The 57,671-nt window shown below is 49.0% G+C and carries 29 protein-coding genes (1 of these 29 cut by a window edge); 13 read left to right on the forward strand and 16 right to left on the reverse strand.

Translation table 11 applies throughout. The features are described from left to right. Positions 1-166: 166 nt before the first annotated feature. Positions 167-1,234 carry a tRNA 2-thiouridine(34) synthase MnmA gene (mnmA, locus tag GGR07_RS01685; RefSeq protein WP_034542239.1) on the reverse strand — a complete coding sequence of 356 codons (1,068 nt, stop codon included), beginning with the start codon at positions 1,232-1,234 and terminating at the stop codon, positions 167-169. Between the two features lie 118 nt (positions 1,235-1,352). Between mnmA and GGR07_RS01690 the strand changes: the two genes are divergently transcribed. From GGR07_RS01690 to GGR07_RS01710, 5 genes are all read left to right on the forward strand, one after another. Continuing rightward, positions 1,353-4,385: a DEAD/DEAH box helicase gene (locus tag GGR07_RS01690; RefSeq protein ID WP_122056403.1), complete on the forward strand. Its 3,033-nt coding sequence runs from the start codon at positions 1,353-1,355 to the stop codon at positions 4,383-4,385. Positions 4,386-4,617: 232 nt separating this feature from the next. Continuing rightward, a complete protein-coding gene (locus tag GGR07_RS01695) occupies positions 4,618-7,227 on the forward strand; it encodes a DUF4955 domain-containing protein (RefSeq protein ID WP_034542315.1) in 2,610 nt (869 codons plus the stop codon). 23 nt (positions 7,228-7,250) lie between these two features. Next, the gene (locus GGR07_RS01700; RefSeq protein ID WP_051990526.1) at positions 7,251-9,179 is read left to right on the forward strand and encodes a PL29 family lyase N-terminal domain-containing protein; all 1,929 of its coding nucleotides are present in this window, start codon (positions 7,251-7,253) and stop codon (positions 9,177-9,179) included. A 39-nt stretch (positions 9,180-9,218) separates the two neighbouring features. After that, positions 9,219-10,829, forward strand: a complete 1,611-nt coding sequence (locus GGR07_RS01705; RefSeq protein WP_034542238.1) for a fimbrillin family protein — start codon at positions 9,219-9,221, stop codon at positions 10,827-10,829. Between the two features lie 122 nt (positions 10,830-10,951). Beyond that, positions 10,952-11,761, forward strand: a complete 810-nt coding sequence (locus GGR07_RS01710; RefSeq protein WP_034542237.1) for a Cof-type HAD-IIB family hydrolase — start codon at positions 10,952-10,954, stop codon at positions 11,759-11,761. A gap of 34 nt (positions 11,762-11,795) precedes the next feature. Here GGR07_RS01710 and GGR07_RS01715 read toward each other — a convergent pair whose 3' ends face one another. The 3 genes from GGR07_RS01715 to GGR07_RS01725 form a co-directional block, all read right to left on the reverse strand. After that, entirely contained in the window at positions 11,796-11,903 is a 108-nt protein-coding gene (locus tag GGR07_RS01715) for a hypothetical protein (protein ID WP_256680536.1), read from the reverse strand. A 438-nt stretch (positions 11,904-12,341) separates the two neighbouring features. Further along, a complete protein-coding gene (locus tag GGR07_RS01720; RefSeq protein ID WP_021646760.1) occupies positions 12,342-13,886 on the reverse strand; it encodes a RagB/SusD family nutrient uptake outer membrane protein in 1,545 nt (514 codons plus the stop codon). 27 nt (positions 13,887-13,913) lie between these two features. Continuing rightward, positions 13,914-16,994, reverse strand: a complete 3,081-nt coding sequence (locus GGR07_RS01725) for a SusC/RagA family TonB-linked outer membrane protein (protein WP_122056404.1) — start codon at positions 16,992-16,994, stop codon at positions 13,914-13,916. Positions 16,995-17,239: 245 nt separating this feature from the next. Between GGR07_RS01725 and cysS the strand changes: the two genes are divergently transcribed. Further along, on the forward strand, positions 17,240-18,721 hold the full coding sequence (gene cysS, locus GGR07_RS01730; RefSeq protein ID WP_034542235.1) for a cysteine--tRNA ligase: 1,482 nt from the start codon (positions 17,240-17,242) through the stop codon (positions 18,719-18,721). 839 nt (positions 18,722-19,560) lie between these two features. Here the strand turns inward: cysS and GGR07_RS01735 are convergent. From GGR07_RS01735 to GGR07_RS01780, 10 genes are all read right to left on the reverse strand, one after another. Beyond that, positions 19,561-19,758, reverse strand: coding sequence for a hypothetical protein (locus GGR07_RS01735; protein WP_155897802.1), 198 nt, complete (start codon positions 19,756-19,758; stop codon positions 19,561-19,563). A gap of 1,174 nt (positions 19,759-20,932) precedes the next feature. Next, a complete protein-coding gene (locus tag GGR07_RS01740) occupies positions 20,933-22,579 on the reverse strand; it encodes a RagB/SusD family nutrient uptake outer membrane protein (RefSeq protein ID WP_021646753.1) in 1,647 nt (548 codons plus the stop codon). A gap of 11 nt (positions 22,580-22,590) precedes the next feature. Continuing rightward, positions 22,591-25,356 carry a SusC/RagA family TonB-linked outer membrane protein gene (locus tag GGR07_RS01745; protein ID WP_039972930.1) on the reverse strand — a complete coding sequence of 922 codons (2,766 nt, stop codon included), beginning with the start codon at positions 25,354-25,356 and terminating at the stop codon, positions 22,591-22,593. A 32-nt stretch (positions 25,357-25,388) separates the two neighbouring features. Continuing rightward, on the reverse strand, positions 25,389-27,188 hold the full coding sequence (locus tag GGR07_RS01750; protein WP_039972928.1) for a RagB/SusD family nutrient uptake outer membrane protein: 1,800 nt from the start codon (positions 27,186-27,188) through the stop codon (positions 25,389-25,391). A gap of 13 nt (positions 27,189-27,201) precedes the next feature. Next, on the reverse strand, positions 27,202-30,321 hold the full coding sequence (locus GGR07_RS01755) for a SusC/RagA family TonB-linked outer membrane protein (RefSeq protein ID WP_034542309.1): 3,120 nt from the start codon (positions 30,319-30,321) through the stop codon (positions 27,202-27,204). A gap of 465 nt (positions 30,322-30,786) precedes the next feature. After that, positions 30,787-33,714 carry a chondroitinase family polysaccharide lyase gene (locus tag GGR07_RS01760; RefSeq protein WP_021646748.1) on the reverse strand — a complete coding sequence of 976 codons (2,928 nt, stop codon included), beginning with the start codon at positions 33,712-33,714 and terminating at the stop codon, positions 30,787-30,789. A gap of 121 nt (positions 33,715-33,835) precedes the next feature. Continuing rightward, positions 33,836-35,389, reverse strand: coding sequence for a sulfatase family protein (locus tag GGR07_RS01765; protein WP_034542233.1), 1,554 nt, complete (start codon positions 35,387-35,389; stop codon positions 33,836-33,838). Between the two features lie 197 nt (positions 35,390-35,586). After that, positions 35,587-36,795: a glycoside hydrolase family 88 protein gene (locus GGR07_RS01770; protein WP_034542232.1), complete on the reverse strand. Its 1,209-nt coding sequence runs from the start codon at positions 36,793-36,795 to the stop codon at positions 35,587-35,589. A gap of 205 nt (positions 36,796-37,000) precedes the next feature. After that, positions 37,001-37,873, reverse strand: coding sequence for a DUF3108 domain-containing protein (locus tag GGR07_RS01775; RefSeq protein WP_034542231.1), 873 nt, complete (start codon positions 37,871-37,873; stop codon positions 37,001-37,003). Then, positions 37,821-39,725: an Ig-like domain-containing protein gene (locus GGR07_RS01780; protein WP_034542230.1), complete on the reverse strand. Its 1,905-nt coding sequence runs from the start codon at positions 39,723-39,725 to the stop codon at positions 37,821-37,823. Before GGR07_RS01780 ends, GGR07_RS01775 begins: the two co-directional genes overlap by 53 nt. Positions 39,726-39,928: 203 nt before the next feature. Between GGR07_RS01780 and GGR07_RS01785 the strand changes: the two genes are divergently transcribed. From GGR07_RS01785 to lacZ, 4 genes are all read left to right on the forward strand, one after another. Further along, the gene (locus GGR07_RS01785) at positions 39,929-40,249 is read left to right on the forward strand and encodes a hypothetical protein (RefSeq protein ID WP_021646741.1); all 321 of its coding nucleotides are present in this window, start codon (positions 39,929-39,931) and stop codon (positions 40,247-40,249) included. A gap of 140 nt (positions 40,250-40,389) precedes the next feature. Then, the gene (locus GGR07_RS01790) at positions 40,390-42,744 is read left to right on the forward strand and encodes a TonB-dependent receptor (RefSeq protein ID WP_021646740.1); all 2,355 of its coding nucleotides are present in this window, start codon (positions 40,390-40,392) and stop codon (positions 42,742-42,744) included. A 47-nt stretch (positions 42,745-42,791) separates the two neighbouring features. Then, positions 42,792-43,814: a hypothetical protein gene (locus GGR07_RS01795; RefSeq protein WP_051322524.1), complete on the forward strand. Its 1,023-nt coding sequence runs from the start codon at positions 42,792-42,794 to the stop codon at positions 43,812-43,814. Between the two features lie 527 nt (positions 43,815-44,341). Beyond that, on the forward strand, positions 44,342-47,446 hold the full coding sequence (gene lacZ / locus GGR07_RS01800) for a beta-galactosidase, LacZ type (protein WP_021646737.1): 3,105 nt from the start codon (positions 44,342-44,344) through the stop codon (positions 47,444-47,446). 467 nt (positions 47,447-47,913) lie between these two features. Here lacZ and GGR07_RS01805 read toward each other — a convergent pair whose 3' ends face one another. Together GGR07_RS01805 and GGR07_RS01810 are read right to left on the reverse strand one after the other, a co-directional pair. Continuing rightward, a complete protein-coding gene (locus tag GGR07_RS01805; RefSeq protein ID WP_021646736.1) occupies positions 47,914-48,366 on the reverse strand; it encodes a DIP1984 family protein in 453 nt (150 codons plus the stop codon). Between the two features lie 17 nt (positions 48,367-48,383). Next, entirely contained in the window at positions 48,384-49,040 is a 657-nt protein-coding gene (locus GGR07_RS01810; protein ID WP_021646735.1) for a carbohydrate-binding family 9-like protein, read from the reverse strand. 110 nt (positions 49,041-49,150) lie between these two features. Between GGR07_RS01810 and GGR07_RS01815 the strand changes: the two genes are divergently transcribed. The 3 genes from GGR07_RS01815 to GGR07_RS01825 all read left to right on the forward strand — a co-directional run. Further along, positions 49,151-53,191 carry a hybrid sensor histidine kinase/response regulator transcription factor gene (locus GGR07_RS01815; RefSeq protein WP_021646734.1) on the forward strand — a complete coding sequence of 1,347 codons (4,041 nt, stop codon included), beginning with the start codon at positions 49,151-49,153 and terminating at the stop codon, positions 53,189-53,191. Between the two features lie 484 nt (positions 53,192-53,675). Beyond that, entirely contained in the window at positions 53,676-55,211 is a 1,536-nt protein-coding gene (locus GGR07_RS01820; RefSeq protein WP_021646732.1) for a sulfatase-like hydrolase/transferase, read from the forward strand. A gap of 428 nt (positions 55,212-55,639) precedes the next feature. Further along, positions 55,640-57,671 carry the 5' portion of a SusC/RagA family TonB-linked outer membrane protein gene (locus GGR07_RS01825; protein ID WP_034542306.1) on the forward strand. The gene runs 1,136 nt beyond the window's last position, so only the first 2,032 of its 3,168 coding nucleotides appear in the window; it begins with the start codon at positions 55,640-55,642; the stop codon falls past the right edge of the window.

Here is a 57,671-nt window from a genome sequence, read left to right on the forward strand (position 1 = left end):
CATGGTAGACATATATAGTCATGTATAATGAATATATATGGTCATATATAGTGGATATATATGGCTACCACGCTGGGCATATATACTCACCATGGTGAATATATATAGAAATGGAAGGGTGTAAAAAACGAACGTGGAAAAGCCGGAAACGAACCTCCTAGGAAACCTATACGATAATGCCTCCTCCCAACAGCAAACCGTCTTTGTAGAATGCTGCCGCCTGCCCCGGAGCAATGGCAGCCAGCGGTTCGTGCAACTGCACATGCAGCAGATTGTCGGGAGTCACCGTCACCGTGCAATGGTTTTCCTGCTTCCGGTAGCGGATTTTTACTGTCACATCGTCGTGTCCCAACAGGCGGTCTGCACAGACCATGTTCCAGTCTTTGAGCAACATTTCCGTTTTTTCCAGCGACTGCAACGGGGCAAGCGTCACTTCATTCTTTAGCGGATCGATCTCTTTCACGAACACGGCACGATTGAGATGAATGCCCAATCCCCGCCGCTGCCCGAAGGTATAGAAAGGATACCCCTCGTGCCAACCGATAAAACCGCCGTTTTCATCGATGAATTTCCCTCTCCCCACAACTTCGGCAAACGACTGCCCCTTATCGGCAAACCACCTTTTCAGAAAGCTCCGGTAATCCATCGGGCAAAAGCAAACGCCCAGGCTATCCTTTTTCACCGAGACTTCATGGAATCCTTTATCCGCCGCCTGAGCGCGCGCCTCTGTCTTGCTAATGTCGCCCATCGGCAGAAGCATTCTCCGGAGAATTTCCTGCGGAAGCCCCCACAAAAAGAAAGTTTGGTCTTTATCACCATCGGCGGCGTATGTAATATAATAGGTGTCATCCATTTTCACCTTACGCGCATAATGTCCCGTAGCAATATGATACACCCCCATTTCATCGGCTATGCGGGCAAGCAACGGCCATTTCAGGAAGTTGTTGCACAGCGTACAGGGGACAGGTGTACGCCCCGCCATATACTCCCGCACGAAGTACTCCATAATCTGTTCGCGAAACAGCGTGCGGGCATCATACGTGATATGAGCGATTCCCAGCTTCTCCGACAATTCGCGCGCATCGTCCGAAGAGGCGGTGGAGCCGTCGATCTCGTAGAAACGAAAGGTGACTCCGGTTACCTCGTAACCGGCTTCAAGCAGGCGCATGGCGGCAACAGAACTGTCCGTCCCCCCGCTCATTCCCAATAATACCCGTTTGTTCTCTTCCATCATGCCGCAAAATTACGTATTTTTCCGATGTGAACTTTCTGCAGAAGCTGTGATTTTCACGCTAAAGAAAGGATATGAATCAATTTTTTTATTTAAGTTTGCAGATTAAAGAAAAATGAGAATGAAAGAATACGCACCTACCGAACAACTCGTAATCGTTCTTACAGAGCACCCTGTGTTCGGTCTGCTGCTGATTCCGTATACTTCCGAAAAAAGAGCCGACGGAACGGTTCTCCTTCTCGAACAGGCCTTTCATGCCTCTGCCGAAGCCATGTCCCGCATGAGCGGGACCGAGCGGCAAGCCATCACCATCGCTTCGCACTATACAGAGAAGTACCTGATGGAGGTCTACTCGCGGGAGAAAACAGTTTCCCGCTTCCTTCGCAAACTCTCCGGCGAACCGGAAAAGGTCAGGCGCTCCATCCGTCCGTTTATCGAGAAAAAGTTGCAGGAAATGCTGGTGCTCATACGCCGGTCGGACATACCGCTCTATCAAAAGCTTTCGGGCAGCAAGCAGTTGTACGCGCATCATCTCTACCGCATACACCCGAAAGATGTTGAAATCCGATTCTGCTTCCATCTGGACGAAGCCGTATTCTGCTACCGGCTTCAGTGCATCTACGAGGGAAAGGTTGTCTCCATACGCGAACAGAAACCGGCTGTGGTACTCACATCCTCTCCCGCTTCACTGCTGCTGGGCATGGAGCTGTATTTTTTTCCTCATATCGAGAGCGCGCGGTTGCTGCCTTTCACCAAGAAAGAGACAATCTGCGCCGAGGCGACCCAAGCGGATAAATATATCGAAAACATCCTTATCCCGACGGCACGCTACCACGAGATAGAAGTCGAAGGGCTGAAGTTCACGGAAGAGCCGTGCGACTGCGAAGCGCGGCTGACTGTGGAAGAAACCGTATACGAGGAGCCTCTTTTGCATTTGAGCTTTCATTACGGCGAGGAAACTTTCCTTCCCGGAAGCGACGCCGGACTGAAAAAGATCGTACGAAGAAAGAGTAGCGATGAAATCGTGTTTTTTCGCCGAGACGAAGTGAAAGAGGCGTGGCTTCAGGAGCAACTCTCCGATGCCGGGCTGCAACGTATCAGCGAAGCCCATTTCAGGCTGTCGCCCGATGCTCCCGAAAAGTCTGCGGAAGAATGGATCCGCAACCACCGGGAATTGCTGCAAAATCATTTCCGCTTGGCGGGCAATATGGGTAAAAGTCCTTATTGCCTCGATGAGATACGCATCGAGCAGGGAGTCGACGACACTCCCGACTGGTTCGAGCTGCGCATTACCGTAGTAATAGGAGATATTCGCCTCCCCTTTTCACGCTTCCGGAAGCATATCCTCGAAGAAAAGAGAGAGTTTCTTCTACCCGACGGGCGCATCATCCTTCTACCGGAAGAGTGGTTCAGCAAATACGCGAATGCGCTGGAGATGGGGATACAGACCGAAACGGGAATCCGCCTGAAGCGTTCGTTCGCAGGTGTTGTGCAATCGGCATTGGAAAGCGAAGGAACGAGACAAACGCCCGTGCTCAGACAGCTTGAAGAAATACCTGCCCCCGCATCACTCGACGCACGGCTCCGCCCGTATCAGCAGAAAGGCTTTTCGTGGCTGGTACATCTGTACGAACAGGGATTCGGCGGTTGTCTGGCAGATGATATGGGGCTGGGGAAAACTTTACAGACATTGGCTCTGCTCCAATACATCTATCAGCCCTCCACCCAAGCGGAAAGCGATACGGCAGAGATATGCGCGCCACCCGTCGAGCCGGTCAAAATGCCGGAAGCGGATGAAGACGGGCAGTTTCTACTGTTTTCTTTCGACACCGAGGAAGATTGGCTTCCCGCCGCTCAAGAAATCAGAGGAAAGGAATCACCAAAGGCTGACTATTCCCCTCGGCAAAGGAAGACTGCCCGAAAACCTGCCACGCTGGTCATCGTACCTACCTCCTTACTACACAATTGGCGGAGGGAAGCCAAACGCTTCACAAGACTTTCCGTAGGCGAATACAACGGATCGACCGTCATCTCCCGCAAACATCCCGAACGATTCTTCGGACGCTACCAGCTCGTTCTCACAACCTATGGAATGATGCGGAACAACATCGACCTGCTCTGTTCGTATTGCTTCGAGTACGTAGTGCTCGACGAAAGCCAGCACATCAAGAACAGCGATTCGCTCACTTTCCAGGCGGCCATCCGGCTGGAATGCAAGCACCGTCTGGCGCTGACGGGTACGCCGATTGAAAACTCTCTCAAGGACCTATGGGCTCAATTCCGCTTTCTACAGCCCGACCTACTCGGAGAAGAAAGCGTTTTCCAGAAGCGATTCATCGCTCCCGTCAAGCAAGGGAACCGTCTCATGGAAGCCAGACTGCAACAACTCATTGCTCCCTTTATTCTCCGCCGCAGCAAACGCGAAGTAGCGCCTGAGCTGCCTGCGCTCACCGAAGAAACTATCTATTGCGACATGAGCGAGAAGCAGAAGGAGTATTACGAACAGGAAAAGAACAGTCTGCGAAACATACTGCTTCAACAACCGCATACGACGGGGCGGACACACGCGTTCAGCATACTGAACGGCATCCTGCGCCTGCGACAGCTGGCTTGCCATCCGCAGCTCATCATCCCCGGATTCAACGGATATTCGGGAAAGGCGGAACAAATCATCGACACTTTCGACACGTTACGAAGCGAAGGACATAAGGTGTTGATCTTCTCCTCGTTTGTCAGCCACCTGGAGATACTTGCCGATGTGTTTCGCGAGCGAGGATGGAAGTATGCCTTACTGACAGGAGCGACAAACGACCGGCCGAAAGAAATAGCCCATTTCACCGAACAAGAAGATGTGCAGGCTTTTCTTATCTCGTTGAAAGCCGGAGGAGTAGGTCTCAACCTCACACAAGCCGATTATGTTTTTATCATCGACCCGTGGTGGAATCCCGCCGCCGAGTCGCAAGCCATTGCCCGCGCCCACCGCATCGGGCAGGAGAAACAGGTCATCGCTTATCGGTTCATCACACAGGACAGCATTGAAGAGAAAATTCTTCACCTGCAAGAAAGCAAACGGAAACTGGCGGAGACTTTCATTACCGATAGCGGCACCCTGCCCGAACTGTCCAACGAAGAGTGGGCGGAGCTGCTCAAGTAATTGCCTGAAAATGCGGTCGAACGATCTGGCATGTCGCGCAAGCTTACCGCTTAGCCATAAGGACGGGACATCATTCCTCTTATCGGAGCAGCCGGAAGCTATTCCCCTATAAAACAAAAAACTTCAGAAATGTATAATTTCACTGTATTCCCGGATTTTTTTATCCACAGACTCTGAGTCATTGCCCCTACCTTTGCCGATGCAAATTCAAATTAACCGAAATTACAAACGTATGAAAAGCAAAAGTATTACCTATCTGCTGCTATGGAGTGTTTGCAGCCTGTTCGTTTTCATGCAGTCGTGCCGGGAAACAGACGATTTAAAAACCGATATCAACCGACTTAAAGACCGCGTAGCTGACTTAGAAAAAGCCACAGAGGGAATGAACACCTCCTTTGCAAGCCTGCAAGCTTTGATACAAGCCAACAAAACCATTATCGGAGTTACCCCTACCAAAGACGGCAAGGGCTATTCGGTAGAACTGAGCGACGGCACCACCGTCCGGGTGATGAACAGTGAAAGCGTTGCAGCGTCTGTCCCCGTATTTTCGGTAGACGGCGAAGGATACTGGATGTATAAGACCGCTTCCGAATCAGATTTCCGCTACTTGCCCGGTCCTGACGGAGAAGAGAAGATATCCGCCATCCCCCGTACGGAAGCCGGCAATCCCATCCTCACCCCTCAACTGAATGTCAGCAGCGCCGGCTATTGGCAAGTGAGCTACGATGGCGGAACAACGTTTACCACCCTGAAAGATGCCGACGGGCAAGACATCAAAGCCGAAGGAGGCAAACAAAGCGGAACTACGGTCTTCAGCAAAGTGGCATACGACGAAGAAAAGAAAACACTCTCTTTTACCTTGGCGGGAACAGGGCCGGAGCAGACTTATACGTTTCCGGTAGACGACAGCTTCGGGCTCATCATCGAGAACTGGAATCCCGAAAAGGTGCAGGAGTTTGCCGACGGAGAACAGTTTAAAGAATATGCCGTACGGCAAAAGGATATCAAAGAAGCGATGATACAGCCGCTTCTGGGATGGAATGTGAGACTGGAGGAGGAGAAGCTTATCGTCACCCCGCTTTCCGGAGTAACGAAAGATAAGGAAGAAACTATCAAAATCGTACTGACCTCCCCGAAGAATTACATACGCATCGTTTCCATGAAGGTGAAAGCATTGCTTCCCGGCATCGGTACGCCGGCTTGGAACGAGTTCGTGCAAAAAAGCGAGAAGAATGTGTTGCTCGATTTCTCTTACGCAGGATACATGCACGGCGAATCGGCCCCCGCCGAGATGGACGAATGGGTAGCGAAAGGATATAAAGTATACGATGTGACGAAATACGGCGCCATACCTGACGACGGACAACCGGACCGGGAAGCCTTCATGAAGATACTTGCCGAGATTGCAGGAAGACCCGAAAATATCAAAAAAGAAGATAAGGGAATGACAGACCGCTACATCAGACCTTCGGCAAAAGCCGTTATCTACTTCCCCGAAGGAAACTATATCCTGCAAACCGCAGAATCCAAAGACCGCAGAATACGCATATCAATGGGCGACATTGTGCTCAAAGGAGCCGGAAGAAATAAAACCACGCTGGAAATGACGGTTGCCAACAACTCTCCACACCCCACTACCCAAATGTGGAACGCTCCGGTAATGATGGAGTTCAAACATAATACGGGGTTAGGTGAGCCTATCGCCGGCATTGCCGGAGACGCACCTGTAGGCAGCAAAACCGTAGCAGCCACTGCCCCCGGAATAAAGCCGGGAGACTGGGTGTGCCTGGTACTTGCAAACAACAACGAAGCTGTGATAAACCAAGCATTGAGCCCTTATAAATGGCAAGACATCAGGGTATTGCCGGGCGCAGGAGAGTTGAATATCAAATCAAAGGGCGTACAGGTATACGAATATCATCAGGTGGAAAAAGCCGATGCCGGCAAAATCACGTTCAAAGAGCCCATCATGCACGCCATCAACAAAGACTGGGGCTGGAAGCTGCATAAATTCGCCAACTACTCCAACGTCGGCGTAGAAGACCTTACATTCAAGGGACATGCCAAGGAGAAATTCATTCATCACGGTTCCGACGTAGACGACGGCGGCTTCAAGCTGATAGACTTCGTCCGCCTTACTCACTCATGGATACGCCGTGTAAATTTCGAAAGCGTCAGCGAGGCTATGTCTATCACCAGTTCTGCCAACTGCTCGGCATACGACATACAGATCGGAGGAAACCGCGGGCATTCGTCCATCCGATCGCAAGCCTCATCGCGCATCTTCATCGGAAAGGTAACGGAGAATAGCGACGGATATACGCTCGGAAAAGGGGAAGGTGAAGGCACGCTGATCGAATACAGGAAAAACGTCGGACAGTATCATGCCTGCGGCGTGTCCAAGCAGAGCATAGGGGCGGTGATATGGAATGTCAAGTGGGGAGACGACTCCTGCTTCGAGTCGCACGCCACACAACCGCGAGCCACATTGATAGACTGTTGTTCAGGCGGATTCATGCATTGGCGACAAGGAGGAGACTCCGCACAGATGCCCAACCACATGGAGAACCTCACCATCTGGAATTTCCATGCCACCAACGTACAGACCGATCCGGGCATCGACAAAAACGGCAAATTCGTCTGGTGGGACAGCCACGGATACTGGTGGAAGTTCCTGCCGCCCGTTATCGTAGGTTTCCACGGAAGTCCGCTTGCCTTCGACGACACTCAGATGAAACGCAACGAATCGCCCGGAACTCCCGTAGAACCTTATTCGCTCTACGAAGCGCAACTCCGCCTGCGCTTAGGATATGTGCCCGCATGGCTGAATGCGCTGAAATAAAAACTTAAAAAAATAATAGAATCATGAAAAAACTCGGAAGTATACTTATGCTGTTGGCCTTGTGCCTGATAAGTTGCAACAACACGGACGACCTGCAAGATGACGTAGACACCCTGAAAAAGCGTGTGACGGCTCTCGAGTCGCAAATACGCGACATCAATAAGAACATAGAAAGCGTAAGCGAACTTGTACAAAACGGAATATTCATCACCCGGATAGAGGAACAAGCGGATGCTTACGTGCTGACGCTGAACAACGGTAAAACGCTCCGCCTCTATATGAAAAACGACAAGAACCAGCTTTGTCCGCTCATCGGCATCGACAAAGAGGGATATTGGACTGTTTGCTACGACAGCGAAGCCGGATTCAAACAACTTTTATCCGACGGTAAACCCGTAAAAGCCAAAGGAGAAGACGGGAAGACACCGGAATTTACTGTGGATGCGGATGGATTCTGGAAAATCAGATACGGGAAAGAAGAAGAATTCCGGTTCGTATATAAAGAAGGTACGACGGAGAAAGTGAGTGCCACAGGCGGAGGCTCTGCTGCCGACGACAGTTTCTTCGAGAAAGTGGAAGTGGCAGACAATGAGCTGGTGCTTACTCTCAAAGGGAACGGAAGCCATACAGTTATCCGCATTCCCATTGTCAGCGAATTCGAGCTCAGCTTTGCCGGCGAAGTCGGGAATAGCATTCAGGAGTTTGCCGCCGGCGAAACCCGCATGTTCGAAATGACCGTGCGCGGCGTGGAAAGCACGATGATCACCGCCCCCGAAGGATGGACGGCTGTTCTGAATGACACAAAACTTACCGTGACAGCCCCCTCGACAAGCAAAGCTGCAACACGCGCCACTGCCGACAACAGCAATGAAATAGCCATTCTTGCCACTCACGGAAAGTATGCGATGATTGCCAAAATGCAAGTGAAGATAAATGCCGGGGCCGAAGATTACAAAAGCATGTTCGAGACAGGAAAACTCAAGATAGGCGAAGAGACGGTCAACCCTGCGGACTACGCAGTGCAAAGCCTTGACGGGCAGTCGCAGACCGACTTATCGGCACTTCTGGGAAGTTCGGAAGCCACCATTGTTTTCCTAACCGGCTCTGAGGAGTTTACCATAAAAAGCACAACAGTCGTTACGAAGCCTGTCATTATAGTCGGACAAGACCCGGAACAGAAGCCGAATATCGTATTCAACGAAGCGGCATTCCTTACGCTGAAAAGCGGCAAGCTGATGTTTAAAAACGTCAACATCAAAGCAAGGGCTGCCAACTATCTATTCAACAACCCCGCTACCGGAGATGCTTCGTTTACTGATTTGACGATTGAAGACTGTAAAATGACCAACCTTACCAAGGCGATGTATTATGTCAGCAAAACCACAGTCGGAATAAAGAAAATTACACTGAAAAATTCGCTCTTCGAATTCGTGAATACGGGCAACATACCATTCTTCAACATCAGCGGAACACTGACTCCCAGCCTGTTCAAAAAACTGAATATGGAGAACAACATTGTTTACCACAAAACCGGCGTCGCGGCTATACAATTGTTCAACTGGAATACAAAAACCGCGACCGTCGATACGGGCAACATGACCGTAACTATCAAGAACAACAGTTTTATCAATGTTAAAGGGGCGAATGTGTTCGTGAAGACCAACAAAGCGACAGTGAATTACGAAAAGAATATTTTCTGCATCGCTGCGGAAAGCGCTTTGACCTCCTATCTCTACGAACTGAAGGACAACGCTTCTACGGCAACAGCTACAGACAATATCGTATATGACACCAAAACGACCTGGAACTATGCCAATACGGATGTAGCCAAACCGGATAACAACATCATGGATAAAGTGGAAAACATTCCTTTCACTCACATCAATACTGCGGACGGTATTTTCACCAAAGATCCCATGTACGCAGACAAAGGCTCGAATCTTAATCAATAACACATATTTTTGTCAATAACCATTTAAAAACACAGTATTATGAGAAAAAACTTATTCTTTTTGGCTACGGCGCTGGTTTCTTCGCTCTTCATGGCGGGATGCTCCGATGAAGAAGCGCAAGGAGAAAACCTACAAAACGAGAAGGTCTACTTTCTGATGTCGCCCCGCTCGCTCACCCGCACTTCGACGGGAGAAGACTATGAAACGACATTTGTCACGGGAGACGCCGTCGGAATTTTCGCTTACGAGCGAATGAACGATGGAAGTGAGGGTAAGATGGTGGTGAGCAATACCAAATATACGCTCGGCACTGACGGTACTTGGCAGGCTGCCGAAGGGCAGACACCGGTCTATGCAGATGCGAAAAGAAGCATCAATTATTATGCATACTACCCTTACAGCGAGCAAGCGACCGATCCGGAAGCTATTAACCTGACAGTCATGTCAGACCAGTCTGCCGGCGATGCAGCCAACTATAACATCAGCGATGCGTTGGCCGCCCAAAACAAAACCACCGGAAAAGGCGCTAAAGTGGTGAAACTTTCTTTTAAGCACATCTTCTCGCTGGTACAGGTAAACATCGACGGAATGGCCGCTACCAAAGACGCTACGGTAACATTGCAGAATATTCACTCTTCAGCAACTCTCAACGTTAAAAGCGGTGAAGCCAAAACTAAGGCCACAGAACCAAAGAGTGAGGTGAAGATGTATGCCCTACCGGGCAACCAGCACGAAGATGCCGTTCGCTACGCTTACCGTGCCGTTGTGCCCGCTCAATCCGTAAAGAGCGGCGATGTACTGCTGACAGTGGTGTCCAATGCAAAAACCTTTCAGGTAAAATACTCGTCAGATGTACCTTATGAAACTGCCAAGTTACGCGTTATCAATGCCCAGTTGGGCGAATCCGGAAAATTCAATCTGAGCATTCCCCAATCGGACGTTACCATAGAAAAATGGGGAGTGAGTGACGCCATAGAAGGTAGCGGAACAGTAGAAGAGACTTCCCCGGTAAGCCCGGAAGAGCCTCCTACACCCCCTACGCCTCCTACTCCTCCTTCAACCGTAACAAGTTTCAGCCCCGAATTTACGTCGGAAACCGCTTTTCAGTCAGCCGGTATTTTTACAAAGCAAAAAATAACAGGCGATACCGAATTCTGGTTCCACAGAGAAAACGTGACGCCCGCTACAACGGTCAGCATTGTTTCCGAAGCGGAAGGTGCGGCCATTCAATTACAGACAGAGGGTGTTAGAGGTTCTTGGAACAACTCCAATATCGGCTATCACTGTACAAAACTGTTCGAAAAAGCTTCATACACATTGAGCTTCAAAGTGAAATCGTCCATAGCCGATGGGATTGTCGGTGTGGGAGTATCTGCCGCAGGAGACGACAAATTCTTCCAAATGCGTAAGCCCGATTGGAGCGACTGGAACAGAACTGTAACCACTTATAACAAGATCGGAGAAGCTTGGACCGAAAAGAAAGTCAACCTGGATTTCACGCAAGCCTTGAATGAAGGAAAATCTTCGGGAGTGACAGCATACAACGCCACAACCGATGAAGACATAAAAGGCATAAACATCTATTTTTACAATTATGCTGCTAACAACAAACTGTTTATTAAAGACGTAAAAATAGAAAAGAAACAATAGCAAGTAAATCGTTTTAAAAGAAAGAGCCATATTCAATCTCAAATTGAGAGCCGATATGGCTCTTTTTATGATTGCCGTCACCCCTTTTTTCCTTATCTTTGCCCGTTCAAGAAAAGAATCGTATGAAGTACAGAATGATCGTGCTCGACCTCGACGGCACACTGACCAACTCTCGAAAAGAAATCACACCGCGAAACCGCGAAACACTGATGCGCATACAGGAGCAAGGCGTACGGCTGGCATTGGCATCGGGACGCCCGACGTACGGCATCGTGCCTTTGGCCGATGAGTTGCGCATGAAAGAGCATGGCGGCTTCATCCTTTCTTACAACGGAGGAGAGATTATCGATTGGGCAACCGGTAAACTCATCCATGCCAAATTGCTACCCAACGATGTAATTCCCATTCTCTACCAGTCTGCACGAGCGCACGGGCTCAGCATACTGGGTTATGATGGCGATCAGGTACTCACCGAGCATCCCGACGACGAATATGTGAAGAAAGAGGCTTGGCTCAACAAGATGCCGATACGCGCAACCGCCAATTTTCTTGCCGACCTCCCCTTGCCCACTCCCAAATGCCTGATTGTAGGCGATCCGAAGAAACTCATCAGCGTCGAGTCCGAACTTCGTGCGCAGTTGCAAGGAGAAATCAACGTATTCCGTTCCGAACCTTATTTTCTCGAGCTGGTTCCGGAAGGCATCGACAAAGCCCGATCTCTCGCAGTATTGTTGGAAAAGATCGGAATGGCGCGCGAAGAAATGATTGCGATAGGCGACGGATACAACGATTTGTCGATGATTCGGTTTGCCGGAATGGGCATTGCCATGGGGAACGCCCAAGAACCGGTGAAGAAAGCGGCAGACTACATCACGCTGACCAACGATGAGGACGGAGTATCCGCAGCCATCAAGAAGTTCTGCCTCTTGTAAACTCCTCGCAATGATTTGCACACGTGCATTCCATTCATACAAATCTTTTTGCACATCCGTTTCGCACAAAATTTATCCAAGTGCCCAGTCTGAACTCCCTGCGTGTGGCCAATAGCTTGTCTTGCAGCCTTATCAGGTTCAAGAATCGTCCGCAAACGGCTTCAAACAGTTTTTTTGCCGGCAGCCTTGTAAGCGCTTACCACAACAGGGTAAATCAACCTTCCCTTTCGGAAACAGCCACGAATGATTTCGCCTTAACGAAGAGTAAGAATAAAAAGTCTGACATATAACGCTTTTCATTGCAACAGCTTACTGTTTTTATAGTAAAAGTTATTCGTCTGCCGTTCGACAGACGAATAAAACACAGACGAAAGACGAATAATTTTTTAAACAGAAGGCGTTATTTTTACTAAATATCCGGGTAACTGTCTGAAGGAATATGACGTCCATAAAAAACACAGCCGGGGACGGATTCTCGAAGAATCCGCTCCGGCTGTGTGCCTTCCATTTATTTCATTATCGACTTTCCCGTACACGTCCGGACCAACTGTAACCGCCCCGCAGACGCAAAAGGAAATAATCAATAACCCTTATTGTTTTCCCATCCGGCCATTTGTACTTCGTCCTGAGGAATGGGCAGATAATAATGTCCTTCTTTCTTATAAACAGACTGTGCGAACGGATCGGTGATGCCCGACACTTCATCCACATAGCGAAGTTCCTTTATTTCGGCGGCCTTTTCACGGCGGATGTAGTCGAACCAACGCTTGCCTTCGGCATAAAGTTCGATACCTCTTTCCTTGAACACAGCTTTGTCGAACGCTGCCGGATCGGTCGTTTGGGTGCGATCCGCTTCGGGAACATTGGCTCTTTCCTGCAACTGGCGAAGACAGCGGGCAGCCAAGTCATCCACTTTTTTAGTGGCCAGCGTAGAGGCCTCCGCATAAATCAGATACGTATCCGCCAGGCGATAAACTGTGGTAAGGCCGTTGGATAGTTGGCTCAGCACTCCTTTCTTGTTCACTTCGTTATAGTCACGGTATTTCGAGATAAGCGGCAGCTTATTGGCGCTTTCCTGATAAGTGACATGTTTTACCTTTCCGCCCACTTTTTCATCCCATGCAAGCTCAAAATTCCATGCTTTGCGATCATCATCGGGGCAAGATTCCACAAAGTTAGGATTTGCGAAATAGTCGCCCCATCCCGGATACTTGGCATGGGTGTTGGGGTAGAACGATTTACCGTACTGGCTCGGAGTTTTATACGCCACACTGTTCATGATGGCAAACAAATGCTCGTTGGCATCGTGTTTCTTGGCTTCCTTCCACAAATCCCCGTACTTTTGGGTAAGAGTCAGCCCCGATTTTTCGATAACGTCTTTGGCCAGACGGGCAGCTTCGGCATAAGTATCTCTCTTCAAAGGCCATCCCGCCATCGTAAGGTTTACGTCCGCCAGACAAGTTTTGGCAGCCCACTGCGAAGGAGATCCGGCATCGCCCGTACGGCTTTTCGCAGGAAGATCGGCGCAAGCGATGGTGAGATCGGGAACGATGATTTCATCGTAGATGCGCGCAACCGGAACACGAGGCAGCTTATCCTCGAAGGTTTCTCCCGAACTGGCAATAAAAGGAACATCGCCGAACATACGCACCAGATGGAAATAAGCCAGTGCACGCATGAACCGCGCTTCTGCCACAACAGCTTTATATTTGGCCGCCTCTGCCTGATCCTCAGGTATGGGAGTGCCGCTGATGATCTTGTTCGAACTGCTGATTACATCCCAGAAGTTTTTCCAGAGAGCGGTGACGTCTTTCACGCTTCCACTGGTGGTCGGAGTCATGTTGTAGAGATACAGCATATCGTTGTTGGGCTTGGTGACCAGCGGAACGATATCGCCGGCAGCCGTGCTGTAGCGCAGGATGCGGCAACTGAAGCCGTAGTTCCCGTTCCACATATCCTTATAAACGCCTGACACGGCTTTTGCCACCACATCCAGAGTTTGAGGAGTCTCGATGTATTCTTCTTCCGTAAGAAATGACTGCGGTAGCTGATCCAGTTCGACACAAGAGGTTGCCAACAGCAAACTTCCCACCGCGCATGTCATCATTATATTTTTCTTCATCATGTTTTTCTGTTTATTATACGGTTAAAATTAGAATGAGAAATTAAGGCCGAACAAATAGTTACGTCCGTTCGGGTAGGCTCCCCAATCGGCTCCCTGGCTCAACGGAGTGCCCAGCGCCGCTTCGGGGTCGAGTCCGCTGTAACTTGTGAAGTGGAACGGATTCTGCACGGAAGCATACAGACGCAGGTTGTTGATTCCGGCTTTTTGGCAGAAGCTCTTCGGCAGGCTGTAGCCCAGCGTCATACTCTTCACCTTCACGAAGCTTCCGTTTTCCACGAAACGCGAACTGATGGCATCGCGAATGTCTTTGGTGGCGTTTACAAATCCCGGAATATCGCTGTTCTCGTTCGCAGGAGTCCAACGGTTCTTCCATTCGGGATTCGGAGTCAGCTTGTCAAGGTTGATACCCGGCAAAATACTGAAACGTGCCTGACGGGTGGCATTGTAAATATCGAATCCATGATAGCCGACAACGAAGACTGTAAAGTCGAAATTGCGATAGTTCACCGTATTGTTCCATCCCCAGTTAAACATTGGCTGCCCGCAACCGATGATTCTCATATCTTCTTCGGTATACTTGCCATCGCCGTTCAGGTCGCGGTATTTCGCCTGTCCCGGGATGACTCCATACACCTCTGCATTTGTTTTATTGGCGGTATTTCCCTGAATATCGGCCACTTGGTTCACTTCGTTCGTCTTCCACACGCCATCGTACGTATAGCCGTAGAACGTTCCCAGCTTCTCGCCTTCAATCATGCGGAAGATAAGGCTTTCGAACTTGCCGTTTCCCTGTGTCTGCATCTTTGTGATGGTGGGAATCTGCTCGAACGTACCTTTGTTGTGCGAGAGCGTCAGGTCGGTGCGCCAGTCCCAGTCTTTCGTACGTATCGGAGTAGCTCCCAGCGTAACTTCAATACCTCTGTTTCTGATTTCGCCCGCATTGCGCAACAAAGTGTTCCATCCGGTGTAAATGGGCTGTTTTACTTCCATCAGCACACGCTTCGATAGTTTGTCGTACAGGTCGATGCTGGCGGTAATACGTCCACCCAGGAAGGAGAAGTCGAGTCCCGCATTCCATTGGTCGTTACGTTCCCACTGTAGGAATTTCGCCGCCGGACGGTCCAGACGATAGGAAGTGCTGCCGTCGGAGTTCTTGCTCGCCACCATTTTAGAGAAGATGCGGTACATCTCCACTGCCTGATTCCCTACCGAACCATAGCCCACACGCAGTTTAAACTGATCCATCCAATCGTATTTCTCCATGAATTTCTCCTGCTTGATGTCCCAGGCCAAAGCCACTGAAGGGAAGTAATCCCACTTCTCTGCCAAAGCTGCCGAGCCGTCGGCACGCACAGAAGCCGTCAGCATGTAACGGTTCATCAGCACGTAGTTGACACGCGCCAGATAAGAGATCAGCGAATGTTTCACAAGGTCGGACGAAACATCGCCTATTTCGGAGGCATCCAGCGCATTGTAGGTCAGCAGATCGGGGAATGTCAGATTGCGTCCCGCGCCTTTATGCTGGTAGCGGTTGCTGTGTGCCTGCTCGAACACCGCCGTAGCATTGATGCGGTGATTCTTGTTGAACTCTTTCGTATAGTTCAGCGTATTGGTGTTCAGAAACTTGAAAGTCCATGCCGAATTGGCTATCGCACTGGTCTGGCTGTTGGCAAAGTACTCGTAGCTTCTTTCGTTGTGAGCTGCGTTCGAAAGATTGTTCGTAAAGGTGATGCCCAGTTGGCTGCGGAACGTCAGTCCGTCCATAATCTTAAAGTCGGCATACCCCTGAAGATAATTGTCCAGGCGCTTCACCTTCTCGTCCAGTTCCCAGATATGTCCCATCGGGTTATAGGCCGGACCGCCGTCGATGGCGAATCTGTTGTTATAAACGCCTTTTTCATTCTTGGGCTGTACGGTCGGCGCAAAGTTCATGGCAGTCATCAGCAGACCGTTATACTGGGTCATGCGCGGACCCTTGTTCTCGCTATAATCGCCCCAGAGATTCAAGCCGACACTCAGCCATTTCTTCAGTTCCGTATCGAGCTTCAAACGCCAGTTGTATTGTTGGTAGTTCGATTCCTTGATCACACCGTCTGTATTTTCGTAGCGGAAAGAAGCCAGATAAGAAGTCTTGCCGCTTTTGCCCGCAATAGACAAATCATAATTTTGCGCAACGGCAGGTTCGTTGAAAATATGATCGACGTAGTTGTATCCTCCCCTGCCTTGCTTGAAGTCGGCAATCTGTTCTTCCGTATAATAAGGAGCGCGGGGCTTGTTTGCAAAAAACTCTTTCGCATAGTCGTTGGCCAACTCCGCAAACTCGCCGGCGCTGAGCACATCGGGCTTATCGAGCACCGTTTTGAGATTGGCAAAAGCGTTGAAGTTGATCACCACCTTATCTTCTTTCGCGTTCTTGGTAGTCACCAGAATCACCCCGTTCGCAGCGCGCGAACCATATACCGCAGTGGCGGAAGCATCTTTCAGCACCTCGATAGACTGGATGTCGTTCGGGTTGATATTCTTCAAGTTGCCGCCGATGAATCCGTCTACCACAAGCAGCGGTTCCACGTCGGCAGTCACCGAGTTCACCCCACGGATGCGGATAGCCGCCGACTTCGAAGGATCGCCTCCTCCGGCAATGGATACACCAGCCAGACGCCCCTGCAAGGCATCCGACACGTTGGCCACCGGAGTGCTTTTGATGGCATCCGACGCTTTCACCGAAGCCACCGAACCCGTCAGGTCCGACTTACGCATCACGCCGTAGCCTACCACAACCACCTCATCGAGTGTTTGCGTATCTTCCAGAAGTTTGATGTCAAACTTCGTTTGCCCGTTTACTTTTATTGTCTGAGGTTTGTACCCGATAAAAGATACCTGAAGATTTCCTTTCGCAGGAACATCAGACAGTTTGAAATTGCCGTCCATGTCGGTAATCGTACCGTTGGTCGTTCCTTCCACAAGCACCGAAGCGCCAATCACCGGATAACCGTTATTATCGGTCACATTACCCGTGACCGCCAATTTTTGCCCGAAGGCACTTTGCGCGCATAACATGCAAAAAAGCAACATGCTCATTATGCCGCAAAACAATCTTTGTTTTGTCATAATAATAAACTTAAAAATACGAAGGTTTATATTAGAAATTACATTCGGCCGAAGCGTTGTTCGACCTTGCAAATATATCCTGAGATGCAGACAGGGAATGGCAAAAAATGTACATAATAGTTCAAAAATCATACATATACCACATACACAAGCGGATAAAAAAACCAACATCGAAACCCATTTATCGTATATATCAGAGAATTATGCTAACTTTGCACCTTTGAATAGAGTAAACAACCGACGTTATGGAACATCAACTGACCATTTACAACACTTTAGATAGAAAGAAGGAGCTTTTCGTTCCTCTCCATGCTCCGCATGTGGGCATGTATGTATGCGGACCGACAGTGTACGGAGACGCCCATCTGGGACATGCCCGCCCTGCGATCACGTTCGACGTGCTTTTCCGCTACCTCACACATTTGGGATATAAAGTTCGCTACGTGCGAAACATCACCGATGTGGGGCACTTGGAGCACGACGCCGATGAAGGGGAAGACAAGATAGCCAAGAAAGCGCGGCTCGAAGAGCTGGAACCGATGGAGGTGGTACAGCATTACCTCAACCGTTACCACAAAGCCATGGAGGCGCTCAACGTGTTGCCCCCGAGCATCGAGCCTCACGCTTCGGGACACATCATCGAGCAAATAGAGCTCGTGCGAAAGATTCTGGATGCGGGCTATGCCTACGAAAGCGAAGGTTCTGTATACTTCGACGTGGCGAAATATAACAAAGACCACCACTACGGCAAGCTGTCGGGAAGAAATCTGGACGATGTACTGAATACCACCCGCGAGCTGGACGGACAGAGCGAGAAACGCAATCCGGCGGATTTCGCCCTTTGGAAGAAAGCACAACCGGAACACATCATGCGCTGGCCCTCGCCGTGGAGCGACGGCTTCCCGGGATGGCACGCCGAATGTACCGCCATGGGACGAAAATATTTGGGCGAGCATTTCGACATTCACGGTGGCGGCATGGATTTGGTATTCCCGCATCACGAATGCGAGATTGCACAGTCGGTGGCCTCCCAAGGCGACGATATGGTGCGCTACTGGATGCACAATAATATGATTACCATCAACGGGACGAAGATGGGTAAATCGCTCGGCAACTTCATCACGCTCGACGAGTTCTTCAACGGCAGCCATAAGCTGCTCTCACAAGCATACACTCCGATGACAATCCGTTTCTTCATCCTTCAGGCACACTACCGCAGCACAGTAGATTTCAGCAACGAAGCGTTGCAGGCTGCCGAAAAAGGATTGCAGAGATTGATGGAAGCCGTTTCGGCACTGGAAAAGATCGCTCCCGCAAGCGCCAGCTCAGCCGGAATCGACGTGAAAGAACTGCGTGCCAAATGCGACGAAGCGATGAACGACGACCTGAACACGCCGATGGTGATCGCGCAGCTTTTCGAAGGCGCACGCATCATCAACAACGTGATTGCCGGAAACGCTACGCTCTCCGCCGACGATCTGAAAGCGTTGAAAGAGACTTTCCACCTTTTCTGCTTCGACATAATGGGACTGAAAGAAGAGAAAGGTTCGTCCGACGGTCGCGAAGCAGCCTACGGGAAAGTGGTGGACATGTTGTTGCAACAACGCATGAAAGCCAAAGCCAACAAAGACTGGGCTACTTCGGACGAAATCCGCAACACGCTTACCGCCCTCGGCTTTGAAATCAAAGACACGAAAGACGGATTCGAGTGGAAGCTGAATAAATAACAACATTACAGAAGCCGCAGCAGGCAATTATCATATTGCTTAGCTTCCTTGAGCCTTACCGACAGCGAGGACTGACAGGAGCCCGTCCGATAAGCAGTTTGAGAAACAGCAGGGGCAGGCTGTTTTTCTTTGAAGCAAGCGCTTAACCGAAAACCGGATATTAGAAACGGAAATCGAGTGAGGTTATACCGTTTGGAGTTGAATGAGGATGCGTAAAAACTCAAATACAGCGAAAATAAACTTCCAATCTGAGACTTGACCATCTTCAGTTGCCGTAAAAATAGCCCTATCATTACCTCAAAATGAAGTTTGACGGGGCCATTTGACGTGTGTCTCTTACAATCCGCAACTTTTCCGAGCGCTCAGTTTTGTTTTGGCATCCTCATTCTTTCTTTTTTCTGGTACGCCTTGCGAATCCTTCATCATCGGTTCTCTTTACGCCCTTCAACTACGTAATACTTTTTCTCAAAAACAATCGTCTCCCAAAAGGTCATATTCGACTGATCAATCCGACATTCGGAGCCTTTTGGAGGAAGTATTCCCCAAAAACCATATAACGCGAACTTTTTACCCGATTCAGAAGATTTTTCTTCCTCGACAAAGAGCGAATTAAACAACTACTACTTGATGATCAAAGAATTAACAAATCAGAAAGCAAACAATATTGCCGCCAGAGAAGCTTTTTCGAAAACGCCAAAATGCCAAAACGCCTATATGACTGTTTTGCAAACGATAACATAGAATCCGGAGGCTGCCGGAATTGAGAGCACTTACCGGGTCCGTTCTTCTTCTCCTCTAATTTTTGTTTAAAATATTCTTAATAAAAAGAAGAATCCGGCCTAAGCCGCCGGGCTCTTTCTTTCTCCATAATCTCGTATGGTATTAATAAAATTCGCTCCTCTCTTGATATCCCAACAGTAGAGCTGTCCCAATAAGTTCATTGTTCCGGCGATGAAGTCAGGTACACCATACCATTCATCTGATGGGATGCAGAGGTGGAAGCCGAAGTGCCTGGAGGATGAAGTCGGGCATGCCATACCATTCATGCTTCGGTACTACAATGTCGTCCGATTACACGCTCACTCATGGCACAGCCGCACAACACATCAAATATTCATTACATAGAAATCAGAAACCTCTACCATTAATCCTCAATTTTCGTTATAAAAAAGGGACTTCAAGTCATGAAAACGGACAGTGGAAAAACGCTACTCCGAAGGAGCCGATAAAAACAACTATAACACTAATAATCAATAACGTAACCAACCATACCAATAAAGAGTTGAATAAAAAAACAGTCATATAGGCGTTTTGGCATTTTGGCGTTTTCAAAAGTCTCCAAGAAACTCCGGAATTCTTTAAAAATCAGCTCCCACAGAAAACACAAAACCAGTAATATATTAAGACAATAAAACAACAAAAAGACACCGCGGAAAAATCCGTGATCGACAACCATTTCGTCGGTTCGTTCGAAAATCCCCATGTCTCGTTTCAAACACATCACAATATAAGAGTCATCATCCGAGAGAGAGTTTAAACATCCCCGTGTCCCGTTTCAAAGCCCACTGCCTTTTTTTCAAAGCCCACCGTGTTTGATTGCAAAGCCCGCGGGCTTTTTTTCAAAGGCGGCGGGCTTTTTTGCGGCAATCGCTGTTGTTTTTCACTTGTGAACGGAAGCCCATAATAATTGTTGCATCCTTGTATGACCACAGAGAATCGGATTTAGGAAGCCGTACTCCGCACAAGACATTCACGGCTATTTCCGATACGACCGATATAGACAACACAAGTATAAGTTGCTACAAATTCGGGAAAACTCATACACTCAAGATACCGATCTATCAACTTTTTGCAAAAATTCATTTATGGATATTTCATAGAGTGCGTGATCTTCCTATAACTATAACAACCATGAAAACGTTGTAAACCCTTATCCGTCATGGCTATGTGAAATAAAAATGATATGCTGTTTATATTGCCTTACGAAAGATATATAGAGTATAATAATCTGCAGCAAAACGGCACAATCCGCTTGATCCTAAATCTTCATTAGAGAATAAGGCCTGATGACGGTTTGAGATTAATGCAAGAAAAGGAGAAGAAGCTGCCGCTCTCCTCTATAAACAGATTACACCAAAGTTAGCGTGCATCTTTATTGAAATGCTTTTCCCGACACATTCGGCATCTTGTGCCAATGTGTCGGGAAAGAAGTTACCAACCTGCATTTTGCCCCAGATTACGGTTTTTGTTATATTCCGACTGAGGGATGGGGTACAGATTCATCTTTTCTTCCCAATGACGGGTTTCGAGCAGTTCTTTCCGGTAAACAGGAACTCCGTTTTCCAACGTTATATTTACCCGGTATATCTCTTTGGTTTTCTCCCCTATCTTCCACCGACGGATGTCCCAGAAACGATGGTCTTCGAAAGCCAGTTCCACGCGACGCTCACGACGAATGCTTTCAGTAAAGGCATCGCCGGTAGCATCTATTGCCGGCATCTTGGCGGCAGCACGCACCTCGTTCAGTGCGGCACGGGCAGACAACAGATGCTCCGCATCAGTATAATCGGCTCCTTTCCACGCATTCATCGCTTCGGCATAGTTCAACAGCACTTCCGCATAACGGAATATAACGAAATGATGAGGTTTCTTCTTCTCTTTCGAAGGGGTCAGCGAAACAGTTTCGTTCATGTACTTCTTCAGGTAATAGCCTGTTTTCGTAGTTCCGGCAGTACCTCCACCGTCTTTGCCTCCTTCGTATGCCTCAATGGTCGATCCCATCCATTCGTCACCATTGCAAAGAACCGTTTTGTAGAAACGCGGATCGCGGTTTTCGTAAGGATTCTGACCGGAAGCCAGCGTATTCCAATCGAATTCCGTACCATCCGCCATCTGAAATGCATCCACCAGATTTTGAGTAGGCACATTGCCTGTGTTTCCTTTCTCATAGCTGATGGGAAGGTTTCTTGCCTCAAAGTCAAAACTGTCTCCATTGCGGCGTTCGAAAATCAACTGCGAAGACTTCAGAACATCATTGCCGCCATTTTTATCGTACAACGGGTCTTTATCAATCGCAGGCAATTTATAACGCCCTTCCTTAATCAGTACATAAGCTGCATCCGCAGCCTCTTTCCAACGCTGCGCGTCCTGTCCGGGATTGTGCAAGGGACTTGCCGCATAGAGCAGGACACGGGCTTTCAAAGCCTGCGCCGTTCCTTTGGTCACACGTCCGGTTTCCGCCCAGAAATCTTTATGGCTGGCCGGCAGCTTGGCGGCAGCCTCATCGCATTCTCCGCAGATGAAACGGATAACTTTATCGAAAGGAGTCTTCTCGACCGAATTGATTTCATCAATCGTATACGTGCGCGTAAGCAAAGGAATATCCCCATAGCGTTTCGCCAGTTCGAACAAATAGAAAGCTCTCAACACCCGTATTTCATGACCGTACATTTCGGCTTTGGCTATATCTTCCTCATACGTATCGTTCCAGCGGAAACGCTCCAGCCGTTCAGCGGAATAATTCTCCAGAAAGGAGTTGCAGGCACGTATGGCGCCATAGTTCTTCTCCCAGGCGTTGTCCACCGCATTGTTGGGGTTCCACGCATTGTTGTAAAACACATGGATGTTGTTGTCGCTCCATACATACACCGAGTTATCGGTAGCCGACTCGCGCAACGCTCCGCCAATACCTCCCAGTTCATCGGGGAGCTGGCTGTAGACATACGTCGCCAGTCCCTTTACATTATTGAAATAAGAATATGCTTCTTCTTTAGTGAGTCCCGTCGATTCGTCCAGTTCGAGCAAACTGCAAGCGGACACGGAAAGCAGCAATCCTGCCATCATGATATATTTTCTCATCGTTCTTTTCTTTAGAAGTTAATATTCAAGCCGAAGTACACAGCGGTCATATCTGGATAGTTTACTTTCAGACTTTCACTGTTCAGGTATTTCACATGGTCCAACGAAAAGAGGTTATTGGCACGGGCGTATACCTGCACTTTTTCCATCTTCACTTTCTTTATCCATTCCGCCGGCAGATTATAGTAAACATTCAGGTTACGGAGCTTCAGATAGCTTCCGTTTTCCAACCACTGTGTACTATTGCGGAAATTGTTGGCATTGTCTTCCGTAGTCAACCGGGGAACATTGGCAATGTCTTTGGTTTCTTCTGTCCACCGGATTTTATCTTTCAGATACCATTCGGATATATTGGTATTGTTGCGCAACGGCCAGTACACGCTCGGCGTATTGAGCATCACGCTGTAACGACCGATACCCTGAAACAAAGCGTCTATGCCGAAACCTTTGTATTCGAACCCTAAACTGATGCCATAATATATTTCGGGCAGCATCGAGGAATGACCGATGGCTTTCATATCATTCTTATCGATCACTTTGTCGCCATTGAGGTCTTTGTATTTCACATCGCCCGGACGGACTTCCGAGAATCTCTGCACGGGACTGTTTTTGATATCCTCTTCATCCCGGAAATATCCGATAGCTTCCCAACCGAACACCTGTCCCAACGGATAGCCTTTTGCCGACAGATAAGAATAGGGCTGATAACCTTCGCCGTTTTCTTTCACATTGCTTCGTACATAAGAGAAGTTCACTCCTGTATAATACTGAAAGTCCTTATGCTGTTTTTTCCACATCACACTTCCATCTACCCCTTTGGTATCGACCCTGCCGGCATTCATGTTGGGCACTTGGACGCCGATAGCAGATGAAATCAAGCCGCTGCCATCGATCAGTATGTTCGAACGGCGGTCGTAGAATCCGTCGACCGAAAGAGACAAACCTTTGAACAAAGACATGTCTACACCAATATTGTACTTGTCGGCTACTTCCAAATCCAGTTTATTCATGGCAAGCACACCCTCTTTCAGGCTCAATCCGGCTGTGGTATTTCCATCCTGAAAATGATAGGAACCGCTTCCCACCCAATACTGTCTGTCTTGTGCGTAATCGTAAAAGTCGAAACCCGAACGGCCGTATGAAACGCGCAGCTTCAAATAGTCGACTGCGGCAACATCTCTCATAAAGCCCTCGTTAGAAAGCATCCATGCAGCAGAAACAGCGGGATAGAAACGGTATTTATCATTTTTTCCGAGCACACTGCTTCCGAAGCAGTTGGCTACCACGTCGACCATATAACGATTGTCATAGCTATATCCTACCGTACCGATAATGTATTGGCGGTAGCGGCTGTTGTTCGCTCCGCTCAGCGTCATCGACTCATGGCGAAACAATGCCGAAGCACTCAGGTCATGTTTCTCCCATGCGCGCCGGTAGTTCACCTTACCTTCAAAGTTGGCATGTATATACTGGTTTGCCAAACCTCCGTTATCTATTTTAAGTTCGTCGTTCGCATTACCATAATAAGTATAAACAGGAGCTCCATCCATCCCTTTATCTACTGTCTGATAACGGAATCCTTTCTTAGCCTGTTCTCTATAAGTAGCATTGTTGTCGTAGGCAACAGCCAATTCGGCACTCAATCCGCGAGTCAATACCGATAAGTCTTGAGTCAACCGCAAATCCGCCTGCAACATCCGTTGATTCAGTTTATAATATCCCACATCTGCCAAAGCTGCTATCGGATTTGTTTTCAACACATGGCTGCCTCCCCATTCTCCTTGTCCGGTATGTATCGGGAAAGCGGCAGCCGGAGTATTATAAAGCAATCCGAACAATGTACCTTCGGACGTAGAAGGACGCTTTGTTTCACGCAGCATACCCAACATATTCAGCTTTAGCCGGGTTATGTCTGTAATATCCACATCCAGATTCATGCGAAGATTCAGGAAATACTTCTTCATTTGCGAATTATAGCGATCGGTATAATCGGTATATTTCGGATTCAGCAATCCCATATCATTTTTATAGTTTAGGGCAGTGAAATAGCGCAGACGTTTTCCGCCTCCACGAAACAGGATATCCAATTGGTGATTCGTGGTGTGATTGCGCAACGCTTCTTTTTGCCAATCCACATTCGGATAGAGATCGGGATGACCTCCATCCAGAAAACCCTCTTCATCCATATCGGGTGCCAGTCCGTCGTTTCTCAGAGCTTCGTTGCGGGCTTTCGCATACGTGTACGCATCGGCAAACTCAGGTTGGTTGACGGGCAATCCCAGACCGAATTTATAATCTACCTTGATTTCCTTCTGCGAGTATTTTCCCCGCTTCGTAGTAATCAGTACGACACCGTTCGCACCTCTTCCTCCCCAGAGAGCGGTAGCCGCTCCGTCTTTCAGTACCGTTACCGATTCTATCTCCGAGAGGTTGATATATTCCAGCGGGCGGGCAAAGCCATCCACCACGAACAATGGCGTAGCCCCGTTCAGCGAGCCGCGTCCACGCACATTCAAGCGGGATTTCTCCGCATCCCAGCCGGTGTTCTGCATTACACTCAATCCCGGCAGCAAACCGTAAAGTGCATTGTATGGGCTGACCGTCGCATTCTTTTCGAGCTCCTCCGAATAGATGGCAGAAACCGACTGCGTTTTCCGCCATTCGGTCGTAACACGCGTGCCCATATCGATGTTCTTGTCTTTATCTTTCGTATTCTGAGCCATTCCCGAAGCAGCAAACGTCAGCGAGAAGGCTATGATATAAATTGATTTATTCATACTCTGTTCTTTTTTATCCGTATTTCTGCTTATTACCAACCGGGATTCTGTATCAATCCGTACTTTTTATTAATCTCATTCACCGGTAGAGGAAGCAGGAAATATTTATTATTCCATTTGTCCGGTTTTGCGTATTGGCGTGTCTCCGCCATCTCGGTAGAAATTTCATAAGAGAATTTATCGGGATTCTTCGGAGCTTTCTTTATAATAAGCCGCGAGAGCTGTTTGGTGAAAACATCCGAACGCTTCCAACGAATGAGGTCGAAATAACGAACTTCCTCGTATCCGAACTCAACGGCGCGCTCACGCAAGATCGCTTCACGGAGTGTCTCTCCGGGAGGCACTGAAGCTGAAGTAATCGAAGGCATACCTGCACGTTTTCTGATCAGATTCACATAATCGTATGCCGTTCTGCCCGAAGCGTCGGCACCCGAAGCTTTGCCCAACTCGTTCATCGCCTCAGCTATATTCAGATAGACTTCGGGTAACCGGAGCAGCGGACAGGTATAAAACTTGCCGTTTACCTCATCGTTGAAGTTGCGAATGAACTTTCTCATCGCAAAGCCGTTGTAACTCATCTTTCCACTGTTGTATGGAGCTTGTTTGGCTCCTACATAGATTTCCACTTTCTGGCTTCCTTTGAACTTATCCTGATTCACCGCCACAGTTTCGTACAGTCGTATATCACGGCGAGGCTTTCCATTGTTATCGAAAAAGGGGAAATCTTTGTGATTTTTGTTGTTCCAGTCGAACTCCGTTCCGTCATTCATTTGGAACATATCGACATAAGTCAGCGTAGGCGAGGCAACCCCGTACCTGATCTGTGCGAAAGGAGTCTTTCCGGTCATATAGGTTGTAAACCGACGCGAAGAGATAAGCGTTTCTTTGTTGTTACGTTCAAAGTATCCGGCTACGAAGTCTTCGCGAGGATTGCCCGTATTCACCAGCCGATAAGCATCCGCATACTCTTTGTTTTTCTTCAGAAACTCCTGCCCGGCGTCTAACGCCTTTTGCCATCTATCTGCCGAATAGCCTCCGTACCACACAAAATGCCGGGCCGCAGCCTCCCCTTCCATATAAGGTTTATCCGCATTGAACAAAGGGCTGGCAGCAAATTGCAGCACTCTCGACTTCAAAGCCAGCGCAGCGGCGGCAGTCACACGTCCGTCTTCAGCTGCATCTACCTCCCACGGCAAGACCGATGCAGCTTCGTCCAACAGCGACACAATCTTATCCACGGTCTCCTGCACAGTCATGCGAGGCATTTTCATATCATCGCTCGCCTTATACGCATGGTCTATCCAAGGCATGCCGCCATAGTAACGCAGCATCTGCGTATAATGATAAGCGATAAGCACTTTCGCTTCCGCCTTTCCTACCGCTTTTTCTTCGGCAGTCATGTCGGGCACGCGGTCTACATTTTCCAGATACACATACGCACGTCGTATGCCGTAGACAGGACCGACTCCGACAGTGCGGCCGTCTACGTCCAGACGATAGGGAAGATGTTCTAAAAAAACGGAAGTACCGTCTACCGTACCGGTATAAAACTTCGGAGCTCCTTTTTTAGTCCAGTCGGCAAGATCGGTCAGTATTTCCAGTACGCCATAACCCATACGTCCCTGCATAGGCAGAAAATCGGGCAACGAATGATACACTTCCGCCAATGCCTGCTCCGCATAAACCTTTTTATTGAAAACCGAGTCGATATTCAGCTCGTTACTCAGCGGTTTGTCCAAAAACTTCTCTCCAAACTTGATGTCTTCGCATCCGGCGAGCACACCGCACAGCAGTAGAGAAAGGCAACCTATATATTTCTGATAGTTTTTCATCATCTCTCTATTATTAGAAGGTTAAGTTTATTCCTACGTTATATATCTTGATAATGGGATACGAGTCCGCATCGTCCGGACGGGCCTCGGGATCCATGATATCAAACTTGTCGAAGGTCAGCAGGTTGTATCCCGTCAACTGAATGCCCAATTGGCGTATGCCGAGTTTCTTGAGCAACTTCTTATCCGTAAAGTTGTATCCAACCGTCATATTCTTGAGTTTGAGATAAGACGCATCGCGCACCCACAACGAAGAAGCACGCATATTATACACGGCGTTCGTTTCGGTAAAGCGCGGCGTAGTAGCGGTTTGGGCAGTTTCGGGCGTCCATCGCGTGTCAGCGTGGAATTTCATCAGTCCGCGTATCTTCCCATTACCGAAAGGTTCTCTAAAAGCCCCATTCAGCAACAAAGAACGCTCGGCAGTAGCCGTCCAGTTCATCGTAAGAAAGAATCCTTTATAGTTGACTCCATAATTCAATCCGAACGTATAAGCCGGACGAATGGGATGCCCGATGACAGTCTGATCGTCAGAGGTTATCTTTTCGTCGTTGTTCAAATCACGATATTTCACGTCGCCCGGTTTCACCGGTACACCGGGATCGGGCAATCCGTCAATCAAAGAGCCGTCTTGCCGGAAGTCTTTCTCACCATAGAAACCGTCCGCCACATAACCGAACAGAGTTCCCACCGGATGTCCGGTACGCCACATATAAGGCTCGTTAGGCTCCACTTCATCCTGAAAGACAATCTTGTTTTTAGAATAAGACACGTTTCCATTGATATGATAACCCACTTCACGGATTTTGTCGTTCCACTTCACCTCTATTTCATATCCCTGATTCTTCACCTTTCCCATATTTACGGCAGGTAATATCGCTGAGGTCAAGCCCGTTAGCAAAGGAATGGTTTTGCGGTTGATCAGAATGTCTTTACGCTCTTCACGGAAATAATCCAGAGACAGCTTCAAACGGCTCTTCAGGAAATGAACATCCATACCGTAGTTCTGTTTCAATGCCGTTTCCCATGTCACCCCAGGATTTCCCAGACGTTTTTCCAATGCCCCTAAAATAAGCGCCTTGCTATTGTAGCCGAAGTTAAATCCATGCTTGTTGTTGTTCCATCCGTCCACACCGCCTAAGTTGACATCGTAAGAGTCGGGCAGGAACAAGAAACGGTTGCTTCCCAAATTATCATTACCTACCAGACCGACAGAGGCACGCAGCTTGAGATAGTCCACCACTTTCTGTTTTTTCATAAAAGCCTCTTCGGAAAGAATGTAGCCGACAGAGCCCGCAGGGAATGCACCGAAACGCTTACCGGGAGCAAAGTTCTCCGAACCGTTGTATCCAAAGTTGAACTCAGCCATATAGCGGGACTTATAGTCGTATGTAAGGCGGCCTACAAAACCTACATAAGCCGAAGGAACTCCCACCCACTGGGAAGGATAGTATTTCTTGCTTTGGTTGTAAAGAAGCAATCCGCCCACATTATGGCTGCTCCATTTGCGCTTATAACGCAAACTAGCCTCCAGATACCAGTTGCGACTGCGGCTCGTATGCTCGTCATATTGCAGGTTTCTGTTCGCTCCCTTTATCTTATAGACTACTTCCTTATTAAAATCAGGCGAGTCGTATCCCAAAGCAGGGTTTTCGAGCGAAGAACGGTAGAAAGGCAGATGTTGCTCCACTTCCCCTTTGCGCTGTTTGGTGAAACCATATCCGGTATTATAAGCGCCCTTCACCTCCATAGAGAGTCCTTGAGTGATAAAGTCGAGTTTCTGATTGAGCAGCAAATCAAGGTTCATCGTATTTTGGATAGCGGTGGAATATCCCGTACCATACACTTTCGGCAACGCGCTGTTGCCCAGATTAATCTTATTATGGAAACGCTCTTCGGGAGTAACGATCAACTGTCCGTCTATCACTCCGGGACTGCTGAAAGGCGTCGTCTGGTTGATCAACGTCCAGATGGAATTTACCGCATCGCCAATGATCGGTTCGTTCCGGTTTCCCACAACTCCGCCTATTCCTATTTTCAGCGTTGTAGTCTTGGTAGCGTTAAAATCGAGATTGGCCCGGTAATTATACCGCTTATATTTGTAGTTGTTATCGTAGTCCAGACCTTTGAATTGTTTCAGCAAACCGTTCTGAAACAGGAATCCCAATGAAACGAAGTAGCGCACATCTTTCGTTCCGCCCGAAATGTTCACATTGTGCTGTGTCTGTACAGACATCCTCTTCAACAGAAATCTGCGCCAGTCGATACTTGGGTAAAGCAAAGGCTCGTCGTTCAGCCGGAAACGTTCGATGGAATACTTATCAAACACCATATCCTCTTCCGAGGCATTGGATTTATCGTTGGTAATAATCTCGTTGCGCAGCGTGGCATACGTATAGCTGTCCGCCATCTCAAGCATGCGCGTAGGCATCTGCACACCCACCGATGAGTTTACCGATATCTTGGTCTTACCCTCCTTTCCTCTGCGGGTGGTAACCAGTATTACACCGTTCGCGCCACGCACACCGAAAACGGCTGTGGCGGAAGCGTCTTTCAGCACCGTCACGGTCTCTATTTCATTCGGGTCCATTTGGAAAAACGAGCGTTCCACACCGTCTACAAGAATCAGAGGCGATGAAGCCCCTTCGGTGAGTGAACCTACGCCACGGATAAAGACTCTCGGGTCTTCTTTGCCGGGTTGCCCGCTCGTTTGTACGGACGAAAGTCCGGTAATCTGTCCTGCAAGTGTATTGGCTACACTGGCATTCGGAGAACGCACCAGAGCTTCATTGTTCAATGCCGAAATGGCGCCCGTAAGCGTCTCTTTCTTCTGGGTGCCATAAGCCACCACCGTCACTTCCTGAAGCTCGTTGGCGATTTCTTTCAGCACGATGGAAATATTCTTTTGTCCGTTTAATCGTACTTCCTGCGTCTCGTAACCTATAAAAGAGACTTGCAGAACCGCTTTCTGAGGATTATTCACTTGCAAACGGAAAGTCCCGTTCACATCTGTTATGGCACCGTTCGAAGTACCTTTCTCTTTCACATTGGCGCCGATCACCTCCAACCCGGATTCATCGGTCACCGTTCCTGTCACGGGTACTTGCGCCCATGCCGTAAAAGCGGAAAACATCAGCACAAACGAACCGATGAACCTCTTCCACTCTTTCAATCTGATCTGTCTATTCATACATAGAAGATTTAACGGTTATAAGGATTATATTAAACTATTTTAGGCGCAAAGCTAAAGATAATCAAGAGTACAAAAATCAGGAATAGTACTCAATATGTACAATATTGTACATATATAAGTACACTAAGGCTTTCCGATCAAGGATTTCACGAAAAAGAGTCTATTCTTTTTTTTACATCTCTTCAATAAAATCAAGTGTGTTGCAATTAATTCATCCAATTGCCGGCTTTGATTGAAGACTGTTAGAAAAGCAAACTGAAAACAAACACCATCATATCCATATATGCCCACCGTGGTGGCTATATATGCCTACCACGGTGGATATATATAGTCACCATACATGAGTATATATACTCACCGGACTGACTATATATGTATACCGGAGCAGATCAATATGCACATGAATTACACCGCTTTCTTCAGCACCATCTCCACCGGCTGCCCGTGGATGCAAGTCACCGTTACCACAGTCTGCCCGTCGCGTTCCGACAGGCTTACGTTTTCGAGGGATGACGCGAGTGTCCATCTTCCTTTCAGAACGATCTCTTTCCTTATCGGTCGGCTCGGCTCTTTGGTCGTATAGGTTTTCTCACGGATGTTCAGATTCGGGTCGCACACGCTCATGCGTACTCTGCCGTCGGCTTCGGCAACATACATCAACATCGTCTCGGCCGGAATGAATGTGACAAAGCTGCCTGCTGCGGGACGGTAATCGTCGAAGGCAGCGTATGCGGTAATGCCTGTCTGCTTATCGTAAACGGCATGAGCCGAGCGGTCGCGGCAGAGAAGCTGATAGGGAGATTCCTTCCGGGCTTTTTGCAGTTCCTCCGGTGACGGCTGGATAAGTACCATATATTCGTAAGAGCCGTCTTTCGGCGCTTTTCCGTGTTCGATCCATGCCGAAGCGAAAGTACCCACGGTCTTGGCGCGCGTCTTTTCATGGCGGGACTCTTGCACGGCAATCTGCGAGCGGACTGTTCCGTCGGCTACATGGTAGTAATTGCCGTAACCGTCGTACAACCAATAATCATCTTCACCCGCATGCGGGAGTTTCGCATCATCATCCGTCCGGGACAGGGATAACGGCGGCAAAGGAGCCGGTTTCTCCGTTGCCTTGCCATTGTATTTCGTTTGAAACAGGGTCGTTTCGGTGGGATGTTCCGCATTACTGTTCGTAATTCCCGTGCCCAGACACACCATGCGGTTGTCGAAGCAGAAGACGGATTTGCGCGCCACAAAGTCGGGCGTAAAGTTCTCCAGATTACGCTCCATCAGCTTCATGGCAAACATGCCGTTCATTCCCCCAAGCGAACTGCTCCCGGAGAAGTTCTCGGCGGAGTGTGCCATTGTCGTTCCCTTCAGCGGACTATCAAGAAGCTCGAAAGGCAGATGAATCGTCGTTGTTCCGGGCAGGCGATTCCAGTTCCAGCCTTCCTGTACGAATCCACTCCCGGCACGCGATACGGGATTACCCCTACCCATGATCTGTACCGAACCGTAACTTTGATAACGCCCGTAGCGATTGTCTCTGGCATAAATCTCCGCTCCCCACACATCGGTGGTATATCCTTTCAGCGTCACCATCCAACCGGCACGGCGGAAGATGCCTGCCGAACCGTAGTTGTAGACGAAGAACCCCTGCGGATCCCCGGCAGGCTTCACTCCTTTCTCTCTGAAAAGACGGGCGTTCGGAGTGTCACGCTTATGTAGCAGGCGCAGATAGTCGGCAGCCAGCCCGCGATCGAACGAATCACCCGCGCCGGACAAATCGCCCGACAAGGCAATCTGCGCGAAAGCCTCCACGTCGTCCGCCCCCATCTTTCCGCCGAAGGGATGACGTCCGCCGATACCCGTTCCCCACTCATGCAGGTTGCTATAATTGCGGATGGCTATAAAGGCGGATTTGAGATGCTGCCGTGCCTCTTCGGTCAGCTCGAACGAAGTGCCTCCCGTAAAAGCGACAAACTGTCCGATGCCGGCAAGCGCTCCCGTCGTATAAGCCGGATAGAACCCTCCGTGGTGAAAAGTCGTTCCGTCTACCTTGATACCCCCAAGCGTGCCGGGCGTATAACGCAGCGACGAGGAGAGCCAGCGCGATAATCCGCGCAACGCCTGCTCCTGCTTCCGCCGATCGGGGAACATCATGGCGGAAATCGTTTTAGCCATCAGCAATGTATGCCATGAATCGAGCAGTTCGTCACGGTCGGGCGGACAAGGCCGGCGGGTTTCCTGAAGCGCAGCCCAAAAACGCAATGTGGACAAGTACTCATCCCTGCGGGGATGGCGGTAAATCTCTTCGCGCATCAGCCATGCCGTGGTATAAATCTTACGTACCTGATAGCCGTAATGGTGGTTCGTCCCCATGCCGCTGCCGAATGAGAAGCCCTGATCGATAGCGTAATCGAACACCGTAAAATAGTTTGCTTTCGAAGCCTCCTTCCCGTTGCAATAAGCATCATACGCAAAGCCGGAGAGCATGGTTTCTATATTGTTCCACGACATCTCTCCCTTCTTCTTATCCTGCTCGTCGGGGGCAACTATCGGAGCGCCGATAAATCCCGTACCTGCCGCCGAAGGTGCGATTCCCGCGTTTTCGAAAGTCCGGTAAGCAGCATCGACACTCCCTTTGGGCGGTGTCTTTACATCCAGATACTCCGTCAAGCGGGCCTCTACCGTTTGCAGCTCTTTCTTCTGCGAAGCGTTCAGCCTCGAAAGCAACGGAATATCATACGTCTGTTGCTCCCACTTCCACACCAGACACCAATGCCACAAGTTGCGGTTTGCCAGCCCGTTATTAGCGGGAAGCTGCTGGTCGGGCGTGGTGCGTGCGTTCATCTTCTTCTCCGGAAAGGTGAGACGGTCGATAAAAACACGTCCTTTACGTTCGGGGGCAACAAGGCGGTAAGCCACAACCGGCTTATCTCTTTTCTCACCCCTCATATACTCGAACGAAATCCAGCAAGCCCGCCAGCCCGCATACTGAAGGCGGTACGAAAACTCGTAGGAAACCTCTCCCGCCGGATTCAGAAATTCAAACCGGATGGAGTCGCCCTGAGGCTTCTCATTGTATATCCAAAGCGTAATGCCGTACTGCTGTTCGCGCTTGGCGTTCAACGAGAGGGGAGCTGTCTTTACATCCAGCGTAGAGCCGGGCTGAAACTCCCACAGGAGACTTTGCTTGCCTTCTTTATAAAAAAGATAAGAGGTCTTTACTTCTCCTTTACCCCCGGTGGTGAATCCGGCAGGCACTCCCTCTTCGAAGCCGAAAAACTGCCCGAAGGAAGAAACGAATGCAGGAATAGACAACAACAGAGTCAGACAATACTTTTTCATGGGGATTATAATCTTTTTAGTGTGAATTGTAATGTACCAAAACCTCTCTTGCTAAACAGGCTTTTAGGCAGAGAGGCTTTGGATTTTGTTTCAGAAGATTCATCGGACACCTGCAACCGTCTTATTCATAAGGTATATACTCAGAGAGAATCTTCTCCTTGTACCAAGGATCGTCTATCTCTTTCAGTATCGTTCCCATCCGGCGGTAAAGGCTTTTCACCACATCGGGATGCTCTTCCAATGGGAGGTTACGCAGTTGGTACGGGTCGTTCAGATCATCGAACAGCAGGCTCTTAGTCAGTTTCTTCGTCTCACGGTCGATGTACAACGCCAGCGTATAGCGTGCCGTCTTGACACCCCTCGAAGCCGGGAAGTAACTCTGCACCAGCCCCTCCGAATCTTTCTCTCCGTCCATATTCTGAATATACAAAGCCGCGTCAGGACGAACCACATCCGCTTTCTCATCAAAGAAAAGAGGAGCGAAGTTGCGTCCCTGCACTTCGGAAGGAATCGCGTCGCCCAGTCCGCACAATCCCAACACGGTAGGCATGATGTCCGGCGAAGAGAGCAACAAATCGTCCACCCGAGGCTGTATCTTGGCCGGATAACGGACGATGAACGGAATATTCATCGACTCCGAATAAGGAGAATTCTTCGGGTCGTCCGTGCGCTGACTGCACATCGTCTCGCCGTGGTCGGAAGCAAAAATGACAATCGTATTCTTGTCTGCCCCTATCTCCTTCAACGCTTCCAGAATCTGTCCGAACGCACGGTCTACCCCGGTGACGGAAGCAAAATAGAAAGGAGCCGATTCTGCCTTTTTCATGCTCAGGTCTACATTCGGGCGAATGAGCAGGCTGTCCAACGGACGGTCTTTATATAGGTTATAGTCCTGTTCTTCGCAGTCGCTCAACGAACGGTAAGGACTGTGAGGCGGATTCATGCCTACCATGATGAAGAACGGCTTTTTCGTATCGCGCACATTGCCTTCATTCTTCAGGTAAGAAACCACCTTACGCGCTTCATGCAGGGGCGACCACTCCTTCGGGTCGTGGCGCACACCGTCGGTATCCCAGTAATGCGGGTTCTTATGCTCATCAAACGTGCCGTAAGAATACCAGTAATTGAAACCGTGGCGGCGTTCTTTCGGCGTATAGGCATCCCATACCGGACGCTTGTCTTCCACATATTGTCCGGGACGTGCCGGGTCGTTCGGGGTGGGGAAGTCGGCATGCAGCTTACCGAAGTAAGCACAGTCGTAACCCGCTTTCGAGAAAACGTCTCCGATACACTCCGCATCTTCGCGTAAAGAGCTGATAGGGCGGGTGGAATTACAGTTCAACGGTACACCGCTGCGGTTGGGATACATGCCGGTGAGCAACATTCCCCGGTGCGGACTGCTCAACGGGCAGTTGCTTTGCGCCGAAGTAAGTACCACCGACTCGCGGGCAAAAGCATTGAGGTTGGGAGTATGTACGGGATCGCCCTGAAAGTTCACCTTATCGCGAAACGCCTCCTGACTCCATATACCCAAAGCCTGATTGCGGTATTGGTCGGGGAATACATAAATGACATTGGGATGTTCGGTTGCCTGCACCGTCTGTTTCGGAGCTTTGCAACCCTGTGCGGCGACAATTGTCAGTCCGCTCATTAAAAAGTTTATCTGTTTATTCACGATAATGAATGATTAAAGAGTTATTAAAGCATGGCAAGCGCAGACTTCATTCCGCACGGCATGAGTCGACCTTGCCGGGCGTAGATTGTAAATACAACATCCCTTTGTTTTACCCCTGTTTCATGAAGCAGAAGGGGGAGAAACAAAGGGATGGAATCTAAAGAAATCTATTTATCAGGAAGTTCATTTCCAATATTCTATTTAGAGATAGTCTCCAATTCTTTCTTTCTGTCGAGCGCTTCCAGAAAATAATAGTCGGCATAGTTCAAGGGAACATCGATCTCCTGCCCGTGCGGGATGCTTCCTACCGAGTGCATCAGGATAAAGTTTCCGTTTGTTCCCACCTCCGCACGATAAGCGGGTGAGCCGAGACTCTCCATAATTTTGTCGGCAGTCGCTTTATAGCCGTTGCCGGGAAGGTATCCGTCGAGCTCGTACAATGCCGAAGCCGTACAAGCAGCAGCCGAAGCGTCGCGGGGTTCGTCAGGAATGTTCGGAGCGTCGTAATCCCAATAAGGAACCAGATCGGCAGGAAGATTCTTATGATTGAAAATGAAATCGTATATTTTTTGCGCCTGCTCCAGATATTTCTTATCCTTTGTGTAGCGATAGCAGGTAGTATACCCGTACAGGCCCCATGCCTGTCCGCGAGCCCATGAAGACTCATCGGCATATCCCTGTGCTGTTTGCCGTTTGCGCACTTCTCCTGTCTCCGGATCATAATCTACCACATGGTAGCAACTGTTGTCGGCACGAAAATGGTATGCCAAGGTAGTATCGGCATGCTTCACAGCAATGTTATAGAAAGCAGAATCTCCTGAAAAAGCGGTCGCTTCGAACAACAATTCGAGATTCATCATGTTGTCGATAATCACCGGACATTTCCATCCGCGCGTACCTTGCCATCCCCTGTCGGCGTCCCACGACTGGATAACGCCTGCTCCCGGACGGAAACGGGTGGAAAGAGATTTCGCAGCTTCCACAATCACATCCTTATATTCGTTCTTGCCGGCGAAGCGATATCCGTTCAGATAGCTGCACCCTATCATAAAACCTACGTCGTGATGCCATTTCAGATATTTCACCGAGTCCAGAGCTTCGGTATATTTTACTGCGAGCGGCAACCACTTCTCATCTCCCGTCAGCTTGTAAGTGAGCCACATACTTCCGGGAAAGAAACCGGAGCACCAGTCGTCGATGGGAATGTAAGAGATGCTTCCGTCTTTTTTGATGGTCCTCGGATTCAGAATCTTTCCGGAGGCCTCGATCAGATCGGTTTGAAGAGTGTGCTGAGCCACAGCATTGTCGATGTTGTCCTGAATGAAGTCAGCCTCCACCTTCTTTTGTCCACCGCAACTCGTCAAAATCAGAAATGAAATTCCTAATGAGCTAAGAATTGTTTTCATAATACACGGATTATTTTGTTAAGTGATTAATTTTCCGGCAGCAAAAATACAGCATAAAATCAGAAAGCACCTTCCTAAATAATCCAATTGAAGGACAACTTTGGTACATTTCAGAGGATTGCCGTCCCGCAAACTCTTCAAAACGTTTGCAAACATAGAACATTAGGATGGATCATGCCTCCCAACGCACAAACCGACTCAGCTCCTATTTAATAATCGATGTCAACGGATGACGATTGCCTTTTACGGAATTGAGAAAGGCTTTTGCAGAACCAAAATTAAGGAACAGATCCAATCTGACTGGAAGATGATTCTCGTCGTCTGTTACAAAGAAAGTAATCACTTCTTTCTGCTTCCCTTTCTTGTTATATTCGACCAACGAGAAAACAAGGCAGCGATACGTCACCCCGTTTTCCGCCTTTACATTCTCTTTTCCCCGGTAAATGAGCGTTTGCTCCTCCACTTTGCGTCCGGTGGCCATCGGAAACTTTATTTTATCTCCCGGTTTATAGTCTGTGGGATTATAGGAACGAGCTTGTGCAAGGATGCTCAACATATCGTAAATACAGCGGCTGTCACTTTCTTCCGACTCTTGCACTTCGCCGTCGCGGTGCGTACGCTTCTGTTTGACATGACAAAGCCCTCCCCGGTATGAGAACCACGCTTCATCTACCGTATACCGTTTCCCTTCTTCAGCTCCTTTGCGGAAGTAGAGCGGTTCGAGCTTTTCACCCATGACACAGGTGAGCGTGTCGCGCATCTTGAAAAAGAAATCCGCGCGTTTACTTCCCACCGCAATCAGATTCATCCGGTATGCAGACTTCGAGTTATAAGTAGTGGCATTGGTCGTCAGACTGGCAACTCCGGCCTTCACCCAAACAAACTTCCAGTTGAAGTACAAATCGTACATGACTTGTTCGCCGGGCTGAAACGCATTGTTCTTTGCCTCACACTGAGCGTTGGCAGGCAAGGGAAAGATTCCTGCCAACCATACCAACAAACCTATGGCTACTCGCCGCATACGGTCAGCGGCGGTTACGCTCCCGCCTTTCTCTATTCCTTTGTCTCTTGTCTTCATCTGCTTTCTGTTTTTTTAGTTCATCCGGTTTTTGCCTGTCTGCGGGAGTAGTGTGGATATCCCAGCTTTGCGTGGCCTCCCACAGCGCTTTGTATTCCAAAATATTCGGATAATAATAAACTTCTTCAGGTTGCACCCCCCCGGCAAAATCTCCGGTATCCCACTCACCGTTTCCATTCCGGTCGTTAATCAACCTGGCTCCGTACTTTCCGGGATTCAAGAAATAGAAGTCAGCCATTCCATCGATTACCCTCCGTCTGCGCACTACTTTATCTTGTGCGTCGAGTAACTCGACAAATGCCTGAGGATCTGCTCCGGTTATACTGAAATGGAGTGTGAAATAGTCGTCTTCGCTACGCACTTTAAAACTTTGCCTTACTTTATCGGTACACAAACCGTATATGCCGCGAAACGCAGCAGAATCCACCGAAAGTTCATACTCGGCAGTCGGTTCCCAGTCATAATATAAATTAAACTTTCTTATATTCGACGAATCTCTTTCGAAATCAAAAGACAAATCTTTCCACAGCGTATCGACTTTCTGGCGCAAATGGATGGACGAACGCTCGAAACGGGCTATCGGCTCTTCGAAATTGATGGAGATAGAGCCATACACATCCATAGACGAAGGAGCATTCACAACCATGGGCAAGTATCGGGGAGGCGGAGGTTCGTCCGCTTCGCCTCTCTTCTTCCTTTTCTTCTTCTTAGGCTCTTCTTCCGCCGCCAATTTCTGCTTCGAAACAAGGTTCAGCGTATCCGTACGGGGAAGCAGACGGTCGAGCGTATCGGTATACAGATAGGTGAGGCTGAGCGAAAGCGTATCTTGTTTGTAAAGCAGGGAATCCTTCACCCAGTAGTGAATGGTGTCGCTGCGTTGCGACTTTTCAATGACAAAAGCATCCTTCTCTTGGAAATTCAAGCCTTTCAACACAGGCAACGTATCCACCTGTCCTGCAAAATAAAGCGTAAACTTATGGGGAACGAGGCGTTCGGACTTCGAGAGGGAGCGCGAACGATTGAGTTCTTTAAATGCACGGAGCACGATGTCATCAGGCAAGTAATGCGTATAGGCCCTCTCTACAACGGTATCGTAAGTCAGCGAGTCTACCCATGCGGTATCCATCCGCGTACGCCCTTCCATGCGGGGAATAATCAGCGAGTCGCAAAAGGCGATCACCTCGCTCTTCTGGGTAAAAGCAAAGTTCTGGTCGGCGTCCATCAAAGCGTAGATACGGTATTCTCCGGGAGCGACACCTCTGATAGAGAATCGTCCGCGGCTATCCGTCCGTCCTACCCTGTCGAGAGGAAGCTTTGTGAAAGCCGAATCGGCCGGATTGGAGTGCAGACCTACCATTATTCCTTTGATCGGCTCCAGATTGGATGCGTCGAGTACGGTTCCCGACACTTCCATCGTGTCTATCCGTTCGCCAGTAGAAAAAGTATAGGCAAAGTTCCCAAGAGGATTCCCCTCATTATTATCGACGATGGCATCCGAGAAGTCTATCGAATAAGTAGTATTCGGCTTTAGCGTATCGAGCAGATTAACCTTTATCTCTTTGCCCGCCGCTTTAATTTCAGGCTGTTGTAACTGCGGCGGAGAAATAACGATCTTCTCCCCCGGCTTTTCCAGCTTGATAAACTCATCGAAGCGAAGAACGATCTTCTTCCTTGTACTCTTTATTGCTCCGGAAGGGGGCGTACTCCCTATAAAGCGCGGGGGAGTCTCATCAATCGGACCTCCGTCCGGCCGCCCTATGCTGGCACAGGAGTATAATGCAGCCGCCAATGCAATCGCAGGCAACGACTTGCGAAAAATCTGCTGAATCTTTTGAATATCATGATATAACATGTCGCAAAAATAAACGTTCTTTAGCAATAAACAGTACGTTTCCCGCTAATTTATCAAAAAAACAAAAGATATTGCACAATCCGGATGCCCGTAAAAAGAAAAAAATACGGCTATCAGAGCAAATACCCAACAGTAGGTATTGCATAAAACCGGACAAAACCTTACCTTTGCAGGCAATTTGCTATAAGCCATCGACTGCCGGAATGAAACATATCAGACTGAAACAAAAGCACAGGGCAGCCATCGCATGGATGTTATTTTTGATGCTGATGCCGCTATTTGCCGTGAAAGCCACACACTTTCACGACGATGAATCGTGTGCACATGCAGACCGGTCGCATCACCACTCATCCGGCAATTGCGAAATATGCCTTTTCGTGCTTTCCGACTTTACCGAAGCCGAAAGTTTCCATTTCCGGCATTTACAAACATTCGCACCTCTCATCCGCCCTGTCACGGAAGAAGAAGGAGCTTGTGCGACCATACTCTCCCCTACGCTGAGGGCTCCTCCGGTAGCCGTTTAGCCTTTTCATTTCACTCAGGGAGGTTGTACAAACCTTCGTCTGCTTTTTTCATGGAATACGTGAAAAGATATTGCCTTATGCTTTCGGGTCAGCGGGTATCTCTTTTCAACATATTTCCTTTTCAAACAAATCAATAGAAAATGATTATTCATACATATATAAGATATGTGTGTCTGTTCGTCGTTTTCCTCGCCATTGGTTCCTGCGTAGATATGCGGGGACAAACGGCGTGGAAACAAGCAGCGCCGGAACTCGCACGAAAAATCAAGCTACGTATTATCGATGGCGAAACCAACGCTCCTATCGACGGAGCATACATCTCAATAGACGGAGAGGCGTTTATCAGTTCGCCGGACGGGTACGCCACCCTACCGCAAGGGCTCAAGCCGGAAGGTAAGGTTGCCGTACAATGCTTAGGCTACAGGACACAAGTGGCAGATTTGAAAGCGTTGCCGCATAAAGGTTCGGTGTATACCATCCACCTGATTCCGGAGGTGAAGCGGCTCGCAGAGGTGGTTATCAGCAGCGAACGGCAAAGCGCTACGGTAAATGCCGTGAGCAACAAGCTCTCATCCGCCGCCATCGACCAATCGCTGGGAAAATCGCTGGCATCGCTGCTGGAACAAGTGAGCGGCGTGAGTTCCATACAGACCGGAACCACCGTGGCGAAGCCCGTGATTCAGGGAATGCACGGAAACCGCATACTGATCATCAACAACGGAGCGCGACAAACCGGCCAGCAATGGGGAGCAGATCATGCTCCGGAGGTGGATATGAACAACAGCGGATCTATCCGCGTGGTGAAAGGAGCAGATGCCGTGCGCTACGGTTCGGAAGCCTTGGGAGGAATCATCGTAATGGATCAGAAAACGTTGCCCTTCCGGCAAAAGGAGCTGAAAGGCAAAGTAACGTCGTTGTACGGAAGCAACGGGCACCGTTATGCGTTTGTGGGACAGATAGAAGGTTCATTACCCTTTCTCAGAGATATTGCCTGGCGGGTGCAGGGCACGTACTCCAACTCAGGCGACCGATCGACAGCCAATTATCTGCTGAACAATACCGGAACGCGGGAGTTCAATTTTTCCGCCGGCATCGGATACGGCCGGGAACGCTTGAGGATAGAGAGCTTTTACAGTCGGTACGACAACCGGATGGGGGTGATGCTGAGCGCACAGATGGGGAGTGAAGACCTGCTGGCCGAACGCATCCGGTTGGGCCGTCCCGTATTGGTAGATCCCTTTACGCGCAGCATTACTTATCCTCGCCAGCGAGTAGTACACGAAACGTTGATAGGGAAGGTAAAATATGATACAGGAAAATGGGGAGAGCTCTTCTGGCAAGGTTCGTGGCAGAAAGACAAGCGAACGGAGAACCGTATCCGACGGATGAACCGCTCGGATATTCCCGCCGTCGGACTCAATCTGAAATCGTTTCAGAACTTAATCCGATGGAACATAGGGTACGGTGCGTGGCAAACCGAAGCGGGCGGACAATTCATGTTTATCGACAACTACAGCCAGACCGGTACGGGAGTGGTTCCCATCATCCCCAATTACACCGAAACATCGTGGGGCGTGTATGCCATACAGAAATTTCACCGCAACCGCTGGGATGCCGAAGCGGGCATACGCTCGGACTTTCAGGAAACGAAAGCAACGGGATACGACTGGACGGGAGTTGCCTACGGAGGTTCGCGTAAGTTCAGAAACCTCTCTTACAGTCTCGGAAGCCGATATAAGATATCCAATCAGTGGTCGCTCACATCGAATTTGGGGTTGGCGTGGCGAGCCCCTCATGTGTACGAGCTTTACAGCAACGGCAACGAACTGGGTTCGGGCATGTTTGTAAAAGGAGACTCTGCCATGCGCTCGGAACAAAGCTACAAATGGATTACTTCAGTGAACTATCGCACTCAGAAGCTAAACGTTCGTATCGACGGATACCTGCAATGGATAGACAATTATATCTACGACGAACCCGCGCGAAAGAACATCACCGTCATTTCCGGATCATATCCCGTATTCCAATACAAACAAACACGGGCATTCTTCCGAGGGATAGATCTCGACCTCCGGTTCGTTCCTCTCGGTTCGCTGGAGTACCACCTCATCTCTTCGCTCATTTGGGCAAACGAGAAAAGTTCCGGCAACTATTTGCCGTATATCCCGCCCATGCGTATCGACCACCAACTGACGTGGACACCCGCAATGAGGTGGAGCTTCGCACCGCATCTGACCCTGAAGCACCGCTTCACAGCAAAGCAGACACGCTTCGACCCCAAGACAGACCTCATCGACCATACGCCGCCTGCCTACCATCTGCTCGGCTTCGAAGCGGGCGTGGAGTGGAGCGTAGGGAGGAAACATAAGATACGCTTCTTGCTGGCGGGCGACAATATGCTCAATAAAGAGTATAAAGAATACACCAACCGCTCGCGCTACTATGCCCATGACATAGGCCGCGACGTGCGTTGCTCCGTGCAATGGAGCTTTTAAAAACAAAAACCATTTATTATTTTATTCATTTTATAAAACAAGAAAAGATGAAAACAACAAATTTACTGAAAACAGCACTTATGTTCTTCATAGGGAGTTTCCTTATGTTGGGTTTTAACTCTTGCAGCAAAGACCCCGAAATTCCTAACGACGAAACAAAAAACAAACTTCATGAAGATCCTGTGAAAATGACCATCAAACTGGTGGAATGCCATCTGCATGCCGACTGGAATGAAATTCAAAAAGTGGGAGGTCCTCATCAGAACCCCGAATCTCCTGCCAAATACATGAAGAGAATACAGGAGATAACGTATGAGGTGAAACAGGGAGAAGGCTGGAAACTTGCCGAAGGAAGCCAAAGCAAATTTTATGTTCAGCAGTGCGGGAACTACCACAATCATGGAAAATTCACCCCCGCTCCTATCTATCTCATGTTTATTAATTACTACAACGTGAAAGGCGAACTGATGAACAACCAGTTTGTGGAGAACGGACAAGAGAAGATTCACCAACACTTCTTCACGCCGGTCAACATTAAAAGGACTTTCGACGGCATGGACGAGGCGGACGACCAAGACCCGAGCAAACTCATCGACTACCTCTATGTAGACACAACGCCTTGGGACAAAACAAAAAAATTAGACAAAGCGCAAATCACGGGAGGCGAAAACCCGATAGGGATGAAAGGAGCCATCCGCTTCCTCAAAGACCGCAAGGAGTTCGACTTGCAAATCCGCCTTTACCACGGACACGTTTCCAAGATCAACTCCAAAACGAATAAGTTCGACCCGTTCTACAAGCCCTCAGGCGGTCTGATACAACGCGGCACATGGGATATCAACGTCAAAGTGCCCGTTGTCGTTTTCTGGTCGCGTAACGATGAGGTTTCTGATATAGAAGAAGATACCAACTTGGATACCATAACCGAAGAAACGGTAGACGAAGATGGAAAGAAAGTGATCCGTTCCATCATGAAGACTTTCAACATCAGTTGGAAGGAAGCTGTTAAAGAATTCCACACCTACACTTATCAATCAGGAGATGGCGAAGCGGGCAGTATCTGGCTCTAAAGTTAGTTCCCCGGATTGAAGTTTCTTCGGGCGTCCTCCGAAGCGAACGGTGCGGTTGGCTATGGGTGACATCCGGGTTACCCATAGCCAACCTTTTTTACGCATAGCCGCAACGACTTCACTTCCATTTTTCCAATTCGGGGGAAATCACTATCAATCAACCATTTAAATCAACATCGGAATAAGCATTCATTTTCACCTCGGTGAGTATATATAGTCAGTCCGGTGACTATATATTGCCACCGCGGTAGCTATATATGGTCACCACCCATGAGTATATATAGTCATCAACCATGAGTATATATGGTTACCGACCATGAGTATAATTATATATCATGGCGGATGGCCTGATACAAAATCCGGAATAAACAGAGCCGAGAATCCGGCAGTATTTGCGGGAATTTTTCCTGCTTCGAACACAAAATATCGGCAGCCGCCACAGGTGCGGGAAGAAAACAATATGAAAAACAGAATAATCTTCTTATCTTTATCGCCCGAAATAATGAACCTAATATTATAAAGAAACCATGAAGAAACAACTTTTCTCCTGTTGTCTGGCAGTGTCAGGGCTGGCAACGGCGCAAGCACAAACATTCAACGAATGGAAAGACCCGGAAGTGAACGCCGTAAACCGGGCTGCCATGCATGCCAACTACTTCGCCTACGCATCTGCCGAAGAAGCGCGAACAGGCATCAAAGAGCAATCGGACAACTTTATGACGCTGAACGGAACGTGGAAGTTCAACTGGGTGAGAAATGCCGACGAACGTCCCACCGACTTCTTCCGCACCGGATTCGACGACCGCGGATGGGACAACATCAAAGTACCCGCCGTATGGGAACTCAACGGATACGGAGACCCCATTTACGTGAATGTGGGATACGCGTGGAGAAACCAGTATAAGAACAACCCGCCCTACGTTCCTACCGCCAACAACCACGTAGGTTCTTACCGCAAAGAGATTGAGCTACCTGCCGGATGGAGGGACAAGGAGATATTCGCCCATTTCGGTTCGGTGACGTCGAACATGTATCTCTGGGTGAACGGTCGCTATGTGGGATACAGTGAAGACAGTAAGCTGGAAGCCGAATTCAACCTCACCGGCTACCTGAAGCCTGGCAAAAACCTGATTGCCTTTCAAGTATTCCGCTGGTGCGATGGTACTTACCTCGAAGACCAGGACTTTTTCCGTTACTCGGGTGTAGGACGCGACTGTTATCTGTACGCGCGTGAAAAGAAACATATACGCGACATTCGGGTGACTCCCGATCTGGACGAACAGTACACAAACGGAACGCTTCAGGTCTCTATCGATATGAACGGAAGCGGAACAGTATCCCTCGACCTGCTGGACACCCAAGGGCAGCATGTCGCTGCCGCCGAAGTGAGAGGCTCGGGAAAGCTGAGCACCGTTCTCTCTGTTCCGAATCCTGAGAAGTGGACAGCCGAAACGCCGAATCTGTACAAACTCGTTGCCACGCTGAAAAGCGGAAACAACCCGCTCGAAGTGATTCCCGTAAACGTCGGTTTCCGCAAGATCGAACTGAAAGGCAGCCAAATACTGGTCAACGGACAGCCGGTACTCTTCAAAGGAGCCAACCGCCATGAACTCGACCCTGACGGAGGATACGTGGTTTCGACCGAGCGGATGGTACAGGATATACAGGTGATGAAGCAACTGAACATCAACGCCGTGCGCACCTGCCACTACCCTTGCGACAACCGCTGGTACGACCTGTGCGACCGCTATGGCATCTACGTAGTGGCGGAAGCGAACGTGGAATCGCACGGAATGGGATACGGAGACAAGACGCTGGCAAAGAACCCCATCTATGCCAAAGCGCATCTCGAACGGAACCAACGCAACGTGCAGCGCGGATACAACCATCCGTCCATCATCTTCTGGTCGCTGGGCAACGAAGCCGGTATGGGAGCGAACTTCGAGAAGTGCTACACGTGGGCAAAGAAAGAAGACCCCACACGAGCCGTACAATACGAACAGGCACGCACCAGTGAGTTCACCGACATCTACTGCCCCATGTACAGAGACTATGAGACTTGCATCAACTATTGCGAAGGAGATATCGACAAACCGCTCATCCAGTGCGAATACGCGCATGCGATGGGAAACTCCGAAGGAGGATTCAAGGAGTATTGGGATATCATACGCAAGTATCCGAAGTATCAGGGCGGATTCATCTGGGATTTCGTCGACCAGTCGTGCCGGTGGAAGAACAAAGACGGTGTAGAGATATACGGTTACGGAGGCGACTTCAACAAGTACGACGCTTCGGACAACAACTTCTGCGACAACGGACTCATCAGTCCCGACCGTGTGCCGAATCCCCATGCCTACGAAGTAGCGTTCTTCTACCAAAACATCTGGACTACCGCCGCCGACTTGGAAAAAGGCGAGGTGAACGTTTACAACGAAAACTTCTTCCGCGACCTTTCTGCCTATTACATGGAATGGCAACTGCTGGCAGATGGCGAAGTGATGCAGACAGGCACTGTGCCTGAGTTGTCGGCAGCGCCTCAGCAAACCGTACGACTCCGCCTGCCCTTCGATGCAAGCAAGCTGTGCCCCGGCAAGGAAATTCTGCTCAACGTAAGCTATAAGCTGAAAAATGCCGAAGCGCTGCTTCCGGCAGGTAGCACGGTGGCTTACAACCAACTCACCGTACGCGGATACGAAGCGCCCGGATTGAGCGTCGATAACGAGACCGATACCAACATGCCCGCCGATGCACCCACTGTTTGGGACAATGATTACAACTACCTCATCGTTTCGGGCAATGACTTTACCGTAGAGTTCAACAAGAGAGACGGCTACCTCTGTCGGTACGATGTGAAAGGCGTCTCTTTCATGGAACCGGGGAGCGCTCTGACCCCGAACTTCTGGCGCGCTCCGACCGACAACGATTACGGTGCAGGACTTCAGCACAAATACGCCGTATGGAAACATCCACACCTGAAGCTGACTTCACTGAAACACAACACCGAAAACGGGCAAACGGTGGTACGTGCCGGATATGATATGAGCGCTACCGGCGCGAAACTGTACCTGACGTACACCATTAATAATAAAGGTGCGATAAAGGTCACCCAACGAATGGAGGCGGACAAAAACCGGAAAGTATCCGAAATGTTCCGCTTCGGGATGCAACTGCGCATGCCTATTGCTTTCAACCGGATAGAATACTACGGAAGAGGCCCCGGCGAGAACTACTCCGACCGCAATCACGGCGCTTTGTTGGGCAGATACAGCCAAACGGTGGAAGAACAGTTCTACCCGTACATACGCCCGCAGGAGACGGGAACCAAGACTGACATTCGCTGGTGGAGGTTATCCGGTGCAAGCGGTACGGGCCTGCAATTTACGGCCGACGCTCCGTTCTCGGCTTCGGCACTGAACTACACCATCGAGTCGCTCGACGACGGCAGCGAGAAAGACCAGCGTCATTCGCCGGAAGCAGAGAAAGCGAACTTCACCAACTTCTGCATCGACAAAGTACAGATGGGACTGGGTTGCGTCACCAGTTGGGGAGCCATCCCGCTGGAACAGTACCGCCTGCCTTATCAGGACTATGAGTTCAGCTTCATCATGAAGCCTGTCGGCGGAGCTTTCTGACCCGTACGAGACGGGCTTTAATTGCCGGACAGTTCCCTTGAACTCGAGCTGGGAGTCATGTGCGGCGATAGCGGCATTGCTTTAATTGCCGCACAGTTCCCTTGAACTTCGGTTTTCGTGTAGTTGCTTCGGATTAGTGCGAGACGGACTTTAATGCGCGGACAGCCGGATACAAGAAGTCCCCTTATCAGTTGTTTCCATCCGTTGGAAAAGAATCTGATAAGGGGACTTTCATTATCCCGCTTCCCACCCTCGTTTCTTTACAGTCGGCACATGGTAATGCTATCATGCTCTGTACATAATGTGCGCTTATGAATGATGCTGAACATACGCTGTGCAATATATCTCGCTCACGTCCGATAAGCTGCTATGTTGAACACCCGGCGGCCGGAAGCCGACAGGCGAAAGTTTCGTGCCGCCCCTGCAAAAGTAACTACACCTTTTATAAGGTTACAACAGAGCCCGGATTATATCAAATCAACGCTCCAATTCAATTTCTGAATAGCCAGATCGAGCTCTCTCAAATCGCGCGAACGAAGATCCAGTTGCATCCTGAGTTCGGGCACATCGATCATGCGCACCATTTTTATCTCCTGACGGCTATAACGATGATCCTGTTCGGTGACATGCTCCAGCAATTCGCGCATCAGGGATACGCGCATGGTGAGCACATCCTTTCGCGCAATCAGTTGGGTCAGACTTTCTTCTTCAAGAAAAGTCCGGATATTGGTAGCATTGATACGATAGATGAGACTCTCCAGTTGGGCAAGGAGTTCATCCAGCTCTTTATAAAGTTCGTTTACATCTTCAGCAGGCGAATCGCCTTCCTGAACTTTCGAACAGTCTTTCAATCGTCCTTTCAACTGGGCGACTCTTTTTTGCAAATCAGCACGGAGGCTGAGGGCTTCTGCTAATTTCATACGATAATAATATAAGGTTAAATGTTTTGTTCCGGCTCAAACTCTAACGTTCCGAAGAAATCGGGACGATGAAAATCCGGCTTTTCTATCTTTATAGGATTCCAGGAAAGGAAATGAGGAGTTTGCAACTCATCTCCGCATTTATAGAAATTCGCATGTATCTCTTTTCCGTCCAAAGACGCTATCTGATGTTTGAAGAACACGGCATAAGGAATAATCAAAGAAACTTCCCAGTCGGTGTCTTCCACCCTTTCTTCAAAGGGCGAATTGCCCAAGGTAGACCAGCGTTTCACCAAAGCCGTCACAGCTTCAGGGGCATGTTCCCTCCTCTCCCGGGTTGCTCCGGCTCCGATCAGAATAGTGCCGATACAATTACACTCGATATTATAATATACTCCATCGTCGGCGGGAATCGAAAAGAACTCCACGCACGAGTCCGTCCATACCGCTCCGTTATCTTCTCCATATTTGGCGCGGACACTGGCTTCCGTTACTTTAAAATGCAGCAGTACTGAGTCTTTCGTGTGGGCTATCCGGAAAGAAACTTTCGGTTTATAAGGGTATTCCGCCCAGTTTACACACTGAATCAGTTGAAAATCGATCTTTTCTTTATCCAGCAATTTGGAAAGATCGCGGGGCTCTATATTGGCCGCACTTATTTTCTTTACTTTCATAATACTTATGTTTGTTCTCTGCAAAAGTAGTGACTTTCTCTTAATATGCCTATTCAAAATCGAATTTAAATGATATATTTGCAAACAGTAATGCAGAAACAGACTACTCAGTGAGAAAAAAGACCCTTTTATTCCTGTTCGTCCTAAGCTTTGCCATATTCCGCATACAAGGGCAGAACATCACTTTCAGTCATCTGACCACAGACGACGGGCTGTCTCAGTTTTCCGTGAACAGCATATATATTGACGAGCAAGGCATCATCTGGATCGGAACGCGTGAAGGACTAAACCGCTACAACGGGAACGACATACTGAGCTTCAAACTTAATAAAAACGATCCGAACAGTTTATTCAGCAATACAATATTGCGCATCACGGGCGACAAAAAAGGAAAAATTTATTTACTCTGCACCGACGGCGTAGCCGAATTCGATCTTGCGAAACAGAAATTCAAGACATTGATCGAAGGGGCTGTAGATGCTATCTACCATAAGGAGAAGCTATACATCGGTAAGAAGGACGAAACGTACATCTTCAACGAAGAAACCGGAAACTTCGACCTTTATTACCGGCTCGCAGGAAAGAACATCACACTCTCCTCTTTCCACCTCGACTCACAGAAGAACCTCTGGATAGGAACTTCTGGCGAGGGAGTGTACAGGCTGGACAAAAATAAAAATCTGACTCACCCGATACCGGAAGGAAACATCACCAGTATTTATGAAGATTCATCCGAAGAGCTCTGGATAGGCAGCTGGGAAGAGGGGCTTTATCACGTAAGGAGGGACGGCGGTATCCGAAACCTGAGGCATGACTCCCATGATCCGAACAGCCTGAGTTCCGACTTTGTAAGAAGTTGCTGTGAAGACAATTCAGGAAATATCTGGATCGGAACGTTCAACGGGTTGAACCGCTACGAGAAAGCGACCGGGAACTTCCGCCTCTACACGGCGAACGGCAACAAAACGGGAAGCCTCACCCACTCTTCCGTATGGTGTATCGTAAAAGACGGTCAAGGAACACTGTGGCTGGGAACTTATTTCGGAGGAGTGAACTACTTTAACCCGGAGTACGAAATTTACACCCGATACAAAGTGGGACAGACAGAGAAAGAGGGACTGAGTAGCCCCATTATCGGGCGGATGATTGAAGACAAAACGGGTAACTTGTGGATATGTACCGAAGGTGGTGGCGTCAATGTGTACGACCGCAAGAAAGGGACTTACCGCTGGTATCGGCACGAAGAAGGAAAGAACAGCCTCTCGCATAACAACGTGAAGGCTATTTATTACGACGAAAGAAGTGAAATCATGTGGATCGGCACTCACTTGGGAGGACTCAACAAACTGGATCTGCGTACGGGCAGGTTTACCGTCTACCGGATGAAAGCGGGAGACCCCTCTTCACTCCCTTCGGACATCGTTCGCGATATCGTTCCCTACCGGGATAAACTGATTGTGGCAACTCAAGCGGGAGCCTGCCTTTTCGATCCCGCTACGGGCAAAGCCCGGCTTCTTTTTCAAGAAACGAAGGAGGGAAGAGAAATAAAAATGGTGGCGAGCCTTTGCCTCGACAAAGAAGGAACGCTTTGGATAGCTGCTACCGGGAAAGGAGTCTATTCTTACCGCCTCGATATCGGCAAGCTGACGAATTACGCCCACATTCCCTCCTCACCAAATAGTCTTAGCAACAACAATGTGAACAGCATCACGCAGGACAGCGAGGGGAATCTATGGTTCTCCACCTCCGGGAGCGGGCTGGATCGCTACCGGAAAGAGACGGACGATTTCGAGAATTTCGATGTGCAAAGCAACGGTTTGTCCAGCGACTGTATCTACGATGTCTGCGAGTCGTCAGTCAACAAAGGACACTTGCTGCTTATCACCAATCAGGGTTTCTCACAGTTCGACTTTCGGAAGAAGACTTTTCAGAATTACGGAATCGAAAACGGCTTCCCGCTGACAGCAGTCAACGAAAACGCGCTTTACGTAACGCGAGATAGCGCAGTATTTCTGGGAGGCGTTCAAGGCATGATCTCTTTCTCGGAAAAAAGTCTGAGGTTCACGCCCAAATCATACCGGATCATGTTCTCCCGCCTATTCGTAAACGGGAAGGAAGTACTCCCCGCAGATAAAGGAAGCATCCTGCAAAAATCCATCGGATACACAGACGAGATCAGCCTCGAAGCCAACCAGTCGATGTTCAGCATCGAGTACGCAACCTCCAACTTCATCGCTGCCAACCGAGATGAGATTATTTATCGACTCGAAGGTTTCTCCGACGAATGGACACCCGCCTACCGCAACATCATTACTTACACGAATTTGAATCCGGGACGATATACACTGATTGTGAAATCGCGGAGAAACGACATCAACCAAGCCAAACTGTCAATACGGATATTGCCGCCATGGTACAAAAGCTGGTGGGCATATCTTATTTATATAGTGGTTACAAGCAGCCTGCTATTGTATCTTGTCCGCAGTTACAAATCGCGTATCAAGCTCCGGGAATCATTGAAGTATGAACAAAAACACACTGCGGACATCGAAGCGCTGAACCAGTCGAAACTCCGCTTCTTCACAAATATTTCGCACGAATTCCGCACACCGCTCACGCTGATCGTGGCTCAAGTGGAGACACTGCTCCAAGCATCTACCTTCACACCTACCATTTACAACAAGATACTCGGTATCTATAAAAGCAGCATCCAACTGAGGGAGCTGATTACCGAACTGCTCGACTTCCGCAAGCAAGAGCAGGGGCACATGAAGATCAAAGTAAGCCCGCACAATCTGGCGGACTTCCTCTATGAAAACTACTTGCTTTTCCTCGAATACGCAAGCAGCAAGCAACTCAATTTCGAGTTCCACAAATCGGATGATGATATAGAAGTCTGGTACGACCAAAAGCAGATGCAGAAGGTGGTTAACAACCTCTTGTCTAACGCAATGAAACACACTCAGGCGGGAGATACAATCTCTATCGAAGTTTCGAAAGACAACACCCATGCCATCGTTGTCATCAGAGATACGGGTTCGGGCATCGATGCGGAGGAAATAGACAAGATATTCGACCGTTTCTACCAAACAGAACGCCTCGATTCTTTGAACACAGGTGCCGGTACGGGTATCGGCCTGTCACTGACCAAAGGAATCGTAGAGCTCCATCACGGAGACATCCGCGTAGAAAGCGAACCGAAAAAAGGGAGCAGTTTTATTATCCAGCTGAAAATGGGGAACAGACATTTCACAGCAGAACAGATTGCGCAAGAACCTGCCGGAATCTGTCAGCCGGAACAACCTGCTTCGCTTACGGAAACATTGCCGGAAATAGAATGGGGCGGTAACGGAGAAGAGGACAAACGCATTCCGGACGCCACGATGCTGATTGTCGAAGACAACGAATCGATCAAGCAGATGCTTGAAAGCATATTCGGCAACTTCTACCGGGTGATCACGGCTTCCGACGGTGAAGAGGCATGGGAAAAGGTACAAAAAGAGACGCCTACCATTGTGCTGAGCGACGTGGTGATGCCTCGCATGTCGGGGACGGAGCTATGCAAGCTGATCAAAACGAATTTCAACACCTGTCACATTCCGGTGGTGCTGCTCACGGCCCGCTCCGCTGTGGAACATACCATCGAAGGTCTGCGCATAGGGGCTGACGATTACATCACGAAACCGTTCAACACCAACCTGCTTATCTCACGCTGCAACAACCTTGTCAACTCCCGCCGGCTATTACAGGAGAAATTCAGCAAGCAGCCGCAAGCTTTTGCACAGATGCTTGCCACCAACCCGATGGACAAGGAGATGCTCGACCGGGCGATGGAAATCATCGAACGAAACATGGACAACACGGATTTCAACATCAACATCTTCGCCCGAGAAATGGGAATGGCGCGTACGAATCTGTTCACCAAACTGAAAGCCGTGACAGGACAGACGCCCAATGAGTTCATTCTGGGCATCCGGCTCAAGAGGGGCGCACTGATGCTGCGCAACAACCCCGAACTGAACATTACCGAAATTTCAGACCGCATAGGCTTTTCTTCTTCGCGTTATTTCAGCAAATGCTTCAAGGATGTATACCATCTCAGCCCGCTGGCATACCGGAAAGGGGAAGAGAGAGAAGGGGAAGAGGAATAATTGCAGGCTCAACCCTCATGGCGACAAGGGCTCTCTGTATAAGAGTTTTTTGCGTTTACCTCAAAAACGCGCTTACATAAACGCGAAAACTTTCTCAGGCAGAGGGATTATTCTCAGTTCCGGCTTATTAAGATTTCAATGCTAAGACAAAGGCATTCAGAAATCGGTTCAGAGAAGTATCGGACAGACCCCGATCGTTTTAAAACGAAGCGGCGAATAGAAGGAATAAACCGCACGTGTGGAAGATACCATACTTCCGGCTTAGAGTATCAAAATCATGTGCATCCCGAAAGAAATGCAGCCGTATTCTCCACTGACAGCCGGAGAAAACTGTCGCCCTGCTATTCTTGAGATTCCGGACTGACTCGTTTTCTCCGAAGCAGCTTTGTACTATTTTGCACAATACATGTACATTCCGTTCTGCCTGTTAAGACGAGTCTGTTTATCTTTGCAGTCAGACAAACCCTTTTAAAAGATAAGTGTCATGAAAAACGTTTCACAACTCCTTCCTCTGCTTTCTGGTGTTGCTTTACTGACAAGCTGCAACCACGCCAGCAAGAAAGACAACGGGCAAAACGCGCAGAAGCCCAATATTATCTACATCTTCTCCGACGACCTCGGCATCGGCGACCTCAGTTGCTACGGAGCTACGAAAGTCAATACGCCCAACATCGACCGGCTTGCTGGACAAGGCGTACAATTCACCAACGCATACGCGACCTCTGCCACAAGTACTCCCTCACGCTTCGGGTTGCTGACAGGCATGTATCCGTGGCGACAGGAGAATACGGGAATCGCTCCCGGCAACTCGGAACTGATCATCGACACCGCCTGTGTCACCATGGCAAACATGCTGAAAGAAGCCGGATACGCCACGGGAGTTGTAGGCAAATGGCATTTGGGACTCGGACCGAAAGGAGGGACCGACTTCAACAAACAAATCAGCCCGAACGCACAAAGCATCGGATTCGATTACGAATTTGTCATACCTGCCACGGTAGACCGCGTGCCTTGTGTATTTGTAGAAAACGGAAGAGTCGTGGGGCTCGACCCGAACGATCCTATTACAGTAAACTATAAGCAGAAAGTCGGAGACTGGCCTACGGGCGAAGAGAACCCGGAACTTGTGATGCTGAAACCCAGTCAGGGACATAATAACACGATTATCAACGGCATCCCCCGCATCGGATGGATGACAGGAGGCAAATCGGCGCTTTGGAAAGACGAAGACATAGCCGATGTGATTACAAACAAAGCAAAAGACTTTATCGCCGCTCATAAGGACGAACCGTTCTTTCTCTATATGGGCACGCAAGACGTGCACGTTCCGCGTGTTCCCCATCCCCGCTTTGCCGGAAAAAGCGGTTTAGGAACCCGAGGGGACGTTATCCTGCAACTCGATTGGACTATCGGAGAAATCATGCACACGCTGGATAGCCTCCAACTCGCGGACAACACGATATTCATTTTCACCAGCGACAACGGCCCCGTCATCGACGACGGCTATCAAGACCGCGCGCTCGAATTACTGAACGGACACACTCCTATGGGAATCTATCGTGGAGGAAAGTACAGCGCTTACGAAGCGGGAACCCGTATTCCCTTTATTCTCCGGTGGCCTGCAAAAGTGAAACCGAACAAGCAACAGGCTCTTTTCTCGCAAATAGACGTTTACGCCTCTTTGGCCGCCCTACTGAAACAACCGCTGGAAAAAGGAGCCGCCCCCGACAGTCAGGAGCATCTCGCTACGTTGCTGGGCAAGGAAGACACGAGCCGGGACTACATCATCCAGCAGAACCTGAACAACACGCTGGCAATCGTAAAAGGACAGTGGAAATACATCGAGCCAAGTGAAGGACCAGTAATCGAATTCTGGACAAAAACGGAATTGGGTAACGACAAACAACCGCAGCTTTACGATTTGTCTGCCGATCCGTCGGAACAAACGAACGTGGCAGGCAAGTATCCGGAAATAGCGAAAGAGTTGGCCGAGCTTCTGGAGAAAGTAAAAAAGGAATAAAGCTTGAATAATCCGAAGTTTCTGTCGATGCAAAAGCAGGTCGATAAAAAGACCGACCGGAAAGGGCGTTAGTTGAGAAAACAATCAGGTAAGCAAGGAAACCGATCGGTGCAAAAGCAGAACTGCGCTTATCAGGTTGATAAATATACCGTAAATAAAACAGCAAGTGTACTAACGAATTCAAAATCATACTGACTATTTGATGGAACAAAAGGAGAACTGGTAGACAAATAGAGCGGAAAACAGAGAAAAGCGGCAATAGGGCATGCTTCTCTCTGACAAATTCCCTTGTACAATTTTGTATCAATCATGAATCATTCTATCCATCAAGAAAAAGCGGATTGGATTATCTTTGCAACAATAAAGTTATAAAATCACTTAATTTTTACTATATGAAAAGACGTTTATCCACCCAAATGGGGAAAAGGATGCTCTCCTTTGCCGGATTAGTTCTGCTCTCTGTATCATTTGTATTCGCGCAAGTTGCCGTCAGAGGTACAGTGAAAGACGAAACGGGAGAAGGAATCCCCGGGGCCAGTGTTCAAGTAAAAGGAACCTCTCAAGGAACCATAACCGATATGGACGGCAAGTTCGCTCTGGCTGCGCCTAATAAAAATTCGGTATTGGTTGTTTCTTTCATAGGCTACACTACTGTCGAGCAGAAAGTAGACGCTCAGAAACCCATGCTCATCGTTTTGAAAGAAGACACGAAGACATTGGATGAAGTAGTTATCGTAGGTTATCAGGAAGTGCGCAAGAGAGATTTGACCGGTTCTGTGGCGAAAGCCAACATGGCGGAACTGCTAAGTACACCCACTTCTTCTTTCAGTGAAACGCTGGGCGGACGCATCGCCGGGGTGAACGTCAGCTCGAACGAAGGTATGCCGGGCGGACAGATGAATATCGTAATCCGCGGCAACAACTCGCTGACACAAGACAACTCGCCTTTGTACGTCATCGACGGATTCCCTGTGGAAGATCCCGTAGTGGCTGCCGCCATCAACCCGAACGACATTGAGTCCATGGATATTCTGAAAGACGCTGCCGCATCGTCCATCTACGGAGCGCGCGGAGCGAACGGCGTGGTAGTGATTACCACCAAAAAAGGAACTATCGGACAACCGAAGATATCGTATGACGGCAGCTTCGGTATACAACACATCACAAAGACTATCCCGTTGATGAATGCCTACGAGTTCGTGAAATTGCAACAAGAAGTTAATCCTGCCATCATGTCCTCTACGTATCTGCAACTGTACGAAGGAAAACAATGGACGCTCGACGACTACCGCAACATTCCTCAATACAACTGGCAGGACGAGGTATTCCGTTCGGCATGGATGACCAGCCACAACGTGGGACTGACAGGAGGTTCGGAAGGTATCCGTTACAACGCTTCGCTGTCGTACTACGACCAGGACGGTATCGTGCTCAACTCCAACTACAAACGTATGCAGGGACGCATGAATACCACCATCAACAAGAAAAAGCTGAGAGCCAATCTGGGTGTGAACTACTCACGTACCATCAGCTCCGGTTCTTCTCCGTCGCAAAACTCATACAGCGGCATGAACAACCTGTTCTACAACGTATGGGGCTACCGTCCGGTAACGGCTCCAGACACTCCGCTGGAGTATCTGAAAAATAACCTTGTCGACGAGTCGATCAACACCACCACCGACTATCGTTTCAATCCTTACATGGACTTGCTCAATGCTTACCGCAAGAACTACACCAATTATATACAGTTCAACGGATATGCCGAGTATGAGTTTATCAAAGGACTGAAATTGAAAATTTCGGGAACTTTCACAAGCGACTCACGGAACACAGACGTGTTCAACAATTCGAAGAGCCGCTACGGAAACCCGACTTCGAACGACAAAATTAATGCGGAAGAAGTAAATTCCCGCCGCCTGACATGGCTGAATGAGAATATGCTGACCTATCAGACCAACCTCAAGAAGAAACACTTTTTTACTCTTACCACCGGTGTGTCTCTTCAGAACTCCGATTACGAATACTACTCCTTCAAGATGGTGAAAATCCCCAGCGGCGTAGAGTCGTTAGGAATGGCCGGTATGAGCTCCGGTACGCCGGGCGGCAGCTCTTCATTCAAATCGTCATGGGCGATGCTGTCGTTCCCCACACAGTTCCGCTACAACTATCAATCGAAGTATTACGCTTCTGCCTCTTTCCGTGCAGACGGTTCGTCGAAATTCCGCGGCAACAACCGCTTCGGTTACTTCCCTTCCACTTCATTCGCATGGAACTTCATGGAGGAAGATTTCATGAAACCGCTGAAGCCGGCACTCACGAGCGGCAAGCTTCGTCTAAGCTGGGGATTGACGGGTAACAACCGCGTGGGCGAATACGATACGTTCGCTCTGTACGATCTGTTGAAGGAGAAAGCGGGCGACTATATCTCGATCAACAGTACTCCGAGCGGTGTGTATCCGT

The sequence above is a fragment of the Bacteroides pyogenes genome (genome assembly GCF_014196225.1).
Taxonomy (GTDB): domain Bacteria; phylum Bacteroidota; class Bacteroidia; order Bacteroidales; family Bacteroidaceae; genus Bacteroides; species Bacteroides pyogenes_A.

Bases quoted from the DNA above. Each gene is read 5' to 3' on its own strand.
- mnmA (WP_034542239.1), bottom strand. From the start codon at position 1,234: ATGATGGAAGAGAACAAACGGGTATTATTGGGAATGAGCGGGGGGACG.
- GGR07_RS01690 (WP_122056403.1), top strand. From the start codon at position 1,353: ATGAAAGAATACGCACCTACCGAACAACTCGTAATCGTTCTTACAGAG.
- GGR07_RS01695 (WP_034542315.1), top strand. From the start codon at position 4,618: ATGAAAAGCAAAAGTATTACCTATCTGCTGCTATGGAGTGTTTGCAGC.
- GGR07_RS01700 (WP_051990526.1), top strand. From the start codon at position 7,251: ATGAAAAAACTCGGAAGTATACTTATGCTGTTGGCCTTGTGCCTGATA.
- GGR07_RS01705 (WP_034542238.1), top strand. From the start codon at position 9,219: ATGAGAAAAAACTTATTCTTTTTGGCTACGGCGCTGGTTTCTTCGCTC.
- GGR07_RS01710 (WP_034542237.1), top strand. From the start codon at position 10,952: ATGAAGTACAGAATGATCGTGCTCGACCTCGACGGCACACTGACCAAC.
- GGR07_RS01720 (WP_021646760.1), bottom strand. From the start codon at position 13,886: ATGATGAAGAAAAATATAATGATGACATGCGCGGTGGGAAGTTTGCTG.
- GGR07_RS01725 (WP_122056404.1), bottom strand. From the start codon at position 16,994: ATGACAAAACAAAGATTGTTTTGCGGCATAATGAGCATGTTGCTTTTT.
- cysS (WP_034542235.1), top strand. From the start codon at position 17,240: ATGGAACATCAACTGACCATTTACAACACTTTAGATAGAAAGAAGGAG.
- GGR07_RS01735 (WP_155897802.1), bottom strand. From the start codon at position 19,758: ATGGCATGCCCGACTTCATCCTCCAGGCACTTCGGCTTCCACCTCTGC.
- GGR07_RS01740 (WP_021646753.1), bottom strand. From the start codon at position 22,579: ATGAGAAAATATATCATGATGGCAGGATTGCTGCTTTCCGTGTCCGCT.
- GGR07_RS01745 (WP_039972930.1), bottom strand. From the start codon at position 25,356: ATGAATAAATCAATTTATATCATAGCCTTCTCGCTGACGTTTGCTGCT.
- GGR07_RS01750 (WP_039972928.1), bottom strand. From the start codon at position 27,188: ATGAAAAACTATCAGAAATATATAGGTTGCCTTTCTCTACTGCTGTGC.
- GGR07_RS01755 (WP_034542309.1), bottom strand. From the start codon at position 30,321: ATGTTTTCCGCTTTTACGGCATGGGCGCAAGTACCCGTGACAGGAACG.
- GGR07_RS01760 (WP_021646748.1), bottom strand. From the start codon at position 33,714: ATGAAAAAGTATTGTCTGACTCTGTTGTTGTCTATTCCTGCATTCGTT.
- GGR07_RS01770 (WP_034542232.1), bottom strand. From the start codon at position 36,795: ATGAAAACAATTCTTAGCTCATTAGGAATTTCATTTCTGATTTTGACG.
- GGR07_RS01775 (WP_034542231.1), bottom strand. From the start codon at position 37,873: ATGAAGACAAGAGACAAAGGAATAGAGAAAGGCGGGAGCGTAACCGCC.
- GGR07_RS01780 (WP_034542230.1), bottom strand. From the start codon at position 39,725: ATGTTATATCATGATATTCAAAAGATTCAGCAGATTTTTCGCAAGTCG.
- GGR07_RS01785 (WP_021646741.1), top strand. From the start codon at position 39,929: ATGAAACATATCAGACTGAAACAAAAGCACAGGGCAGCCATCGCATGG.
- GGR07_RS01790 (WP_021646740.1), top strand. From the start codon at position 40,390: ATGATTATTCATACATATATAAGATATGTGTGTCTGTTCGTCGTTTTC.
- GGR07_RS01795 (WP_051322524.1), top strand. From the start codon at position 42,792: ATGAAAACAACAAATTTACTGAAAACAGCACTTATGTTCTTCATAGGG.
- lacZ (WP_021646737.1), top strand. From the start codon at position 44,342: ATGAAGAAACAACTTTTCTCCTGTTGTCTGGCAGTGTCAGGGCTGGCA.
- GGR07_RS01805 (WP_021646736.1), bottom strand. From the start codon at position 48,366: ATGAAATTAGCAGAAGCCCTCAGCCTCCGTGCTGATTTGCAAAAAAGA.
- GGR07_RS01810 (WP_021646735.1), bottom strand. From the start codon at position 49,040: ATGAAAGTAAAGAAAATAAGTGCGGCCAATATAGAGCCCCGCGATCTT.
- GGR07_RS01820 (WP_021646732.1), top strand. From the start codon at position 53,676: ATGAAAAACGTTTCACAACTCCTTCCTCTGCTTTCTGGTGTTGCTTTA.